This window comes from Eubacterium sp. AF16-48 (genome assembly GCF_003479405.1).
Taxonomy (GTDB): domain Bacteria; phylum Bacillota; class Clostridia; order Lachnospirales; family Lachnospiraceae; genus Eubacterium_G; species Eubacterium_G segne.
This window is the reverse complement of sequence record NZ_QUHB01000008.1, coordinates 1-57,671: the sequence shown is the minus strand read 5'-3', so window position 1 is coordinate 57,671 and position 57,671 is coordinate 1. Positions and strand designations below refer to the sequence as shown.

General features: G+C 35.6%; 47 protein-coding genes and 1 riboswitch (1 of these 48 running past the window's edge). Of the genes, 14 read left to right on the top strand and 33 right to left on the bottom strand.

Going from position 1 to position 57,671, the window contains the following annotated elements; all coding sequences use genetic code 11:
- Positions 1-438: the 5' portion of a serine/threonine-protein kinase gene (locus DWW68_RS09790; RefSeq protein WP_021952531.1), read on the bottom strand. It extends 840 nt beyond the left edge of the window; only the first 438 of its 1,278 coding nucleotides appear in the window; its start codon is at positions 436-438; its stop codon lies off the left edge, out of view.
- A gap of 145 nt (positions 439-583) precedes the next feature.
- On the opposite strand from DWW68_RS09790, the gene DWW68_RS09785 reads away from it, so the two are divergent.
- Positions 584-1,003 carry a hypothetical protein gene (locus DWW68_RS09785; RefSeq protein ID WP_021952532.1) on the top strand — a complete coding sequence of 140 codons (420 nt, stop codon included), beginning with the start codon at positions 584-586 and terminating at the stop codon, positions 1,001-1,003.
- Between the two features lie 174 nt (positions 1,004-1,177).
- Positions 1,178-1,768: a DUF5067 domain-containing protein gene (locus DWW68_RS09780; RefSeq protein WP_021952533.1), complete on the top strand. Its 591-nt coding sequence runs from the start codon at positions 1,178-1,180 to the stop codon at positions 1,766-1,768.
- 71 nt (positions 1,769-1,839) lie between these two features.
- Here DWW68_RS09780 and DWW68_RS09775 read toward each other — a convergent pair whose 3' ends face one another.
- From DWW68_RS09775 to DWW68_RS09730, 10 genes are all read right to left on the bottom strand, one after another.
- Positions 1,840-2,967 (bottom strand): glycerate kinase, encoded by a 1,128-nt coding sequence (locus tag DWW68_RS09775; protein ID WP_118589687.1) that lies wholly within the window; start codon positions 2,965-2,967, stop codon positions 1,840-1,842.
- Positions 2,968-2,996: 29 nt separating this feature from the next.
- A complete protein-coding gene (locus tag DWW68_RS09770; RefSeq protein WP_118589688.1) occupies positions 2,997-5,288 on the bottom strand; it encodes a glycosyl hydrolase family 65 protein in 2,292 nt (763 codons plus the stop codon).
- 19 nt (positions 5,289-5,307) lie between these two features.
- Positions 5,308-6,345 (bottom strand): Gfo/Idh/MocA family oxidoreductase, encoded by a 1,038-nt coding sequence (locus tag DWW68_RS09765; RefSeq protein ID WP_021952536.1) that lies wholly within the window; start codon positions 6,343-6,345, stop codon positions 5,308-5,310.
- A 61-nt stretch (positions 6,346-6,406) separates the two neighbouring features.
- Entirely contained in the window at positions 6,407-7,198 is a 792-nt protein-coding gene (locus DWW68_RS09760; protein ID WP_021952537.1) for a sugar phosphate isomerase/epimerase family protein, read from the bottom strand.
- 23 nt (positions 7,199-7,221) lie between these two features.
- Positions 7,222-8,280, bottom strand: coding sequence for a zinc-binding alcohol dehydrogenase (locus DWW68_RS09755; RefSeq protein WP_118589689.1), 1,059 nt, complete (start codon positions 8,278-8,280; stop codon positions 7,222-7,224).
- Between the two features lie 22 nt (positions 8,281-8,302).
- Positions 8,303-9,148, bottom strand: coding sequence for a carbohydrate ABC transporter permease (locus DWW68_RS09750; protein ID WP_118589690.1), 846 nt, complete (start codon positions 9,146-9,148; stop codon positions 8,303-8,305).
- Positions 9,135-10,013 (bottom strand): sugar ABC transporter permease, encoded by an 879-nt coding sequence (locus tag DWW68_RS09745; RefSeq protein ID WP_021952540.1) that lies wholly within the window; start codon positions 10,011-10,013, stop codon positions 9,135-9,137. Before DWW68_RS09745 ends, DWW68_RS09750 begins: the two co-directional genes overlap by 14 nt.
- A gap of 57 nt (positions 10,014-10,070) precedes the next feature.
- Positions 10,071-11,387, bottom strand: a complete 1,317-nt coding sequence (locus DWW68_RS09740; RefSeq protein ID WP_021952541.1) for an extracellular solute-binding protein — start codon at positions 11,385-11,387, stop codon at positions 10,071-10,073.
- Positions 11,388-11,404: 17 nt separating this feature from the next.
- Complete coding sequence (locus DWW68_RS09735) at positions 11,405-13,087, bottom strand: sugar phosphorylase (protein WP_021952542.1); 1,683 nt, start codon at positions 13,085-13,087, stop codon at positions 11,405-11,407.
- A gap of 15 nt (positions 13,088-13,102) precedes the next feature.
- Positions 13,103-14,116 (bottom strand): LacI family DNA-binding transcriptional regulator, encoded by a 1,014-nt coding sequence (locus tag DWW68_RS09730; protein ID WP_021952543.1) that lies wholly within the window; start codon positions 14,114-14,116, stop codon positions 13,103-13,105.
- 352 nt (positions 14,117-14,468) lie between these two features.
- On the opposite strand from DWW68_RS09730, the gene DWW68_RS09725 reads away from it, so the two are divergent.
- The 7 genes from DWW68_RS09725 (at position 14,469) to DWW68_RS09695 (ending at position 21,774) form a co-directional block, all read left to right on the top strand.
- A complete protein-coding gene (locus DWW68_RS09725) occupies positions 14,469-15,632 on the top strand; it encodes an ABC transporter substrate-binding protein (RefSeq protein WP_021952544.1) in 1,164 nt (387 codons plus the stop codon).
- 118 nt (positions 15,633-15,750) lie between these two features.
- On the top strand, positions 15,751-16,635 hold the full coding sequence (locus tag DWW68_RS09720; RefSeq protein ID WP_118589691.1) for a branched-chain amino acid ABC transporter permease: 885 nt from the start codon (positions 15,751-15,753) through the stop codon (positions 16,633-16,635).
- Between the two features lie 9 nt (positions 16,636-16,644).
- On the top strand, positions 16,645-17,706 hold the full coding sequence (locus DWW68_RS09715; RefSeq protein ID WP_021952546.1) for a branched-chain amino acid ABC transporter permease: 1,062 nt from the start codon (positions 16,645-16,647) through the stop codon (positions 17,704-17,706).
- On the top strand, positions 17,706-18,467 hold the full coding sequence (locus DWW68_RS09710) for an ABC transporter ATP-binding protein (RefSeq protein WP_118589692.1): 762 nt from the start codon (positions 17,706-17,708) through the stop codon (positions 18,465-18,467). Before DWW68_RS09715 ends, DWW68_RS09710 begins: the two co-directional genes overlap by 1 nt.
- Before the next feature lie 12 nt (positions 18,468-18,479).
- Positions 18,480-19,190, top strand: coding sequence for an ABC transporter ATP-binding protein (locus DWW68_RS09705; RefSeq protein ID WP_021952548.1), 711 nt, complete (start codon positions 18,480-18,482; stop codon positions 19,188-19,190).
- A gap of 63 nt (positions 19,191-19,253) precedes the next feature.
- Positions 19,254-19,877: a cytidylate kinase-like family protein gene (locus tag DWW68_RS09700; protein ID WP_118589693.1), complete on the top strand. Its 624-nt coding sequence runs from the start codon at positions 19,254-19,256 to the stop codon at positions 19,875-19,877.
- Positions 19,878-20,642: 765 nt separating this feature from the next.
- Positions 20,643-20,728, top strand: a riboswitch (NiCo riboswitch).
- A 110-nt stretch (positions 20,729-20,838) separates the two neighbouring features.
- A complete protein-coding gene (locus tag DWW68_RS09695) occupies positions 20,839-21,774 on the top strand; it encodes a cation diffusion facilitator family transporter (protein WP_118589694.1) in 936 nt (311 codons plus the stop codon).
- Positions 21,775-22,102: 328 nt separating this feature from the next.
- Here the strand turns inward: DWW68_RS09695 and DWW68_RS13775 are convergent, their stop codons facing one another.
- A complete protein-coding gene (locus DWW68_RS13775) occupies positions 22,103-22,336 on the bottom strand; it encodes a hypothetical protein (RefSeq protein WP_243053089.1) in 234 nt (77 codons plus the stop codon).
- 157 nt (positions 22,337-22,493) lie between these two features.
- Positions 22,494-24,716, bottom strand: a complete 2,223-nt coding sequence (locus DWW68_RS09685) for an ATP-dependent helicase (protein WP_118589695.1) — start codon at positions 24,714-24,716, stop codon at positions 22,494-22,496.
- A gap of 153 nt (positions 24,717-24,869) precedes the next feature.
- On the opposite strand from DWW68_RS09685, the gene DWW68_RS09680 reads away from it, so the two are divergent.
- On the top strand, positions 24,870-25,565 hold the full coding sequence (locus DWW68_RS09680; protein WP_118589696.1) for a class I SAM-dependent methyltransferase: 696 nt from the start codon (positions 24,870-24,872) through the stop codon (positions 25,563-25,565).
- On the opposite strand, the gene DWW68_RS09675 is transcribed toward DWW68_RS09680, so the two are convergent.
- Together DWW68_RS09675 and DWW68_RS09670 are read right to left on the bottom strand one after the other, a co-directional pair.
- Positions 25,566-26,996: an N-acetylmuramoyl-L-alanine amidase gene (locus DWW68_RS09675; protein ID WP_243053090.1), complete on the bottom strand. Its 1,431-nt coding sequence runs from the start codon at positions 26,994-26,996 to the stop codon at positions 25,566-25,568.
- Between the two features lie 83 nt (positions 26,997-27,079).
- Positions 27,080-27,895 carry a MerR family transcriptional regulator gene (locus tag DWW68_RS09670; protein WP_021952555.1) on the bottom strand — a complete coding sequence of 272 codons (816 nt, stop codon included), beginning with the start codon at positions 27,893-27,895 and terminating at the stop codon, positions 27,080-27,082.
- Positions 27,896-28,083: 188 nt separating this feature from the next.
- On the opposite strand from DWW68_RS09670, the gene DWW68_RS09665 reads away from it, so the two are divergent.
- Both DWW68_RS09665 and DWW68_RS09660 read left to right on the top strand, forming a co-directional pair.
- Positions 28,084-28,977 carry a cation transporter gene (locus tag DWW68_RS09665; RefSeq protein ID WP_118589697.1) on the top strand — a complete coding sequence of 298 codons (894 nt, stop codon included), beginning with the start codon at positions 28,084-28,086 and terminating at the stop codon, positions 28,975-28,977.
- 191 nt (positions 28,978-29,168) lie between these two features.
- Positions 29,169-30,113 carry a hypothetical protein gene (locus DWW68_RS09660; RefSeq protein WP_118589698.1) on the top strand — a complete coding sequence of 315 codons (945 nt, stop codon included), beginning with the start codon at positions 29,169-29,171 and terminating at the stop codon, positions 30,111-30,113.
- Positions 30,114-30,191: 78 nt separating this feature from the next.
- Here the strand turns inward: DWW68_RS09660 and DWW68_RS09655 are convergent, their stop codons facing one another.
- The 9 genes from DWW68_RS09655 to DWW68_RS09615 form a co-directional block, all read right to left on the bottom strand.
- Positions 30,192-30,992: an SDR family oxidoreductase gene (locus DWW68_RS09655; protein ID WP_118589699.1), complete on the bottom strand. Its 801-nt coding sequence runs from the start codon at positions 30,990-30,992 to the stop codon at positions 30,192-30,194.
- Between the two features lie 66 nt (positions 30,993-31,058).
- Positions 31,059-33,440 carry a YfhO family protein gene (locus tag DWW68_RS09650; RefSeq protein ID WP_118589700.1) on the bottom strand — a complete coding sequence of 794 codons (2,382 nt, stop codon included), beginning with the start codon at positions 33,438-33,440 and terminating at the stop codon, positions 31,059-31,061.
- Between the two features lie 87 nt (positions 33,441-33,527).
- Complete coding sequence (locus DWW68_RS09645; protein WP_118589701.1) at positions 33,528-35,003, bottom strand: hypothetical protein; 1,476 nt, start codon at positions 35,001-35,003, stop codon at positions 33,528-33,530.
- 28 nt (positions 35,004-35,031) lie between these two features.
- Entirely contained in the window at positions 35,032-36,363 is a 1,332-nt protein-coding gene (locus DWW68_RS09640) for a sodium-dependent transporter (RefSeq protein WP_118589702.1), read from the bottom strand.
- Positions 36,364-36,432: 69 nt separating this feature from the next.
- A complete protein-coding gene (locus DWW68_RS09635; protein ID WP_118589703.1) occupies positions 36,433-37,740 on the bottom strand; it encodes an ATP-binding protein in 1,308 nt (435 codons plus the stop codon).
- Between the two features lie 171 nt (positions 37,741-37,911).
- On the bottom strand, positions 37,912-39,051 hold the full coding sequence (locus DWW68_RS09630) for a YibE/F family protein (RefSeq protein ID WP_118589704.1): 1,140 nt from the start codon (positions 39,049-39,051) through the stop codon (positions 37,912-37,914).
- 31 nt (positions 39,052-39,082) lie between these two features.
- Positions 39,083-41,218: a metallophosphoesterase family protein gene (locus DWW68_RS09625; RefSeq protein ID WP_243053091.1), complete on the bottom strand. Its 2,136-nt coding sequence runs from the start codon at positions 41,216-41,218 to the stop codon at positions 39,083-39,085.
- Between the two features lie 395 nt (positions 41,219-41,613).
- On the bottom strand, positions 41,614-42,102 hold the full coding sequence (locus tag DWW68_RS09620; RefSeq protein WP_158576869.1) for a DUF6591 domain-containing protein: 489 nt from the start codon (positions 42,100-42,102) through the stop codon (positions 41,614-41,616).
- A gap of 367 nt (positions 42,103-42,469) precedes the next feature.
- Positions 42,470-43,072, bottom strand: a complete 603-nt coding sequence (locus DWW68_RS09615) for a DUF4230 domain-containing protein (RefSeq protein WP_243053093.1) — start codon at positions 43,070-43,072, stop codon at positions 42,470-42,472.
- 308 nt (positions 43,073-43,380) lie between these two features.
- Here DWW68_RS09615 and DWW68_RS09610 point away from each other — a divergent pair, with 308 nt between their 5' ends.
- On the top strand, positions 43,381-44,472 hold the full coding sequence (locus tag DWW68_RS09610) for a DUF6273 domain-containing protein (protein WP_118589706.1): 1,092 nt from the start codon (positions 43,381-43,383) through the stop codon (positions 44,470-44,472).
- 59 nt (positions 44,473-44,531) lie between these two features.
- Here DWW68_RS09610 and DWW68_RS09605 read toward each other — a convergent pair whose 3' ends face one another.
- From DWW68_RS09605 to DWW68_RS13610, 5 genes are all read right to left on the bottom strand, one after another.
- Positions 44,532-45,737 carry an HD domain-containing protein gene (locus DWW68_RS09605; protein WP_118589707.1) on the bottom strand — a complete coding sequence of 402 codons (1,206 nt, stop codon included), beginning with the start codon at positions 45,735-45,737 and terminating at the stop codon, positions 44,532-44,534.
- 11 nt (positions 45,738-45,748) lie between these two features.
- Positions 45,749-47,233 carry an AAA family ATPase gene (locus DWW68_RS09600; RefSeq protein ID WP_118589708.1) on the bottom strand — a complete coding sequence of 495 codons (1,485 nt, stop codon included), beginning with the start codon at positions 47,231-47,233 and terminating at the stop codon, positions 45,749-45,751.
- A 187-nt stretch (positions 47,234-47,420) separates the two neighbouring features.
- The gene (locus DWW68_RS09595; protein ID WP_347497907.1) at positions 47,421-47,765 is read right to left on the bottom strand and encodes a CAP domain-containing protein; all 345 of its coding nucleotides are present in this window, start codon (positions 47,763-47,765) and stop codon (positions 47,421-47,423) included.
- A gap of 37 nt (positions 47,766-47,802) precedes the next feature.
- Positions 47,803-51,033 carry a lectin like domain-containing protein gene (locus tag DWW68_RS09590; protein ID WP_118589710.1) on the bottom strand — a complete coding sequence of 1,077 codons (3,231 nt, stop codon included), beginning with the start codon at positions 51,031-51,033 and terminating at the stop codon, positions 47,803-47,805.
- Positions 51,034-51,078: 45 nt separating this feature from the next.
- Complete coding sequence (locus DWW68_RS13610; protein ID WP_199669483.1) at positions 51,079-53,373, bottom strand: hypothetical protein; 2,295 nt, start codon at positions 53,371-53,373, stop codon at positions 51,079-51,081.
- Between the two features lie 213 nt (positions 53,374-53,586).
- Here DWW68_RS13610 and DWW68_RS09580 point away from each other — a divergent pair, with 213 nt between their 5' ends.
- Positions 53,587-53,781, top strand: a complete 195-nt coding sequence (locus tag DWW68_RS09580; protein ID WP_118589711.1) for a PF20097 family protein — start codon at positions 53,587-53,589, stop codon at positions 53,779-53,781.
- Between the two features lie 102 nt (positions 53,782-53,883).
- On the opposite strand, the gene DWW68_RS09575 is transcribed toward DWW68_RS09580, so the two are convergent.
- The 4 genes from DWW68_RS09575 to DWW68_RS13905 all read right to left on the bottom strand — a co-directional run.
- Complete coding sequence (locus tag DWW68_RS09575; protein WP_118589712.1) at positions 53,884-55,032, bottom strand: ABC transporter permease; 1,149 nt, start codon at positions 55,030-55,032, stop codon at positions 53,884-53,886.
- On the bottom strand, positions 55,019-56,200 hold the full coding sequence (locus tag DWW68_RS09570) for an ABC transporter permease (RefSeq protein ID WP_118589713.1): 1,182 nt from the start codon (positions 56,198-56,200) through the stop codon (positions 55,019-55,021). Before DWW68_RS09570 ends, DWW68_RS09575 begins: the two co-directional genes overlap by 14 nt.
- The gene (locus tag DWW68_RS09565) at positions 56,200-56,961 is read right to left on the bottom strand and encodes an ABC transporter ATP-binding protein (protein ID WP_118589714.1); all 762 of its coding nucleotides are present in this window, start codon (positions 56,959-56,961) and stop codon (positions 56,200-56,202) included. Before DWW68_RS09565 ends, DWW68_RS09570 begins: the two co-directional genes overlap by 1 nt.
- A 365-nt stretch (positions 56,962-57,326) precedes the next feature.
- A partial coding sequence (locus DWW68_RS13905; RefSeq protein ID WP_207665580.1) for a hypothetical protein occupies positions 57,327-57,671 on the bottom strand: 345 nt, incomplete at its 5' end.

The window sequence follows — 57,671 nt, the reverse complement described above, 5'->3', positions numbered from 1 at the left end:
TGATATGTCAAAATCAATGATTTTCAAAGTCCCTTCATTGCTTATTATTATATTTTTAGGCTGTATGTCACGGTGAACTATGCCCTTTTCATGTATGGCTTTTAAGCCGTTGCAAAGCTCCTCTGCCCTAGTCACTGCCTCCTGCAATGTCAGCCTGTTTCCCTGATAATAATCATCAAATCTCTTGCCATTAACATAATCTTCTATAGCGACACATTCATCCCCCTGTATAAAACATTCGTAAACCCTAACTAGGTTTTTATTTTTAATTTCCTTAAGACCTTTGTATATGTCAAAAGCTGCTTTATGCATTATCTTTTTTACAACCAGCTGCCCTGTATCTACGTTTCTCATTAACAGGGTTTTGCATTTATTTGTATCAGCCAGCACCTTTAATTGTTCATATTTTTTTAAATAATAATCCTCTATAACGTCCATATTTTTAATTCCATTCAAATGTTTTTCAAATCAACTAATTCAATATTTTTCTACTGCATTGTATTGATTTTTTATTTACCTGTGATATATGATAAATAAAGTATACTTTAAAAAATATATTTTGAAAATAAGAAAGGCTCTTTTTATGAAATCAACTGATGAATTATTAAAAATACTAAAAAATTATAACAATATCGAAGAATTTATTGAAGATAACACTGAGGATATAAAAAATACCACCTTTGTACAATACATAACGGAATGTCTGAATAATTGCAATCTGACCAAAGCACAGGTCATAGAAAAATCCAATATTCAAAAAAATTACGCCTATCAGATTTTTAGTGGTTCCAAAAAACCTTCAAGAAATAAGGTTCTTGCCCTTTCCATTTCAATGGGATTAGATACCGATGCCACAAACCGACTTTTAAAATTGTCTGACCACAGCATTTTATATCCCCGTATTAAGCGTGACAGCATAATCCATTTTTCCTTAGAACAGCATTACAATTTAATTGATACCAACATTCTTTTACATGACATGGAGGAGAAAATTATCGAATAATTGCTAAATTATGCTGCCGGCATAACATTTCTTCCATACTGTAGGCTAAAATTTCCATATGTTTTAAAGAGTGAACTAATAATAAGGGAAAGGATAAAGCAAACACATTTTTCACTCTAAGTGTTTGTGTCTTTCACAGCAGACTTTATGCATTAGAAAGACTAGGTATAAGTTATGGAAGAAAAAAAGAAAAAATCAAAGTTGAAATGGATTATTATTGTGATTGTGGCAATTGCAATAATTGCAGCAGTTGCCGGTGGCGGCTCTGATGACAGCGTTCATCAGGTTAAAACTGATTCTAAAGATTCAAAGGTTACTAATGATAATTCCAAAAAAGAGGAGAAAGAAACTGAAGCCAAAACCAGTTTCAAGGTAGGTGAAACTGCTGAATACAAAGATGTTCAGGTAACTCTTGAAAAAGTAATTATTTCAAAGGGCGATGAAATTATCCAGCCTGATGAGGGCAAAGAATTTGCTATTTGCATTTTTAAAATCCAAAACAATTCCGACAGCTCTATCACCATGAGTTCTATTGCTTCTTTTGAAGCATATTATGATGATACTTCAATGAATGAAGATATTATGGGTCTTCAGGCTCCTGAAGCAAAGAAATATAATCAGCTAGACGGTGACATTGCTGCCGGCAAAAAAATGGAAGGTGTCATTGCATACCAGGTTCCAACTGACTGGAAGGAAATAGAAATAAATGTTTCACCAAGTTTCTGGTCTTCAAAGGATATCCGGTTTATTGCTACTAATAAATAGGATATGGTAAATAAATAATGTAAAAAAAACAACATCTGCCCCGGGGTGGATGTTGTTTTTGATTGTCTAACCTAATCTGCCTTTATTATCCTAAACAGCCTTCCGGCTGCCCTTTCTAAGTAAACCTGTGCATTTTTCATAGCATCTGATATGTCAATTACATCACATACACATGCCTGCATGCCGGTAACCCCCATGTCATATAGTTCTTCCAAATCACCGCTGAGACTACCTGATAGCACATACAGCGGTGTTTTATTTTCCTTGCATCTTTTGGCAATTCCTGATACAACCTTTCCGCCGGCTGACTGTTCATCAGTTCTTCCTTCTCCGGTAATTACCATATCTGCATCCTTAATCAAATTGTCAAAATCATTTAAATCCAGTAAAACCCGTATTCCCGACTCCATTTTTGAATCGGTAAAGGCGTACAATGCAGCTCCCATTCCACCGGCTGCTCCCATTCCCGGAAGACTGGAAATATCTCTGCCTAAAAATTTACTTAAAACTTTGCTATAATTAAGCATTCCCCTTTCAAGCCTGTTTGCAATTTCATCATCAGCACCCTTTTGCGGGCCAAAAACATAGGTTGCACCCTTTTCTCCCGTAAGAGGATTTGTTACATCACACATAACAGTAAACTTAGCCTTTTTAAGTTCAGGCATAACCGACTTATCATCAATCGCCACAACCTTCTCCAAATCCCCACCGGTTCCTTTTAGTTCGTTGCCATTTTGGTCTAAAAACCTATATCCTAACATAGTCATGGCTCCCATTCCACCGTCATTTGAGGCACTTCCACCTATTCCTATGTATATGTTCACTGCTCCATTTTTCAGTGCATCAGCAATTAACTGCCCCGTTCCCTTTGATGTAGCATTTAAAGGATTCCTCAGCTTTGATGGTACCAAAGTAAGACCTGAAGCCTCAGCCATTTCTATAACTGCAACATCCTTTTTCATAATATATGATGCTGTAATAACATTGCCTAAAGGGTCAGAAACTTTAACCTCTACCTTCCGGTAATCTTTGTCTGTTTCTAAAACCGCTGCCAGAGTTCCTTCCCCTCCATCGGCCATTTGTACTTTCTTAATATCACATTTTCCAAACACCTTTTGTGCCTGCTGTGCAACTATATTATTAACCTGTGTGGAACTAAGACTCCCCTTGTAGGAATCTGATGCCAAAACAATCTTCATAGGTTACTCCCTTTAACAAACTAATCTTTTTATGCTGACAACTGCTGCTGGTTTGCTTCCATTGTCATTATGTTATTGTTTATTGATATACATAATGGATATGATGTATCACCTGTTTTATATATATCAACTTTATCATGACTAACCCTTATTTCAAGCCTACAACCTTTGTACATTACCACAAACTCCATTTTTTTCCATTCCTTTGGAAGATGAGGGGTTATGTACAATGCACTATCATCAGCGGATACCCCTGCAAATCCCTGTATAAGGCAATTATAAATGCCCCCCATGGCTGCTGCATGAAGTCCGTCTGTGGAATCATATGGATTATCTACTAAATCCACCTCAAGTGCTTTTTTGAAGAAATTTTGTGCCATGTCCAACTCTCCAATATTAGCGCATGCCTGAGCGTGTGCACAGTAACTTAGGGATGAATCATGCAAAGTTCTTTTTTCATAGAACAAAACATTTTTCTTCACAATATCCGGGCTGTATAATTGTGGGAATAAATTCAACAGCATTACCACATCTGCCTGTTTTATTGCCTGCGTATCCACTACCTGATCCCTTGTGTAATCCAGTAACACCGACTGCTTTACCTGGGAATTTTTATATTTGTCAATATCAGGCAGCTCCTTCTTTGACAAAAATGTATCATCCTGAGGAATAATTCCATCTTTATTAACCTGAGGAATATATATATTTCGTACAAACTCTTCTAAACCTAAAATATTATCTTCATATTTTGTTTTATCACTTAACTTTTCATAAAAGTTATTATCATTTTCTTTTAATTTCTTTAATTCTATTAACGTCTGTCCCACACAATACTTAGCCATATAGTTAGTAAATGTATTATTATCAATATGTTCATCGTATTCATCAGGACCTATTATATCCAATATTTCTAAACGGCCATTTTTTTCTACACTTCTGCTCTCCCAGAATTTAGATATTTCAATTAACATTTCATATCCATATTTGTGCATAAATTCTTCGTCTTTAGTCATATGGTAATAGTTTATTATGGCATAGGCAATATCGGCACTAACATGATGCTCCTTCCTGCCTGACCATACCGGATTAGCTTTTCCTGTTTCTATGTTAAGTGCTGCAAACAAAGGAGTTTCTTCCTTTCCTTCAAAGGCACTTTCCCATGGATACATCGCTCCTTTATAGCCGTATTCTTTTGCCTTTTTAAATGCTCCTGAAAGACCATTATATCTGTATATAAGTAATCTTTTTGCCATTTCAGGATTGGTATAGCAGAAAAACGGCAACATATATATTTCAGAATCCCAAAATACATGCCCCTTATATCCTTCACCTGAAAGACCTTTTGCTGCAATACTCACTCTATCCGTATCTTTTGGTATCATTCCAAACAACTGTAACTGTGAGTACTTTATTGCCGCCTCGTCCTCTACTGATATGCCATCTATTTTTATTTCTGCATTTTTCCAAAACTTATAGACTTCCTGTAAATGCTCATCAAAAAGCTTTGCAAATCCTTTTTTTCTGTTTTCAATTATTCTGCTTATTTTATCTGTTTTTGTAATATCCGGTTCTTCCACATTGGTAAATACCATTGCATATTTTGTTAGTGTAACCGGTTTATTTTTTACTAATTTTATTTTTCTTTTTTCGTATATGCTTCTTCTTTCAAGACCGTAATTTTTAGCGTCATCTGTTCCTTCATAATCTAGTGCCATCATTATATCAATTTCTGAATCATCTGTATTCCCAATATACTCCATAACAGTATTATTGCGTACCCCGCACTCAGTTTTTCTGATATGTGCCACACCGCTGTTTGTCATCTGTCCGTTTATGCCTACCTTTACAGCCATATCTAAATCATTTCCATCAGCTAATGTTATTACCAACTGTTGGCAAAACAGATGTAAATCACTGTAAGAAACAAATCGTCTTGATTTTATATTTATTATATTATTTTCTAAGAGAAAATCACACTGAAAAACCAGCTCTCCCGTTTCCACATTAAACTTTCTGTTGTAATTTTCTATTTTACAGGTATCTAAGCTTATGACCTTTCCCTTTGTGGTAATATAAACCTCTGACAAATTAGGACAATTAATCAACTCAACAACTTCATCCTTTGTTGCCTTTGAAAAAAAACCTCTCACAAACATTCCCTTACATTCCGCAATTGTGGGAAAATCCTGTGTTCCTCTTATTCCCATGTACCCATTTTCTGTTGTAAATACGGATTCCGATTTTTTTGTATATTTCTGCCTATATTTATTTTCTTCTATCCACAATCCGGTGGAATCTCTCTTCGTATCATAATAGTACATATTTTTCACCTGTGCCTTTCTATAGAAAAACAGGCTCCTTCTTCTCTGCCGACTTATATAATGCTTCAATTATCATCTGAATGTATGCACCTTCCCCGGCTTTCACTAAAACTTCTTCTTTACCTTCTATTGCATCTATGAAGTTTTCTAAAGCTTTGTTGTGCAAATCTCCATCACTAATGTAAGGATAATTTACAGCCTGATAATTTCTATTGGATCCACTATAAATTTCCAGTGGAAATAAGGATGCACCTAACTCATCTCCATAAACCTTCACAGCCCTCACATCCTTTTCTTTCATATTAAGGGCAAATGTAGTTTCTATTCCTATACCGGTTCCGTCTTCAAATACAATGTTTCCAAAAAGTCCGTCTTCAACAGTGTATTTTTCCGGATTCCACGAACCCATAAGTCCGTTACTTTGTTTGGTTCCTATTAAATTTGAGCTTATTGCCGATACATAGGAAACCTTTTTATAGTCAAGAAGATATAATGCTATGTCTAACATATGGGCACCTATATCTATAAGGGGTCCTCCCCCCTGCATATCTTTACTTATGAAATTACCCCAGCCTGGAACTCCTGCCTTTCTAAGCCACTGTACTTTAGTATAGTATATTTGTCCCATTTTACCATTTTCTATTAAATCCTTTAAAATAGCCACATTTGTTCCATGTCTGAAATGAAAATCATATGTCAGTATTAGTCCTTTAGATTTAGCTTTATCAGCCATCTCCTTAGCCTGACTATAAGAAATTGCAGGTGGCTTTTCGCACATTACGTGACATCCTCTGTCTAATGCATCCATTACAATTGGATAATGAAATTTGTTTGGTACGCAAACACTTACTGCATCAGGATTACATTTTTCCAATAATTCTAAGTGAGAACTACAACTAAAGGGAATGTCAAAATCCTTTGCCACTTTACCTGCCACATTTTCATATGTATCGCTTACTCCCACAATTTCCACATTTTCCATGGATTTAAATGCCGGAATGTGTGTTGTCTGTGCAATTTGTCCTGCACCTATTATAGCCACCTTTATCTTTCTCATATATTTACCTCGCAAATCTGTTATACGTGGGAGATTTTATCTCCCACATAAAATTTCCTTATTATTTAAGGCATTCCTTAACAAAAGCACTTGACTCCTTACATACTTCCACAGGGTCGCCTCTTAATCTTCCTTCAAAAATAATTGGTCCATCGTAACCTATTTCTTTTAATGTATCAAAATGCTTTTTGAAATCTATTGAACCTGAACCCGGCTGATATCTCTGATTGTCAGCTATATGAACATGTCCAATATAATCCTTTGACTCTCTAAGCGCCTGAGATATATTATCCTCCTCACGGTTCATATGATAAAAATCACAGGTTGTCTTAACATTTGTGAATTTTCCATTATCAATAATTTCTCTTGCCTGACTTTGAAGGTTAAGCATATGATCCTGATACTGATTAAGCGGCTCTAAATAAATGTATACGCCATACTGTCTTGCCACGGGATCTAATTCCTTTAATGAATCCATTATTGCCTTAATATCACCTTCATGACTTCTTGGTGGTACATGTGGCGGCAATCTGAAAGTAAACATTCCCCATGCTGCCGGAATAACAACTCCTGTTCCACCAACTTCTGCTATACATCTTAATATTTCCTTTAAATCGGTAACTCCATTAAGCCTTCTTTCTTCTATGAAATCACCAATCCATCCTCTATATCCATTACATGCTGTTGTAACGGGAACTTTTGTCTTCTCAACTGCATCCTTTATTTCCGCAGTTTTTTCAACTAATTCCTTACCATCCACCTCATAGCAGTCATATCCTAATTCTTTAATATAATTAAGTCTGTCCACAAAATTTCTCGGAAAGAAATCTCTATCCTGTGTTCCATATAACATTTTAAGCACCTAACCTTTCATTATTATTTGTCAAAAGTAACACCCATTTTGATACTTAATTCAGGATCCTGATCAACATATTTCATAAATCCTTCTGCTGATTCTTCAAATGGTACTATAGGATCAATAATATCCTCGCAATTCAAATAACCGCTCATAAGCATGTTCCATACAACATCTTCAATACGTTTTCTTGTCCATCTCGGATATTCCGGAAGAGGTTCTGAGCATGCTCTTGAGAAAACAATTTTTCCCTGATTGAAATGACCTTCCTGTCCAAGCCATAAGCCCGCCGGGAATGGTTTTGCAAAGGCAACATATGCTATTGTTCCATTGTATGCAAGTCCTTTAATAGATGCCTGAAGAGCATGTACATTTCCTGATGTCTCAATAATTGCATCAGCACCCATCTTATCTGTAAGTCTCTTTATTTCCAAACCCGCATCACAGGCTGTGCTGTCTAATACATAATCTGCTCCAAGCTTTAATGCTACATTTCTTCTCTTTTCAATAGGATCAACACCAATAACAACTGCTGCTCCTAATTTTACACACATCTGAAGTGCAATCATGCCAATTGCTCCAAGACCAACTACAACAACGTTATCTCCCGGTCTTACATTAGCATCTCTTACACCTGCTAAAGCAAACTGTGCCGGATCATAACATACGGCATTTTTTGCTGATGCATCCTTGCTCATTTTTCTAAGCTTATAATTGTCAACTGCGTTCACTATCTGTGTTTCCTTTATTGGTCCGTATGAACAAACTCTGTCACCTACCGCATATTCCGTAACGTCTGCTCCTATTTCAGTGATAGTTCCCACAAACATATTTCCTAATGGTAAATCACCAAATTCAATTCCTCTTGGTTCATCTGCTGCTCTTTCCTTAAAGACTCTCCATTCTTCGTCAAATTTTCCGTCCTTAAATGGAGTTACATCTCTGAAATCTGCCAATTCAGTACCGTGCTTTGGTGCTGCAAATTCAACCTTAACCTTTGCTTCATTTGCCTTAATAGGTCTGTCTTCATAATCCTTTAATTCTGCTACTCTAGGTGCAGTTGCAACTAACTTCTTCATTTTAATACCTTCTCTCCTTTATTTAACCTTTAACTCCGCCTGCTGTTCTTCCACTCTTTATTAATGTCTGGCTTATACCATACATAATAACGATAGGTAATGAGGACATAATTGATGCTGCCATCATTCTTCCCCAAATATAATCAGGTGTGTTAAACAGTGAATTCAATCCTATTGTAATTGTCATTTTATCCGGTGAATCTAAGAAGATTGATGCGAATAAAACGTCGTTCCATGCAATCATAAATGCATAAACGAAAACTGAAATTAATCCTGAAATTGAAAGTGGAACCACGATTCTGAATATTACTCCAAATCTTGATAATCCATCCACTCTTCCTGCTTCCTCAAGTTCATCAGGAATTGTTTCAAAAAAGCTTCTTGTCATATAAATTGCAGTTGGAAGTGTCTGTATTATCATACAGATAATTACCGCTTCATGACTGTTTCTCAATCCAATTGACGAAAGCAATTTATATAAAGGAACTATAAGTAATATTCCCGAAAACATATATACAAAGAAAAATACTTCGGTTATTACTGATTTTCCTTTAAATTTCAATTTAGCTAATGCATATCCTCCAAGTATTCCTAAGAATACAACTATTGCTGAGGTAGTAAGAGAAATATACATACTGTTCTTAAAATATTTTAAAAATGGGAATATTCCCGGATTAAAAATATCTTCCATATGTTTAAAGGTAAATGACTTTGGTATAATTGTCGGTGGAAAACCTATTGTTTCTGCCGTGGACTTAAAAGCCACACTTACCATCATAATAAATGGAAATAATATTATTAAAAGTATGATAATTAAAGCAGTGTAAAATAATATATTGTTCCTGACTTTTCTTTTAGTCCTCGTCATTTTTGAACACCACCTTTCTTATCAGCATAACCATTGCAAAGATAAATACAAACAGTACAAGGGAAATAGCTGCTGCCTTTCCGAAATTATGTGTTGAGAATGCCATATCATACAGATATACACCTAAAACATCTACCTGACTTGTAAGTAACTTAACTTCTGCGTAAATGTAGAACGCCCAAATCATTCTAAGGCTTACAACTGTTACCATTGTAGGCTTTATTGCCGGATATGTTACCGCTTTGAATTTCTGCCATTTTGAAGCACCATCTATATCTGCTGCTTCATACAAACTTTTGTCTATAGAAGTCATTATTGCCACAAATGACATATACGCATATGGGAAGAATCTCCAAACATTAAACAAGGCTACTAATACAAATGCACTCACCGGGCTGTCAAACCACAATGGTGCTTTATCTACCACATGTAATATATCAACCAGAAAATAGTTTATTATTCCATATATATTGTTAAACATATATCTCCAGCAGAAAATCAAACATACCGAGGGTACTACATATGACAGAATAACTAAAGCATTTACCAGTTTTTTGCCAACAAATTCTCTGTTTAAAAAGCATGCCATGGCTAATCCTAAAATGGTACTTAATACAACTACAACAAATGTAAATGCTATGGTAATAAGTACACTTGAATAAAACTCCTTATCTGCAAGTACCTCTTTAAAATTATCAAGTCCCACAAAAACGGATTCAAGTTTTGGATTAAGTGGTACTTTCTGTACGCTTATCATTATGTTGTAAATCATCGGATATCCGATTAATGCAACCAGTAAAATAATACTTGGAGCTAACAATGTATATGCAAAAGCGTTCTGACTTTTTCTTATTTTCTTTAACATATAAGACTCCTTCTTTTAAAAGAGGGCCTTTTATTCAGCCCTCTTTTCTAAACTAAACTATTTTGCAAGTTTTTCTGCCTCAGACTGAGCATTCTTAAGTTCTTTTGAGATATCAGCTTTCTGTACTAAGATATTATTAAGTGCTTTGCTTAATACACCTGAGTTTGTGATATCGCCCATAGCCATAAAGTTCTTGCCGTTTACACTTCCGAATAACTGAAGATTATCAAAAGCTGTTCCAACATTATCAAGAAGGTGTGCGTATGGCTTAATTAATTCATTATCTGCATATGCCGGATCATCTGCAACTGCTGATAATACAGGCTGAACTCCGCCAGGTGCCATCTCTAACCATGCTTCATTGTTTTCTTTTTCCATTAAGAAGCTTACAAACTTCTTAGCTGCTTCTGTTTCTGCGTCACTGATAGTATTTGAAATTGATAAAACTTCAATACAACCATATGCTGCTGATGTAGTCTTTGTAGGTACTGCTAACTGAACATCCTCAAGGAATCCTGCATCTTTACATCCTCCAAGAATATACGTTGAATACATACACATTGGTGTATTCTTTCCAACGAAAGCATCCTTAACATCTGCAACCTCTGTTGAACCGGGCATTGAATACTGTGATAATTCCTTGTAGAACTCAGCTGCTTCTTTCATCTTATCTGTGTCAATTGTTATATTTCCGTTTTCATCAAAAGCATTTGCTCCATTTGATAATGCGAACTGTGAGAATACCTGCTCTGTAAATGCTGAATCAGATGTTGGAAGAGCTATACCATACTGTTTCTTTGATGGATTATAAAATGCCTTAGCTATTTTAATTACATCATCCCAGTTCTGTGGTAAATCAAATCCTTTTTCCTTTAACATTTTTGTATTACACCAAATACCCTGAACCCATCCTGATACAGGAACACCAACATAATCTTTTCCGTCTTCTGTCTTTATTACTTTAAGAGCTCCATCAAAATAAGCATCTTCTCCTACTGAAGCTATAACGTCATCTGCTGCCTGTGTGTTTATGAACTGATTCTTTACGCTTGTTTTTGCCTGATCCTGACTAAATTCAATAACAGCCGGAAGTTCTCCGTTACCACCTAATGTAGTAATCTTGCTATCGTAATCATCTTCTCCTACAGGCATCTGTTCAACCTTGATGTTTGGGTTTTCCTTTTCAAATTTCTTAATAACTTCTGAAAGAACATCCTGTCTTTCCTGTTCTACCTGCATGTGCATAAACTGGATTTTTACTGTTTCATCCTTTGCACTGCTTTCCTTCTTTTCACTGCTGCTTCCGCAACCTGCAAACAATGTTGCAACCATAGCTAATGATAATGCTGTTGCTAATACCTTTCTCTTCATCATAATAATCCTCCTTTGTTTTAATTATCTTCCAGTATCCACATACTCTGTAAAGGTTTAAGGGTTATGGTTCCATTAACCTTTTCTGCGCTTAAAAGGTCTGTTCCCTTAAATTCAAGAGCTGTTACGATTTCCTCTGAAGATACATTAATTACTGCTAATATTTTCTTCCCACCGTCCATATATCTTTCCAGTGCGAAAATATGTGAGTCCACATTTAAAATTCTCTGATGTGCCTTCGGCGAAAACTGTTCGTGCACTTTTCTAATATTCAGTCTTCTTATCATTTCATTAAAAATAGTGGCTCTGTTTGTATTACATAAAAGCTGTTCTTCTAATTTTTCCAAATCCAGTTTCTGTCTGTTTATTCTTCTTGGAATATTAGAAGTTTCCCTTCCATAGTAATCATTCCTTGAACCCAGCAAACTATGAATGTATATGCCGGGCAGTCCCTGCATTGACATAAGTATTGTTTCTGCTGCCATAAACCTGCCAATTCTTACTTCATCACTGTCTTCCGGTGATGCCAATGCATCCTGATAATTAATGTTTAGCTCATAGGGACTTTTAGTTCCGTCCCCATTGTCTTTATAAGATACAACCCCACCATTAGTTAAAGTTGCATCAATTAAAACCTGTCTCTCTTCATCATTTAATATTCCCTCTACCGGTCTTACACCTATTCCGTCATGAGAACTTAAGAAATTAAAGAATGTTGTATTCTCTCCCGGTTCCTCAAGACCTTTTGCCCACCGGGTAAGTTTTGTGGCATCTCCTGTAATAAGTGAATACATTGTAAGAGGTGGAAGCGGAAACTGATAAACTAAATGTGCCTCGTCCCCGTTTCCGAAATAACTTATATTTTGCTCATGTGGTATGTTTGTCTCTGTTATGAAATACACACCCGGTGCATATTCCTCTAAAATTCTTCTATACGACTTCACTACCATATGAGTTTCTTCTAAGTTAAGACATGTTGTTCCCGGTTCTTTCCAAAGAAATGCTATGGCATCCAATCTTATGAATTTTGCCCCATTCTTTGCATAAAACATTAAAACGTCCAATATCTCACTGTAAACATCTATACATTTATAATTTAAATCTATCTGGTCTTCACTAAAGGTTGTCCATATGTACCTGCTACCTCTGTTAGTTTCAAACTTTGTAAGTAGCGGTAAAGCCCTAGGTCTGGTTACCTTTGAATAATCGACATCCGGATCACATTCAATGAAATAATTCCTATAAGGATCCTCTCCTGTCAAATACTTCTTAAACCAATCACTTTTAGCTGATATATGGTTTATAACCCCATCAAACATTAACTTATAATCATCAGAAAGACTGTTTACATCCTCCCAATTTCCAAGGGAGGGATTTATTTCCTTATAATCTACTACCGAAAATCCATCATCTGATGTGTATGGATACATAGGCAATATATGTATTGATGAAATTGCATCCTTCACATGTTTTTTCATAAACTTATGAAGTGTCTTAATCCCTGCCTCATTTTTATCTGTAATTGAATCTCCGTATGTAATAAGCATGGAATCTGTTTCGTCTAACCATGTTTTCTTTGTATCCAGATATCCGTATTTATTTAAAACCCTGTCTATGCGGTCATACAGATTTTCAATAGTTTTCCCATCTTTATATATTATTTTGTAATATTCATATAAATCTTTTCTTAATAAATCATTCATTTTGTACTTCCTAAATCAGGTAGATTCCCTTTCAATAACAGATGGTAAAAATACCGATGTTTTTCTGTTTCCAAGGTCCTCTCCATCTATTAATTTTGTGAGAAGTTCAACACATTCCCTTGCCATGGATTCAAAATCCTGGTCAACTGTGGATATTCTCGGATGAAGGTAATTTCCCATAGGTATATTATCTACTCCTAAAACTGCTATATCCTTTGGAATGGAGTAACCTGCTTCCTGGATTGCCCGATATACTCCTATTGCCCTTTCATCACCTGACACAAAGAATGCATCCGGCTTTTCTTCTTCAAGAACTCCCTTTGCAATTCTGTATGCCTTATCTACTGTATTTGCTCCATATCTTATGTTAAATATGCCATCAGACTTACCTGTGGCATCCTGAAATCCTTTTACTCTTAATTTGTTAGAGTCAAATCTTTCTTCGCCAACAAGAAATTCTATATATTTATAACCTCTGCCTATAAGGTAACTTCCTCCCTTGTAGCCTACATAATAGTTGTCCAAGCTTACGGAGCATACATCGTCGTCCTCAACCTGTCCAAATATTACAAAAGGAATACCCCGTTCTTTTAAGAACTTTACCCTAAGGTCGTCATATACATGCTCCAGTAAAATCACTCCATCAGCCAGTCCGTTTTCCAAAAGATAATATCCGTCTGTTTCATCTGAAATAAAGCTGTTACTATTACTTGGTGTCATAATTACTTTCAGATTTTTCATCCTTGCATATGAGAACAGATACTTAAGCATAACCACATGCCATGAACTTAAATGTTCCTCCTCATGCCTGTCTGTAAAAACCATTATTACGTTAGTTTTTGCTCCTTTTAAGCCTTTAGCCAAAATGCTTGTCTGATATCCCAGTTCCTTTATTGTGGCGTTTACAATATCTCTGGTTTTCTTAGAGACGCTTTCCGAATCATTTACAACTCTGGAAACTGTCTTAATTGAAACTCCACAGGCATCGGCTATATCCTTAATAGTGACCTTACCTTTTCTTGTATTCATATGTATTTCCTCATTTCATTTTATTGATCAATAGCTTGAAATCCTATAAGAACGTGTCTTGTTTTGTCTTACGTTGTCATATTAATATTTTTATGCATTATTGTCAATAAGGCTATTGTTTTTTCTTTATTTTTGTATATTTTGTATATTTTTGTGGGGTTTTTATATTGATTTTAACGTGGTGAAATGTCCGTTTTTGTCCTTGTTTTTTCTTTAAAAACCTTTTTTGTCTCATGGTGGGACATTTTGTTGTCATATAAGATATTTTTCATTTTCTATTGACAAAACTTCTGATTAAAATTACCATACCTATTATAATCTATTTAATATAAAGAATAAGGAGGAATTTCTAATGAAATTATGGAAAAAGGCTGTAAGCCTAGCAATAGTTTCTGTATTGGCATTATCAATGAGTGCCTGCGGAGGCTCAGAAAACAAGAGTACAGGTTCAACTGATACATTTAAGATTGGTGGTATCGGACCTACAACAGGTGATGCTGCAATTTACGGAAAGGCTGTTAAAAACGGTGCACAGCTTGCCGTTGATGAAATTAACAAAAACGGTGGAATCAACGGAAAGAAGATTGAATATAAATTTGAAGATGACCAGAATGATGCAGAAAAGTCTGTTAATGCTTACAACAGTTTAAAGGACTGGGGCATGCAGATGTTAGTCGGTGCAGTTACATCTAACCCATGTACTGCAGTAGTTGAGAACACACACAATGATAATATGTTCCAGCTTACACCATCAGCTACAGCTGTTGAATCTATTCAGTATGATAACGCATTCCGTATGTGTTTCTCAGATCCTAACCAGGGTTCTGCTTCTGCTGATTACATAGCTGATAACAAGCTTGCTTCTAAGGTAGCCGTTATTTATAACAGTTCAGACCCTTACTCATCAGGCATTTATCAGAAGTTTGCTGAAGAAGCAAAGGCTAAAGGACTTGATGTTGTAGCAGCTGAAGCTTTCACAGCTGACAGCAAGACAGATTTCTCTGTTCAGATTCAGAAAGCTCAGAGCTCAGGAGCAGAATTAGTATTTCTTCCTATTTATTATCAGGAAACTTCATTAATTCTTGCTCAGGCTAAGAAAGCCGGCTTTACACCTAAGTATTTCGGATGCGATGGTATGGACGGAATCCTTGCCCTTGACGGATTTGACAAGAGCCTTGCAGAAGGACTTATGTTCCTTACACCGTTTACAGCTGATGCCGAAGACGAAAAGACTCAGACATTCGTAAAAGCATACAAGGATGCTTTTGGTGATACACCTATTCAGTTTGCTGCTGATGCTTACGACTGTGTATACACAATTAAAGCAGCTATTGAAAAATCAGGGGTTACACCTGATAAGAGCGTATCAGATATATGTGATGCATTAAAGGCAGCTATGACACAGATTAAGATGGATTGCCTTACAGGTAAAGAAATTACATGGTCTGCTGATGGAGAACCTTCAAAGTTGCCAACAGTTGTCGTTGTTGAAAAGGGTGCATACAAAGTTAAATAAAGTAAATTAAAATAGGTTAATATTGATTTTTTGCAAGATTGCCTGTATGAGCTTTTTTCACTCGTACAGGCTCTCTTTGCTTATAAATGGTATAATAATAGAAAATAGGAGGAAAAACATGAGCTTTGTGTCGTATCTTATTAACGGATTAAGCTTAGGAAGTGTTTATGCATTAATTGCCCTTGGTTACACCATGGTATACGGTATTGCAAAAATGCTTAACTTCGCTCATGGGGATGTCATTATGATAGGTGGTTATGTTGCCTTACTTTCCATGACAAATGCCGGATTATCCCCGCTTTTGGCAACACTCATTTCTATAGTTATCTGTACAGTTTTAGGTATTGTTATAGAAAGAGTTGCATACAGACCTCTTAGAAATGCTACATCTTCTTTGGTTGTACTTATTACCGCCATCGGTGTCAGTTATCTGTTGCAAAACGTTGCACTTTTACTTTTCGGTGCTAACGCACAGACCTTCCCATCAGTTATTTCATGGAAGGGATTGTCTCTTGCAGGAGGAAAGTTAAATATTTCCGGCGAAACTTTTGTAACTATTTTGGTTTGTATTGTAATTATGGTATGTTTAATGCTGTTTGTTCAAAAGACCAAACCGGGTCAGGCAATGCGTGCTGTTTCAGAAGACCGTGGAGCTGCCCTTTTAATGGGTATTAACGTAAACGGTACTATAGCCCTTACCTTTGCCATTGGTTCAGGTCTTGCAGCTATTGCCGGAGTGCTTTTATGCTCCGCATACCCTAGCCTTACACCTTATACAGGTGCCATGCCCGGTATTAAAGCCTTTGTTGCTGCTGTATTCGGTGGAATCGGTTCTATTCAGGGAGCATTTATTGGAGGACTTCTTCTTGGGGTTATTGAAATATTTGGTAAAGCATATATTTCTTCCCAGATGGCAGATGCCATTGTATTTGCAGTATTAATTATTGTCCTTTTAGTAAAACCAACAGGACTTTTAGGCAAAAAAATCCAAGAGAAAGTGTAGGTGAATATTATGTTAAAGAAATTATCAAAACAAAAAAAGAACGACTTAATCACCTACGGTATTGTTATAGTAGCATTTATAGCAATGCAGATACTTATTGGTTCAGGACAGATTTCATCTCTTTTTCAGGGATTAATGGTTCCTCTTTGTACTTATATAATACTTGCAATTTCATTAAACTTAGTAGTAGGTATTCTTGGTGAATTAAGCTTAGGTCATGCGGGATTTATGTGTGTTGGTGCCTTTTCCAGTGCATTTTTCTCAAAAACCATGTCCGATACCATTACCAATTCCTCTCTTCGTTTCTTTATTGCTTTATTAATTGGAATTGTGGTTGCAGCCATTTTCGGTATTATAATCGGAATCCCTGTACTTCGTCTTAAGGGTGACTACCTTGCAATCGTAACTCTTGCCTTTGGAGAAATTATTAAAAACCTTGTAAATGTACTTTACATTGGAAAAGATTCAAAAGGTTTTCATTTTTCCACAAAAGATGTTATGTCCCTTAACATGGATCCTGACGGAAAGGTTTTAGTTAATGGTCCTCAGGGTATTACCGGTGCACCTAAAGATGCAACATTTCTTATTGGATTTATTTTAGTCCTTATTACGTTATTTATAGTATTAAATCTGATTCATTCAAGAGACGGTCGTGCAATTATGGCTATTCGTGATAATCGTATTGCTGCTGAATCTATCGGAATTAACATTACAAAGTATAAACTTATGACCTTTACCATTTCTGCCGGTATGGCAGGTGCAGCAGGTGTTCTTTACGGACACAACCTTTCAAACCTTACGGCAAATACTAATAACTTCGGTTACAATATGTCCATAAACATTCTTGTATTTGTTGTTCTTGGTGGAATTGGAAATATCAGAGGTTCAATTATATCTGCGGTTATTCTTACACTTTTACCGGAATTGCTTCGAGGATTGTCAGATTACCGTATGTTAATTTACGCTATTGTTTTAATTATTATGATGCTCTTTAACTGGGCTCCTAAGGCAATTGAATGGCGTGAAAAATATCTTTCCTTTGGGAAGAAGAAAAAGGAGGCTTCAAAATAATGGATGATTTATTAAGTGTAAAAAATCTGGGAATTTCATTTGGCGGTCTCCGGGCAGTAAATGAATTTAGTATTAATATCAAAAAAGAGCAGCTTTATGGCCTTATCGGACCTAACGGTGCCGGAAAAACTACTATTTTTAACCTTCTTACAGGAGTTTACAAACCTGACAGTGGTAAAATTCTTCTTGATAATGTGGATATTACAGGAAAATCTACTATTGATATAAGTAAAGCAGGGATTGCAAGAACATTCCAGAATATTCGTCTTTTCTCTCAATTGACGGTTCTTGATAATGTTAAGGCAGGACTTCACAATAAGCATCATTACTCTGCATTAGACAGTATTCTCCGTCTTCCACGTTTCCACAAAACGGAAAAGGAAATGGATAAGATTGCCATGGAGCTTCTTGATGTATTCGGACTGGCAGATTATGCAAATGTTGAAGCCCAGAACCTTCCTTACGGTCAGCAGAGAAAATTGGAAATTGCAAGAGCTCTTGCAACGGAACCAAAGCTTCTTTTATTAGATGAGCCTGCTGCCGGCATGAATCCAAATGAAACAGAAGAGCTTATGGATATGATTCGTTTTGTAAGAGATCATTTCCATATGACAATACTTTTAATTGAACATGATATGAAACTTGTCAGCGGAATCTGCGAACAGTTGACTGTTCTTAACTTTGGTGAAGTTTTAGCCCAGGGTGATACATCAACTGTATTAAATGATCCACAAGTTATCAAGGCTTATATTGGAGAATAGGAGGAAACCGTTATGGCAATGCTTGAAGTAAAAGATTTAGAAGTATATTATGGTATGATACAGGCAATTAAGGGCATCTCTTTTGAAGTAAACAAAGGTGAGGTTATTGCCTTAATCGGCGCTAACGGTGCCGGCAAAACCACTACTCTTCATACAATTACCGGTTTGCTTTCTCCTAAAGAAGGTAAAGTCCTCTTTGAGGGAAAGGATATTACAAAGATTCCGGCTCACAAAATTGTATCTATGGGAATGGCACATGTTCCTGAGGGAAGACGTGTTTTTGCGGAATTAAGCGTATATGAGAACCTTAAGCTTGGTGCTTATACCAGAAAAGATAAAAATAATATTGAGGCTGATTTAAAGAGTGTTTATGAACGTTTTCCACGACTGGCTGAAAGAAAGAATCAGGCTGCCGGAACTTTAAGTGGTGGTGAGCAGCAGATGTTAGCCATGGGTCGTGCTTTGATGTCAAAACCGTCTATTATTTTGATGGATGAGCCATCAATGGGACTTTCACCAATTCTTGTTAATGAAATTTTTGATATTATTCAGTCTATCAGCAAAAGTGGTACTACTGTTCTCTTAGTTGAACAGAATGCCAAAAAGGCATTATCCATTGCTGACAGAGCATATGTTTTAGAAACAGGTAAGATTGTTTTAGAGGGTAAAGCCAGTGACCTGCTTGAAAATGACTCTATCAAGAAGGCATACCTTGGTGAATAATGGGATATATATGTCATTTTTCCTTAGAATATGGCATTACATGTAAAGAAGGAGGGAAGTAAAATGGAGAATGTTGTTATTACAATTTCCCGTCAATACGGAAGTGGCGGAAAGACAATTGCTGCCATGCTGGCTCAGAAACTAGGTGTCAACTTTTACAGCCGTGATATTTTAAAAATGGCTTCTGAGGATAGTGGAATTAATGAAGAACTTTTTGGTATGTCTGACGAGAAAATCCGTCGTGCCGGATGGCTTCGTACATTAAGTCACCCTTATGAAGGTAAACTCCTTCCACCGGAAGATAAGGAATTCGTTTCTGATGATAACCTTTTCAATTATCAGGCAAAGGTAATTAAGGATTTGGCTCAGAAGGAGTCCTGCGTTATTGTTGGAAGATGTTCTAACTTCATATTAAGGGATGAACCTAATGTATTAAGTGTTTACATTCATGCTGACAAGGATTTCTGCCTTGCCCGTGCCATGGAAAGAAATAGCATGAGCGAAAAGGAAATGCAGCGTAAAATCGAACGTACCAACAAATACCGTTCTGATTTCTACTACTATCACACAGGTCATAGATGGACGGATGCCAGAGACTATGATTTGTGCTTAGACAGTGGCAAGCTTGGTTTTGAAAAGTGTGTGGAAGAAATTGAAGCCTATGCTAAAATCAGATTTGGTAAGTAAATAAGAGATGGATATTTAAATGCTACCCGGAAATGAAGCAATGATATTTCCGGGTAGTTTTTTTATATTTAGGGATAGTGATGGGCAATGATATTTTTATGAGACTTTTCGACGTATTGGGTGCTTTCTGGTGCACTTGGAGGCTTTTTATCGCTTATAGCCGGCAAAGGTCACAGTGTTTTGGTGATTTTTACCGGGACTTTTCTATGAAATCTTTGTTTTCCCGGTTTATTTCGGTGGTTTTAGCCGGGGAAGGAGCAATTCGTACCGGGAATTTTTCATCAAATCTTTGTTTTCCCGGTTTATTTCTTTGGTTTCAGCCGGGGAAGAGGCAATTCGTACCAGGAATCTTTCATCAAATCTTTGTTTTCCTGGTTCTTTTCTTTGATTTAAGCCGACGAAGGGGCAATTCGTACCGGGAATTTTTCATCAAATCTTTGTTTTCCCTGTTCTTTTCTTTGATTTCAGCCGGGGAAGGGGCAATTCGTACCGGGAATCTTTCATTAAATCTTTGTTTTCCCTGTTCTTTTCTTTGGTTTCAGCTGGCGAAGAGGCGATTCGTACCGGGATTTGACTATGAAATTCTTCTTTTCCCGGTTTGTTTCGGTGGTTTCACACTTTTACCTTTATCATATTTTATAAGTTGATGCTTTATCATATCCTTCATAAATTAATAAATTAATTTTATCATATCCTTCATAAATTAATTGACGCTTTTTAATAAATGTGCTACTATGAATATACTCTTTGCACTGCATATAATCTACAGTACAAACTGATCAGACCATTAACTTTGGTTAAGGAGTCGGGCCGTAACATGGCAGTGGAATTTATTCATCCACGGGACAGTAGTTGCTTATACTGATTCGTGGGTGTTTTTTTATACTTTTTTATAAGCATATTAAAAATCTCACATATATCTGGTGCCATAGAACTATCTTATATTATGGAGGTAACTAATATGGAAAAAGACAAAGTTATGACCGAAGGCAGCCATTCTGATGCCCTTGATTTTCAGAAGGTTGCAAACAAAGTATCCTTTATTACAATTATTGAAAACGTGCTATTATCACTTTTCAAGCTTTTTGCCGGAGTTGTGGCACATTCCAGTGCTATGATAAGTGATGCCATTCATTCGGCATCTGATGTTTTTAGCACAATTGTGGTAATAATAGGAATTAAGCTGGCTTCAAAAGAGTCCGACAGGGAACACCCATACGGACACGAGCGAATGGAATGTGTGGCAGCCATTGTTTTGTCAATGGTTCTCTTTATTACCGGTCTTGCCATCGGTGTAGATGCGGCGGAAAATATTATAAAGGGAAATTATGAAACAATGGAAGTTCCCGGAGTCCTTGCCCTTGTGGCAGCAATCGTCTCCATTGCCACTAAAGAAATTATGTACTGGTACACCCGCCATTATGCTAAGAAGTTAGATTCCAGTGCTTTAATGGCTGATGCATGGCACCACCGTTCAGATGCCTTTTCATCCATTGGTGCCTTAATCGGTGTAGGCGGAGCTATTTTAGGATTCCCTATTATGGATTCTATCGCCAGTCTTGTTATTTTTGTTTTCATTGCCAAGGCTGCATATAGCATTTTCAAAGATGCCATGGATAAAATGGTAGACCATTCCTGCGACGAAAAAACCGAAAAAGAAATTTACGATTATGTAATCAGCCATGACGATGTTTTAGGCATTGACCTGCTGCAAACAAGAATCTTTGGAAATAAAATCTATATTGATTTGGAAATCGAGGTTGACGCAAGTTATTCTTTAGAAAAGGCTCACGCTGTAGCGGAGGATGTTCACAAAAATATCGAACAACGCTTCCCAAAGGTTAAACATATTATGATACATGTTAATCCCTATGAAGGGGAAGAGGGGAAATGTTAATAAGTTGGTAATTAATATCTCTTAGCAAATAAGAAATAACCAGTTATTAAGCTTTTTCGCGCTCTACAACGCTTTACAGACTCTCCCCCTGACAAATAATAATTAGTACACAAAAAGACTGTATGTTCAAGTTGTTGAACTACAGTCTTTTATTAAACTATAATTATATTTTTAAAAATATAGCTTTTGAAACACATCAGGTGTTTCAAAAGCGTAGTTGACCAGCTCCGATGGAGCGTGCTCTGCGGAGCAGAGTTATGAAACGGTAATCCTATACCGTTTCATAAGTTATATGCTTTACCACATCCCTGATACCGGTATTTATTTTTTAAATCTGTACTTTCCTTTTTCCGTGACCGGACACCGATTCAATAATATCCGCCTGTACCAGATTAGAAATCAGTTTTGATGCACCTGATTTTTTCAGTTCAAGAAGTTCCATAACTGCACCTCTTCCAAATACTTCATCAAATCCAAATTTCTCAAAAAGTCTATGAATATGAACTTTCGTTTTTACAGTAAAATCGCTTTCTTTTTCGGAAAGTACCCTTTCAATGTCCACTTATTTGCCCCCAATGTCCACTTTTGTTCCCTTAATGTCCACTTTTTCGTCCCCAATGTCCACTTTTGTGTTCCCAATATCCACTTTTGTGTCCCCTATGTCCACTTTTTCATTCAAAAGTCCACTTATATGAAGATTTCGACTGTGTATTTACATTTTACTCTATCAACTGATTTTTAAGCATGACCCTCAAGTCGCACTTTATCTTTTTGGTTTTAGACTCCAATTCCACCATTCTGTCGTCTATTACTCGTGCCTTACACTCCCCAAGTTTCTTGTGAACAACCTTTCCGGTTCTCTTTATTTCTTCAAGTTTTTCTTTATACCGGGCATCGCTTATATCAATGGTTTTAGTTTTTTCCACTAAGCCATTTTTTACACTAATTGTATTTCCTGACCTTGATGGTTTTCTATCTGCCTTTTCAAGCCCCAGCAATTCATCTGAAAAAGTTGATGCGTTAACAAAAGTAAACAAAACCAGCTCATCTTTTGCCCTTGTAACGGCAACATAGTAAAGCCTTCTCTCCTCTTCATACTCCTTTAGGCTCTCTGTATCCGCTTTTTCAGGTCTGGCAATAACCTTAGATGGAAATATCCCGTCTTTTCCATCCATTATAAATACCCTGTCATATTCAAGACCTTTGCTTGAATGAATAGTAGACAGCACAAAATTACTGTTTTTGTTAAATTTCTTAGTGCTGATTATTTTCGCCAGTTCATCTAACCTTTCTACCACTCTCATAGCCGACGGTTCCATGGAAGCAATAGCTTTAATAATGTCTATTTTGTCAGTTTTAATTTTATACCGCTGCAAATAGTCGTTATAACCCATAGTACCGGCTATTCTGCCTATTGCCTGTCCTCCATTATCCTTTAACAGATTTTCAAACTGTCTGATTATTTTTCCAACACTTTGCTTAGATCCTGAAGGAATTTCAGGAATTTTAAGAGCCGCCTGCAATATGGGAATATCTTCTTTTTTGCTTAACCTATATATTCTATCTAAATAATCCCTGCCTATATAAGTGGAGACTTTAAAATAAATCCGGGTAAACAACTCAGTATTCTTTGTGTCATAGGCAAATAAAATTATATCCCTAATATCCTTTACCACCTTGTTTGAAAAAAATGTCAGGTCATTATTTTTCACATAATATGGGATATTCATTCGCTCTAATCTGTCTATAACCGGCAAAATGCACTCATTTTCCGGATACAGCACTGCCGTTACTTTCTGTCCCATTGTTTTTTCTTCAAACCCGGATTCTACCCCATTTATCCGGCTCTGCTCTGTCTGATACTTTTTCATCCTGCTCTGCTCTATCTCATATTTTTCCATCTGACATTGTCTTGCAGCCTCTATTAAATGAGAATACTGGTCTTTTCTATCATTTACCTTTATTGTCTTAATATCCACTCCCATGTCTCTTGTAGCTTTCATATGCTTTTCATGCCTCATTGTATTTTTACTGACAAACCTATCTGCCGCCTTAACTATTTCCCCGGCAGACCTGAAATTTTCCTCCATTAAGAGAACATTTGCCCCGGGATAATTTTCCTCAAAAGAAATAAGTGCCTCCGGATATGCTGCCCTAAATCCATATATGCTTTGGTCTTCATCCCCCACCATAAACAGTTTCCGGTACTTTCCCGCTAACATATTTATTAACTCATGCTGTATTTTTGAAGTATCCTGTGCCTCATCCACACAAATATATTTGTATGTTTCCTGAAAATCCCTAAGTAAATCCTTACATAGTTTTAACAGATTTATGGCATAAATCATCTGGTCATCATAATCCATCAAAAAGCCGTCTCTAAGTTTCTTATTGTATATGTCAAAGATTTTATGTATGGGAATATCTTCCTTTTCCCCCAAAACTGCTATTTCATCCTTTGAAAGCATCATATTTTTAATATAAGTTATTCTAGTGGACAGATTCATCAAATCGCTTTCCGTAGGTCGGCTGTTTACCGCCTCTGTATAGGCTTCCGCCAAAAGACGATACCTGTCACTTTCCTTATCTAACAGATTATAAACCTCCTTATGAGATTTTTCCGAAAAATAGTTAATAATCTTTGCTGCAATACCATTAATTGTCCTAAAATTAAGTTTTCCTGCCATCTCCTGTCCAAACATCTCTGCAAACCGTGTTTTCATTTCCATGGTGGCAGGCACTGTGTATGTCAGGGTTAGAATACTTTCAGGCTCTATAGCAAGGCAGTAAATCATGTAGCCAAGTCTTGTTATAAGAACTCTGGTTTTTCCACTTCCCGGCACCGCCAGAATAAGAGTTGGCTTTTCCACAGATTTCACTGCCGCTAACTGCTGCTCATTTAATTGTATATTGTACTTATTTATAAATTCCCCGAATGTCATGTAAATCCTCTTAAAACTCTTTTTAAACACATTTATAATAGCATAATCGGACTTTTTTTCCCATACAAAACATTCCGGTAACTTATTGATTCTTTTAAAAAGTGAATCTATAATTGTGTTAATACTGAAAAATACTAAAAAGAGGTGTGCAAAATGAACAAAGAAGATGAAATAATAAAACAGGACTACGATCGTGCCGTTAATATGTGGAACGAAACTTACTCCCACTGCAAAATCGTTGATTTAAAAGGAAAATCTCTTTCCGTGGAGCCTATGTTTGATATTTGCTTAGATATTTTTGCCAGCAAATGTAAAAATATTTTGGATTTTGGCTGTGGCACCGGAGATGTGATTTTTCAATGCTATGAATTTGGAAATATGAATTTTGGTCTGGGAGTTGATTTGTCAGAAACAGGCATCCAATATGCCCGCAAAATGACTTCCGTAAATAATTATAAAAACCTTAACTTCGATATAGGAGACATATCTTACTTTGACAGCTACGAGGAAGGCTCCTTTGACGGAATAATACTGTCAAATGTTTTAGACGTAATGCCTAAAGATGTAGCTGTAAAAACCTTTAATCGCCTTACTGATCTTTTATCCCCGAAAGGTCTAATGTTTGTAAAATTAAATCCTTATTATGACAAAGCCGATATGGCTGAATGGGGGATGACCCAGATTAAGGACAATCTTTTTGAGGAGGACGGGGTTTTAAGATACCGTGAACTTGACACGGCATCCTGGAAACAAAGCTTTGAAAAGTCCTACAACATTTTACGATATTTAGAGTTTCCATACCCATGGCAGGAAGGCATGAACCGTCTGTTTTTGTTAGAAAAAAGGTAATTATTTATTCATGCCCTTAACAATGCCGGAAGCAATGGTTTTTAATGCCTTGTTTGAATGATTGCTGCTCTTATCTCCTACCTCTAAATCCACCGATGGAATGGTAGAGTAGGAGGTTTGAGTTAAATCAATTGCCATTTCCCCCTTTCCATATATTTTAACTCCTGCATTTTCCATTCCCCATACGAGATTTTTTCCTAATTTATTGTGTTTTTTCCAATTTTTAGAAACCGGATACATATTTCTATATGACTTATTTTCAGGTACGCTAATATAAAATGCCCCTTTATCAGATGATGAAGAATCGTAATGCAGGGCAATGTGATAATCGGCACAGTTATTGGCAAACACTGTTCTTCCAATATTGTCTATCTGGGAATCTTCGCCTTCCCTTACCATTAAAACATTATAACCTGCTTTTAAAAGCTTCTTTTTCACTACCATTGCCAGTTTCAATGTAGCCTGCGCCTCTGTGGTTCCGTCATTTAAAACAGTTCCACTATTAATTGACGTAGCTCTTATGGCACCTGCTGCCGTACTTCCTCCCGTTACTTTTCCACTGCCATCAGGATGGCATAAAGTCATAACACTTTCGCCTCCTTTAGTTCCATGACCTGCATTTATACACACTGTTTTTTTCTTAGTTTTAGGTGCACTTGAAAAATATAAGGTGGCTGAATCTGTATGTATTTTTGAATAACCTGCAAACTCCCATTTACCATTCCATGGAATTATTTTGGCACAGGTACTCCAATGTGAATAATATTTCTTTTTTCCTTTCCTGACATAACCCCTTAGTCTTACATAATAGCTCTTTGTATTCTTTAGTTTAGATAGCTTTGCAGATTTTTTGTTTTGTCCCTTTACTGTTTTAACCCTTGCTTTTTTAAAGCTTTGCTTTGTGGAATACTGTACCTGATACCCATTAGCCTTACTGTTTTTGCGCCAGGAAACATGAGTATTTCCTGCTTTTTTGGTTAATATATCAATGCTGCTTCCCTTAAGAAAACAGCTTTTAACTCCCGGAGAAATCACGCTTTTATATGTTTTTCCATTAATTGTTTTATACGCCATAATGCTAAATCCATATAAAGTACCGTTTTTGTTTGCTCCTTTGTCTGTATATTTAGTTGTCTCCTTTTTCACCTGACAGATTTTCTTTCCGTCCCTGTAAATATAATAGCCTGTAGCCCCCTCTATTTTATTCCATGTTATGGCAATGCCATTCCTGTTATTAACAATAGAAGCTATTACCGGTCTTTCTTTTTCAAAATCCGTAACCGTTGTAGAAGTCTCCTCCGCCTCTATTACAGAATTAACCGTAGCTCTACCCGGCATTTTAAATCCCGTATTATTAATTCCCGCCATAATAGTCACTGCTATTACAATAATTCCTGATGCAATTATCATTTTCATTGTCTTTTTATTCATAGGCTACCACCTTTTATATTTATTAACTTTAGTTTAACACTTATCCCCTTCAATTCAACTGTAAAATACACTATTTCCATTCATTATTTTACCGGAAGTTGAATTTCCGTAAGACATTCTTCCTCTATGGATGTTTCATAATCATCTATGTGGCAAAATTCTATGGGATCACCTGTTATTTTCAGATGATGTTCTTTAGCGTAAGCTATTAGCTTGTCCACTCCCTGTTTGGTTCTTGTAGATGAACCTTTATAGAAAATAGACAGGTACTTTCCGGCAGGAAGGGAATAATTACTATTATATAAAAGTGTGTCAGAATAGAAAAACACCCCCTTTGTAATATAGGAATTGTCCTCGTCATTTACTTTGCTTGTGTCTAACACATAACAGTCACAGGCTCCTATTGTGTCTACTTTGTTTTTGTGGGACTGCATATATTTAACAAGATAATAATCCACGTCATCATCATCTAAATTGGATTCGCTTATCATTACACAGTGTCTCTCTTCAAAATTTTTAAGCCTGATGTTTTCTAAATCAGTGTGATTCATATTTTCTTCTAAGGACTTAATTCTTGCCTCAATACTTATTCTTTTTTCAAACAACTCAACTATGTTTTGATTAACAATATTAAGCTCCTCCGTAAGTAATGTTTTAGTGGTTTCCACATTTTGATTTTTATCAAATTCCTTTATCCTCTCTGTGGAAAAATCCAGTCCCAGCAACTCTCTTATCATGGTAAGCTGACGTATATCTGATAAGGTATAAACCCTGTAATTGTTCTCCTGATTTCGCAATGGGTTAAGTATTCCAATCTTTTCATAGTAACGTATGGAATCCGTGCTTACATTAAATAATCTTGATAATTCTCCTATGTTAAAAGTCTTTTTTCGCTTCATTTTCGTTTCTTTCCTTGTATTATACTAATGTTTGTTTGTCAATTATAATAGATATAATAAGTATTTTTAGGTATTATATCTGTATTTAGGCATATTGACATTAGTATTATACCAGACTTTATTATATTGTAGAACAAAAAAGGCAATAAAATTTATTGTTCTTTGGAAAGGATTATTTTTTATTCATTATGAAAGATGAGAAATACAAAATAGAAAACAAAATATTAAAGCTTTCACTGGGAGGCACCATTGCATTTACTTTATTAGAAATTATAGCTTCATTTTTGTTGGGTTCTAAAACCGTAATGACTGACGGAATATTCGATTTATTTGATTTACTTCTTTTGCTTCCAATGTTTGCATTGGTTCCATTTCTGTATAAACCTGTTTCTGAAAAGAAACCTTATGGCTGTTCACAAATTGAATCATTATTGGTATTAATTAAATATGTTGTTCTTTTGATTGTGGTTATTAATATGATTGCTTCAAATGTAGTTGTATTATTACACGGTGGACACACAGTTAATGCATTAAACGTGTTAATTTATGAAGCTTCCCTTTGTGGTGGCTGCATTGTTATGTTGCTGATGTTGAAGCATTTAAGCCGTAAATATTCTTCCATGATTATAAAATCGGAATTATATTTATGGAAGGTTGATATTGTAAGCACTCTTGGAATTTCCGTGGCTTTTTTATTCCAGCTGTTTTTGGCAAATACAAAGCTTAACTTTGTAATACCTTACATTGACTCATCTGTAGCCATTGTTGTGGCTTTGTTCCTGGTTAAGGAACCGGTTTTACAGATTATAAAAAATCTTAAGGAGTTAGTTCTTTTCTCCCCTGAACAGGATGTTATGGATGAAATCAGAAAGGTTGTTAATGAGGATATTCAAAATTATGACTACAGCCTTGATTTTCTTGATGTAACCCAAACCGGACGTAAAACATGGATTGAGGTTTATGTTAAAAGCAAAAATGATATTGTAAAAATTAAGGATTTTAAGAGGATACAGGAACATATCACAAAGGACTTAGAAAATAAATTTGATCAGATATCTGTGGAAATTGTTCCGGCAATATAACATTGCAGGATTTGAATAATAGTGTATTTTCACAACAGGCTAAACAGTATTTTTTCTAACTGTTTAACCTGTTTTTTTATTGCCGCTTGCAAAGTTGTTAATTGTATGTATAATATTATATATCTTCTATTTCTTTTAGTTATCGAACACATCTAATTGCACTGAAAGAATATTAAGGAGAATTTTATAGTATGAAGTATAATAGAAACCACAAAGACCGGGTATTTTGTATGGTATTTGGCTATGAAAAGTATAAGGGCAATTTACTTAGTCTTTATAACGCATTAAATGATACTTGTTACACTAATTTAGATGATTTGGAAATCACTACCATGGATAATGCCCTGTATATGAGCATGAAAAATGACGTGTCCTGCATTATATCAAATAATCTGGCATTGTTTGAGCAGCAAAGCACCTGGAATCCCAATATGCCACTGCGGGGATTTATGTATTTTGCGGATTTATACAACAAATATATTTCAACAGGAAGTTTGGGAATTTATAGAGATAAATTGGTAAAGCTTCCCACACCGCAATATTACGTTTTTTATAACGGTGAAAGGGATATGCCCGATAAACAATTATTAAAATTATCAGATGCTTTTATTGAGCCTTCAAGGGAGGGGTGTTTTGAGTGGACTGCTACAATATTAAATATTAACTACGGACATAACAAAAAATTACTGTCTAACTGTAAAACATTATCGGATTATGGTATACTAATAAAAACGATAAATGATTATAAGCAGAAATATAATGATATAAATGCCGCTATTGAAAATGCCATAGACTACTGTATAGAGCATGATGTTTTAAAAGATTTTCTGCTGGAAAGGAAGACTGAGGCTATGCACACACTTCTTACGGAATATGACGAAAAGAAAACAATGGAATATCTAAGACAGGATGCTTATGATGATGGATTTGTAAAGGGCGAATCAACAGGTTTTACAAAAGGCGAAAATCAACTTATGGTTTCTTTAATTTGTAAAAAATTATCCAAAGGAAAATCCGTTAATCAGATTGCTGATGACTTAGAAGAGGATGTTTCCAAAATTAAAGAAATATATGACGTAGCTAAAGACTTTGCTCCTGAATACGATGCTAAGAAAATTTTAGAGAAATTGGGATAATTTTATAAAAAGACTGCAGGCAGGTAAATGAAAATACCCTCACTGCAGTCTTTAATTTCTTTATAATTTTATCTACAACTATGGTCGCTGTCCCAATGCACCTTCTAATGTAATAGTTTCACCACTCATATATTTAAAATCCGGTGATGCCAGCTGTACACAAGGGCGTCCAATGTCTTTTTCAACATCTCCGAAACGTCCCATAGGCGGTACCTTTACATTGGCTTTATATGCCTCAGGATATGCCTTTTCAAAGTTTTCAAGCTGTGATGTCCAGGCTAAAGGACATACCACGTTTACATTGATTCCATCTGCTGCCCACTCTGTTGCCGCAACTCTTGTAAGACCTCTTATGCCTTCTTTTGCAGCTGCATAAGCACACTGTCCAAAGTTTCCAAACAATCCTGCTCCTGAAGCGAAATTAATAACCGAGCCTTTTGTTTCCTTTAAGTATGGATAGCATTCTTTCATGTAATAAAACGTTGCATAAACTCCTGAATACATTGCCAAATCAAACTGTTGTGTAGTGTGGTCTGCAATGGTTACTCCTGAAGCTGATGCCTGAGCATTATTAATTAACACATCAATACGTCCAAATTCATCTATTGTCTTTTTAACAACCTCTTTTACAGTTGCCTCATTATCTGAACCTGCGCTAATATCTGCATGTACCGGTAAGACCTTTATTCCGTACTTGCTCTCCAGTTCCTCTTTAGCATCAGTTAGCTTTTTAACATTTCTTCCTGTAAGAACAAGATTTGCACCTTCTTTAGCGTAAGCAGTAGCAATACCATATCCTATGGAGCCACAACTTCCATCCTGTAAAACTGCTCTTCCACCGCCGGTGATAATTGCAGTTTTCCCTTTCAAAAATCCCATAAAAACACCTCCAGACATAATTGTCACTAGCTTACTTTTGATTGTCATAAGCCCGATAACTAGATATTAACACTTTAAATTTGCCGGGTCAACGTTATATGTTCTTTTATTTGTCTTTACCTGCCATAATATAAAGCATAACAATGCCATAACTGAAACTATTATTCCTGCCTTAAATCCCGGTGTGTGGTATTCCATAACAATGTGATTTTTTCCCTTATCAACATTTATAACAGTAAATATTCCCTGAGCAACTTTAACCTCTGCTTTTTTGCCATTGCATTTAATGCTCCAGCCTTTATCATAAGGAATTGTAAGAAGAAGCTGTCCCTTTTTTCCGGCATTATAGTCTCCTTCAACATAGCCATCCTTCATTATGTCAGGGAAAAAATTATTTTTCTTAAGAAGTTTTATTACACGCCTAAATTCCTCCATATCCAAATAATAAAACATGCCTCTGATTCCACTTGTTGTAAATATTTTTCCCTTCATTGCCACTGTATGCTTTTGTCCCCTTTTATCCTGAGAAATTTGAACGGTTTTATATGAATTCCACTGACCATAATCCGTTCTTAGTTTTCCATCGACATACAAATCCACTTTATTTTCATATCGCCTTGTAAGATATCCATAAAGCACATTGCTGCATTTTGGGCTATTCATTACCCAGGTAATTTTTCCGTTTTTAGAAATTTTCCGGGACTTAACTTTTTTAAACACATTTACCTGTTTTCCAACAACTCCACTTAACAGTCTATTTTGATATTCAAAAGAATTTTCTGCTACTATATCCTTATACACATCCTTATGGGTTAAATATCCTAACCCTAATGCATAAGGATTTTCGTATACACTTTTTTTATTATATTTTTCTATGCTTTTTACCTTTTTGTATCCTAAAGGTGCCTTTTTACTTAAAAGATACTTTATTCCCAAAAGAGAATCACTTACTAAAATAGGTTCCTTATATATAATCACCCTCTTACACTCACTATATCCACATTTTGAATAAAGCTTCATTATGGAATTATTAAAGGTAGAACTGTAAGAAGCTAAGGGCATATACCCATATGCCATACCTTCGTTAAAAGCTCCAAAAGTATTTTTAGGTTTGGTTACTCTGCTGCCTGTTTGTTCCACTCTGTAAAATGTACTGTTATCATAGTTTTTTATTTCATTAATCTGCCTTCGGGCATTACTTACATAGCTGTTGTACTCTTTTGTATTTTTAATACTAAAGCTTGAAATATAAATATTAGTATTGTAAAAAAGTTCACCTACAACTAAAATGGTGCAAATCACTGCCACAACTTTAAAATTCTTTATTTTTCTTCTTGTGTTAAAATAAGTTGCAGCCAGAAGCACCATGAAAAAGCATATTACAAAAGCCGACCTGCTGTAATACGATGCCACTTTTCTAAAGCCATTCCAGATTTTTTCCGTTGGATAAAATACATCAGATACAATTAAAACAAGCAGTAAAACTCCAACACATATTTTCTGTCTGATTCCAATGTTTTTCGTTACAAAATATAATATTGTGCCTACTAACGTTAAGGAACCGCAAAACAAAATCAGTATATTTGAATTATCTACATTTGCATTTATTGGAAACAGTGCCTTCACTATATCCCATATATTGCATCGAAATTGAAATCTGAAAAATTTGTCATGCTCTATTCCCTTTCCGTTTAACAGCTGCATAACCATAGGAATAAAGAAAAACATAGTGGTTAAAACTGACAGTATCATTGTCAGACAGTAATTTTTGAATTTTATAAGTATTGGCTTTAATCCCTGATTATTAAATTGCATAACCTCATATACGAAATAAAATACTGACAGCAGGCAAATCATGTATGCCGTATACCAGTTGGATATAACCGCAACTACCGTTATTATGTACAAAAATACTTTCTTATTTTCAGTAATTACCCTGTATACCCCAAGCATTACAAGAGGCAGAAAAACTACTCCATCTAACCACATGATATTGGTTATCTGTTTTATACTGTAGGTCATCATAGAATAGGACACAGACAATAACACCGCCCACACCCCTGAGAGATTTTCAAACCTTTTTCTTAAGTATATACAGCAGGTAAGACCTGCCAAGGCTATTTTGATAATTGCCAAAACCACAATAAACAGTTGGATATCCTTAAAGAAAAACAAAAGAAGATTAAATGGACTTGATAAATAAAATGACCAAAGTCCTATGGTATTATCCCCTAATGATTTTCCAAATGAATAGGCAATATTCGCCTCTCCATTAAACACCCTCTTTAACCACTGAAAGAAATCCAGATACTGATAATCCATATCCCACAGGGTAAAATTATTATTTCCAAAAGGATAATTTTCCACAAATAAAAGAACTCCTGTCAAAATTATTGCCGGGAGTCCCATGGAAATTATATATGTAAATAAATTATTTTTAGTTTTCATAGCACACCTTAAAACTTTTCTCTATATATTTAAGGTGTATTATAGCACACACTCTTAAAAAATTAAATATGATGTAAATGTGATATTTTATCTATTTTCCCCAACATACTCATAAATTACCCTGTTTTTATCCGAGTAAACCTGTTTATAATCCTTATCTTTTGATATATATGTATATAGCAGTCCCTTTTTGTAAAGAATTGCATGAGTAAATTTATACTTATCAAATATATCCTTGTAATAAATATCCCCATCCTCAAGCCTGTTATACTCTTTCATAACATCTGCCTTACCGTTATTTTTCTTAACAAAAACCTCCGCCCTGGCATCCATATATGGCTTAAATCCACAATACTCTGCGTATCCTCCATCTTCATATGTGGTAAATAATACCACATCATCCGGATTATTATTTGCCTTTAAATATTCAACTGCTCCCTTACATTTTGCCTGAGCAGAAGAATCATCATATTTTATAAATTTAACTGCTACCGCTGCCACAATTGCAATGCACAATACTACTAATAGTATATTAACAGTTTTTCTGTTTGACTCTTGGGACTTTTTATTTTCAGGTGGATACACATCCTTTAGATAGTATGCTAATGGGAACAATGCTCCTGTGGCAAATATAAATATGCTTCTATATGCCGACAACATCAAATAAGTTGTTCCTAAAGTCAGACAAAAATATCTGATTTTGTAAGTACCCCTGCGGTATAAAATATAGGCAAAAACCATTATAATCATAATAACCGCCATTGCCATTCCCATGGCATCATTAACGTTAATCCCCTGCATTTCAGAAATATACCCGCTTATTTCTTCTAGCCCGTAAGACCTGAACAAATACGTAATAGCTTTAATTCCATATGGATTAATTAATCCGGCAATAAATACCGCAACCATGGATAAAAGCAATGGAATAATTTTTTTATTTTCCCCTTTAACCTTTAATTTGGGAATGGAAATGCTGTCTGCCACATAAGGAAGCATTAACACAATAATCATCCACCACATAGAGGCATGAAGATTTATTTCCAAAACCGATAATATAGGAAGTGCTATAAGATACCTGGTTTTCTGCTCTTTTATAAACTTCTCAAGATAATATAATTCAACTGCAAATATAAGGGCTGTAAAAATCTTAGGTCTGGTAACACATGAAAAAGCATTTATAATAACATACACACAGCCTATAATAAAAGAAATTAAAGTATTGTTGTTAGTAACATACAAGCATATTTTATAAATTATAAGAGTTGTAATTAATGATATAATACTCATGGTCACAACCATTCCCATTACGCCAAATGTATTATAAATTAATGCGAAAATAACAGAGCTAAGCCACTGCTGCATAACAAAATTCCATCCCTGATGCATTGTAAAAGGCTCCGTATGGGGAATGCCATTAGCCATTACATAATCCCCACCTTTTAACAAAAACCAGAAATCATTATCAATAACCGGATTTATGGTAAGCAGTACAAGAACTGAAAGCACTACTCCAAATATAATAGTAATTTTCTTTCCCTGAGTTGCCGGGTTACTATAAGTCATCTTTTAATTCCTCCCCAATTTTCAACCATTAACCTATTCCACCTAAAATTGCTCCGGCAACTAATGCTACAAAAGCCAAAGGAACAAGCACATACTTTCCAAGAGGCATAAACCACTTTCCAATAGGCTTGTCCTTGCCCTGGTTTACTGCTTCTAATGCAAAATCTTTTCCTGCTACCCAGAAGAACATGATGCCTGCAAGCATTGCTCCTAACGGACAAATATATATTGAAACGGCATCCATCCATCCTGATACGATTCCCTGAATTGCAAGTCCCACAATGCAACCAATAGCAGCTATTACACCAACTGCTGCCGGTCTTTTAAGACCAAACTTTTCCTGCATTGTTGCTACCGGCGCTTCGTATAAATTAACCAGTGAGCTCATTCCTGCAAAAAGTACACAAATGTAAAATACTATTCCTACAATTTTTCCACCGGGCATTCCATTAAACACATTTACCAAATATACAAACATCAGTCCCGGACCTCCTGAAGATAACTCTGCACCTCCAACTGCCATTCCCGGAATAATTACAAATGCCGCAAGTAATGCTGCCAAAGTATCAAATATAGCCACATTTCCGGCAGATGTTACAACATTTTCTGATTTGCTTAAATATGAGCCGTAAATTACTGTTCCATTTCCTGCAATGGAAAGTGAGAAAAATGCCTGACCAAAGGCAAAAATCCACAATCTTACATTTAACAGTCCTTTTGGATTAATTGTGAATATGTACTTATATCCGTCACTTGCTCCCGGTAATGTAAATATATAAATACCCAGACCTAAAAACAGCACAAATAAAAGAGGCATCATTATTTTGTTTGCCCTTTCAATTCCTCCTGCAATTCCGAATGCCATAATTACCGCTGTTACTATTACTGCGACCACCAGCCATAAATTGTTACCGAATTTTATTGCGGTGGTTCCAAACATACCTCCTATGGCATCCATATCCTGTCCCATGCCTGCTAACTGTCCTGACAAGGCAAGAAAAGTATATTTGAAAATCCAACCAACTACTACCGTGTAACCGATTGCCAGGGCAAGAGAGCCAATCACCGGAATAATACCTATTCTCTCTCCTATTTTTTTGTTACCGGTACGAACTTCCGTACACTTTCCAAAAGCTATAATAGGTCCGCCCTTTGCCGCACGACCAAGTGCCATTTCCTCGATAACTCCCGATGCTCCAATTAAAATTACAAACAGAACATATGGAATTAAAAATGTCATTCCTCCCCAATCTGATACCATGTATGGGAATCTCCATATGTTTCCCATACCTACGGCTGAGCCAATGCAGGCAATTACAAAGCCTGTCCGGCTCTTAAAGCCATCTCTCGTTTTTTCCATTATTAGAATTTCCTTTCCTTTAGTATGGTAACTATTGTACCATACAATGTGGAAATCCCCTATAACTTTTTACTGTTCAAGATAGTCCCTTATTCTATCAATATTGTAAAGAGGAATATTGTTCATCCAATCCTGTTTTCTATAATCGGACATAGAAGTTCTCACTGCAAATTTAGGGTTATACTTATCGCAAAATGCCTTTAAGCTCTTAGCCCTGAGATTTTCTTCTGCCTTAACTTCAATAGGAATAACTGAAGTTTTGCCCTGTACTACAAAATCAATCTCCCCTTGAGAATTTGTGGCTGAATAATAATAAGGCATTACTCCATTTTCAGAAATTAATTGTTGTAAAACATATTGCTCTGTAAGGGCTCCTTTAAATTCTGTAAAAATTTTATTTCCCTCTAGAATTACTTTTACATCTAAATCAGTCATTGCAATTAACAAACCAATATCAAGTAAAAAAACTTTAAATGCATTTAAATCCATATAAGCCTTCAACGGCAACGAAGGCTTATTTATTCTCTGTACTTTATGAATTAATCCACAGTCTAAAAGCCACTGAATTGCCAATTCAAAATCCTTTGCCCTGGCGCCTTTCCTTACCTGACCATATATATATTTTTTGTTTTCCTTTGCCAACTGCATAGGAATTGAGTTCCATACCAGATTTAATCTTGTAACAAGATTCATCTCCGCATGCTTTGAAAAATCCTGTTGATAATAATTTATAAGATTTTTTTGAAGCTCTCTTACTTTTTTAAAATTTCTAGTGTCAACGTAGGTTTGCACCACTTCCGGCATTCCACCAACATAGTAATATTCACGAAGTCTATCTATATATTTATCTTTAAAGGTATTTACCATATCTGTGTCCTTACCTTGGAGAATGTCTACATATCTCTCTTCTCCTAATGCACATAAAAATTCCTGAAAATTAAGGGGATACAAATCCATAAAGTCAACTTTTCCCACAGGAAATGATGTTTTTTTATGCATTGCTACACCTAAAAGAGAACCGGCAGCCACAATAGCATATTCCGGCGCATTTTCATAAAAATACTTTAAAGATGACAGTGCTCTTGGAACCTCCTGAATTTCGTCAAAAATTAATAACGTATTTTCCCTTTCAATGGTTACACCGGTTTCAATTTCAATAGCCAGTATTATTCTCTCAATATCAATCTGACCTTCAAAAACCCCCTTCATCCTGACATTGCTGTCAAAATTTACATATGCCACATTCTCAAAACACTCTCTTCCAAATTCCTTCATAAGCCATGTTTTTCCTACCTGTCTGGCACCTCGTATAATAAGTGGTTTTCTACTTTCACTGTCCTTCCATTTTTTTAATTTTTCCAATGCAAAACGTCTCATACAACCACACCCTTTTCTTTATTATCCTTCTTTTTATATAATTATATCCATGTTATTTTTACACGTCAACATTTTTAAGGACGTAAAAATGTATTTTTCTTACATTTTAAGGACGTAAAAGTGTGTTTTGTTACATTTTTAAGGACGTAATTGTTTTTTTACACGACAACCTCACTCTTCATTGCTTTTCGATTCATGAGGATTCTTCTTTCCATACATCCACGCTGAAATTACCGAAACCAGCGGTACTGTAAGTATAATTCCAAGTGTTCCCGATATACCTTTTATTACCTCGATTCCAATGGAGTACATATTAATAATCTGTAAATACGGCATCATATATGCGTAAATAAGTATCATCGTGTTTATTGCTCCGCCGGTAAATGCCAATATTAATGTGTTAGACATTGTTCCCATCATATCTTTTCCCACATGTATACCCGATTTAAACAACTCTTTTGTAGTAAGTTCAGGTCGCTTGTTATGTATTTCCTCTATTGTGGCAGAAATGGAAACAGCCACATCCATTACTGCTCCAAGGGAAGCAATTAATATTCCTGAAAAAAACACTCCACCTATTTGAAGCTTACTGTTTTGGGAAACATATACCATCGTTTCTATATCTTCTATATTATAACCGGTTATACGGGTTATTTTTCCAAATACCGTGGCAAATATTCCGGCAATTAGAACTCCAAGTATGGTACCTGCAATAGCACAAATTCCTTTTTTGTTGTAGCCGCATATAAGGTATATGGAGACTATCGTTACAAATATTACCACCAGAACTGCTGCCCAGAAAGGCGAACAGCCAATGTACATTAAGGGGATGTATAGATATATTACGCATACAAAGGTAAATATAAGTGCCAGCATGGATTTAATGCCACGTTTTCCCCCTACGGCAAATAATCCAATGGCTAGAACAGCTACAATCTCCCAAATAATGTTTCCTCTGTCATATCCATATATACTTCCTGACAATTCATCATTGTAACTGCTAAGCTGCACGATTACTTTTGTTCCCTTTGTACAATATGTTCCGTAAAGGTATCCATTCATATTGTTAGCATCACAGATTTTTCCTTTATATTTTCCGGATCTGATTTTCACTTTTACATTTTGGCTCCCACCGTTTACCTGATTATCTACTGTATTATCCTCTGTTACTTCCACTACTTCGCCCTTTACGAAATTAAAATTGTCATCAGATAGCAAAGGGACTCTGGTTATCCGGGAGTTGAATAACCAAAGTCCTGCTGCGAAGATTATAAGGAAAACAACAAATATAACATTTGAATATTTCTTCATTAAATTAATCCTCAATTTTTTAACAGATTATCTATTTAGCCTTTACTTTAAATGAAACTTTTTTGTTTCCAAACTTTACGGTAATCTTTACTGCTTTTTTGCTCTTCTTTAATGCCTTAATTTTTCCTGTTGCAGAAATGCTTACAACCTTTTTGTTTGAAGTTGTGTATTTAACGTTCTTTCCTGTAACACCGTTTACCGTAAGTTTTAACTGTAATGTTTTTCCTTTCTTTAAAGTAATTGTCTTACCTGTTTTAACTGTCTTCCTGCCTGCCTTTAATGACAACTTCTGTACCGGCTTGTTAACTTTGTTATCATCCTTTTTGTCATCATTATTTGTTTCAGCTTTCTTCTGTAAGCCTGATTTTGCCTTTAAAAGGTTATTGTAGTTGTATTCAAATATTTTCTGACCAATAACAAGCTTTGTATCCATTGTCTTATCTAACAATGTGGAAAATCCTGTCTTCAAAGTTGTTGTTTTATCTTTCTGATAATCCCCCTGAGCATATCCATAGTAGTTAAGCATATCATCAGGATTATCATTGTCGTTGTTCTTGTCGTAAGCCTTTACAAGGTCTAAGGCACCCTTGTCTTCCCCTGTGTACTGCATAAGATTTTTTGCACTTTCAATTGCCTTTTGAAGTGTATCCCATGACTGTGTTGTATAACCATCATTCTTAACATTTTCTGCTTCGGTTATTAACTCTTTCATGGAGATATTATCATTTGTTTTGTACAATGTATAATCATCTGCATATTTATTTCCGTTGTAATCATATGTCTTTATTACAAGGGAATTATCTGTAAAATCAATAGTTGAAAATGTTGGGAGCTGTGTATTAGAACGCTCTGCTATATAATACTGTTTTGTGGTTGCTAATTTGTAGAACTTACTTCCGCTGGCTGAACCTGCTGCAATGTAAAGTGTTCCTTCCGGATTAACTGCAACGGAATCTCCATAATTTATTGCTGTACCATCTGCCATTAAGTAAGATCTTGCGTAGGAATGGTCGTGACCTGTTAAGCACACATCAATTCCAAACTCATCCATTAAAGGTGCAAACAAAACTCTTAAGTTAGCACCGTCTGTATCAGAATGTGGCTGACCTGAACCATAAATGTCATGATGGAACATAACAACTTTCCACTTTGCATCCTTGTGACTTGCCACTGCTTTTTTAAGTAATTCCTTATGCTCTACTGTATTTCTGTTGTTACTGTTTAAACTGATAAACAACACATTGCCGTAACTAAAGTAATAATCTGAGCCTGAATTCGTGCTTCCTAAATTGTCATCTGAATTAGGGTTATTGTAATGGAATTTGTAATCTGTTCCTTTGCTTTCGTGGTTGCCTATAGTTGTTGCCAAAGGAAGATTTCTCAAGATTGAAGGATATGTAAATCCTGCATATTCGCTTTCTCTTACATTCTTCCCATCTGAGCTGTCTGTTCCTGAATAATCAATCTGGTCACCTGCTGATAATATAAAGCTTGCATTTGGTGCTGTTACCTTTGACTGCTCCAATGTCTTATTCCAGTTGTAAGTGTCAACGGCAATGTTTAAATCATCATCTGTTCCCTGTCCCTTTGAACCTGAAGCTCCAACCTGTGGGTCACCTACAAGAATTGTCTGAAATGATGATGTTTTCTTTGTTGTATATGCCTTTGCTTCACTCCAGTTTGGATTTTTAACATCGTCTGTGTAGCTGTAATAATAAGTAGTGTCTTCTTCAAAATAATCTTCTATTGTAATTTTATTTGATGCCTTGTATGTATTTTTCTGGTTTGAACGGTTAATTTCCGTTGCTGTTCCCTTAAATTCCTTTGCATCACTTAAATCCGATTTCTTTCCAACCTTAACTGCCGGCTCACCTTTTTCTTTGGAGTACCATGCAAATCCTAAATCCTTAGCGTCTTTTCCCGGTGTAAGAATAATTTTTGATGAATCATAGGCTTCCCCTTCTCTTGTAAGGTTTCCCTCTGAATCTTTTATATTCCATACCGTATCTTTCCAATTGCTGTAGTCTGATATGTTCTGTGTATCAGCGAATAATGTGCTGTTTCCACTTGTTTCTCCATATGCGAATACATTAGCCGGTGCTGATGTAGCCGCCATTGTTACTGCCATAGCTATTGCTGCGATCTGGGCAATATTCTTTTTTCTCATATTAATTTTCTCCTTCTGCCATAACGGCTTTTACTAAATGCACATTTCATTTTGTGTATTTAATTCTCAATTTAATACTTGTCTGATAAGCCTTATCGGGTTTTATTTTATCTGCCCTATGTTAAATTGTAAGGAGGAGTAATATTAAATTTAAGTAAAAATTATTCCCTGTATTTTAAATATTCCAAAAATTTTACCACTGCCACCGGCTGGTGCACCAAGAGGCAGGAGGCACTCTACCCTTCCTGCCATATTCACAATAATTGGCACATGTTTCCTTCGTATTGTTTGGATTTTTACCATATTCAGACTTTCCCCATCTCTGGAAAGTCTTTTTGTGCTGTTTCCTGTTTCCTGGGTGATAACAATTGTTATGATGTTAAGTAGTTATGTTATTATTGTGCGATTTCTGCCAACTTCTTAAGTATTCGTCCCGAAACCTCCACATAATATGCAGCATCCGCAGTGGATAGTTCATCTTTGTCTATTGCCTCAAACTTTTTCATCATGCTTAAGTAACTGTTCATATATTTTCCATAATCCGCAACCATTCCTAAAATGTTATCGGAACTTTTATAATTTTTCATAAAATCAACGTATTCATTAAAGAACTCTTCATAGCCATCCATCATTTCCTTTACATCCTTTGCTATTTGGCGTACCCGTCTTTCAGTTAAATTTAGGTATTTCGCCATTTCCTTGGGTTTCATTGTATCTAAATTTTTCGCTATAAATTTTCGCGTAAATTCTTTAGAATACAAACGTTGTGGAAACTGAACAGATAATCCCCGATAATAACTCCATATCCTTTTGGTGTTAGTTTCCCCAATTAGCTCCGCTAACTCCTTATAGATTTCACAATAATTATCCACGTTGCTACTCAATTTCATCACCTCTGAATTTGATTTTACAGAATCGTGAGGGAATTTGATACTTGCTGTTTTCTCTGAAAATTCCATTGAAATTTACCAGGCATATTTCTTTTTTTTGCCTTCTCCTTTCTGAAGTCCATTAGGTTGCTTCATCACAGCCTTTGTAAATTTCGCAAATATATTTTTTAATTGTTATTACATACAATGACAAAATATTTTCCCATAAAAAAACCGGTAAGTGGATTTTAGCTTTCCTCTTACCGGTTTTATACTTTTTTTACTATTATCTTGTTGCCATCAGTCCCAAATAAAACAGCACTATAATTCCTACTACAATACCTATTCCTATTAATAATTTTTTCTTCATTTGTTACGCCTCTTACTTATCCTTAAATACATATTTATATTCATCCTGATTATAGCTTTGTGCTAAAAAACTCTTAATTAATGTTTCCGCATTTGTTCTTGCATTCTCCAGTAAACCATTTGCCTTGGCATCTTCCTCTGTCTGCTTTTTCAGTTTTTTAAGCTCCTCAAGATTTTCTTCAACCTTTATGTTATTGAAAATGCTTTCCTGCTGATGATATACCTTAAAAGAATCCAGTTTTAATTCTGAACTTAGTATTTTTGCCTCCGGCATGTGAACGGTAACTACTTTTTCTTTACGTTCAACATCATAGTCTATATCAGCAAAATCGTAACCTGCCTTTATAACCACATCACAGCTAAAAACATATTTACTTTCAGTAAATGGAATCTTTATGGAGCCAAACATTTTTCTCCAATCATCTGTTGAACCTACTCCGGTGCAATATGCCGACTGGGTAGCCAATTCTCCAATATTTTCAAATCCCAGTTTGGTGGTTTTGTTCATGTATGCTGTATATTTTCCTATTCCAAAATATGTCACACCTGCTAAACATACCAAAATTAATAATATTGTGATTATTTTTCTTACAGTTCCCTTAAAAATCTTCTTCACGTGTTTTCCCTCTCTTATCTTATGAATCCGGTTATTTGTCCACCAACATTATACATTATTTAAATCTAATATCAATCATTCCCTTAAACATAATCCATATTTTTTTACTGTTTCGGTGGTAGAAATATTTATTTGTGGTATACTAGTTATCAGTTTTCCCTTGTGAACTTTACATTACGTTGTATAATAGGTATGTTAAATAGGAAAAAGGAAACAAAATGAGCGAAGTTTATTTTTCAGGATGTTTCCAATGAATTGCCACTAACCGAAGAGAGGGGGCACTACATATTATATAGGAGGATAAGATTATGGCGGAATCAAATGAAATTTTGGAAGGAAAATATATTCGTGCAGACAAACTGCAAAAAGCCATTCATAACTTTTTAAGAAACAAAGATAAAGCCGATATGTACAGGGAAATTGCCGAAATATACAAATCATTGGGAGATTACAAAGACTCTCCTGCTAAGTACGAGGCTTGTTTAAAAAAGGCAGCTGAACACGATGAACTTGCCAAAGACGAAAAGGAAGTTCTTCCTACAGTTCCTACTGAGAAAAAGAATAAAAAAAATCACCATGTAGGACTTATTATTTTAATTGTGTGTGGTGTTTTGGTCCTTGGTGCTATTGGTGGAGCAATATACTTTAAAACCCAGCCGGGAAGATATGCCCGTGCTTCATATTATGAAAAAGTAGGAAACTACGAAAAAGCTTACAAAATGTTTAAAGGCTTAGAAGATGAAAACTACAGTGACAGTAAAGAACTTTGCACCAGAAGCAGATATGAATATGCAGGTGAATGTGTAAAGAATAAGGACTACAAAACAGCCCTTAAAACCTACCAGCTACTGGGAGATTATCAGGATAGTGCCTCAAAGCTGGCAGAAGTTGAATTACAAATTATTAAAACTTCAAAAATTGGTTCAACTGTATTTTTTGGTGAGTATCACTGGTTGCTTGTGGATAAGAACGGTTCTGATTATCTTCTTGTAAAATTGGTTCCTGTACTGGGACTTCCTTACAACGAGGAAGCAAAAGCTACCACATGGCATGATTGTACTCTTCGCAAATATTTAAATGGGAAGTTTTTAAATGAAGCATTTAGTACGGAAGCTCAAAAATATATTGCAGATACTGAAATTACAATTTCTGATAATGCAGATTATAAAACTGTAGGTGGTGAGTCTACCACTGACAAAGTATTTATTTTAAACAGTCAGCAGGAATTGAAATATCAGAAAACTTTAAATAATAACGACAGAACATGTTGGCTTATTGAACCGGGTCAGACTCAGTCAACAGCTCAATTTTCAGCTTACGGACACATTATGACATACGGCTATCCTGTATCTGCCATAAACCTATATGCCCGTCCGGCACTTTGGGTTTCAGCAGAATAATTATTTTTAAACCACATAGAAGAAGCTTTGCAGATTTTATACAAACCTGCAAAGCTTTTTTATTCATTAAAATATCCTATATATTTTACTTCATGTTTTCCCTTAGGGAATAAATACTTGTATAAATCCACAAAATAATCATCTGTCATGCTGGCAATGTAGTCAACTACAATATCATCCGGAGTATTTTCCTCATAATCTACATCAGAATAATATCCTGTCATTTTTTTTACATATGCTATATGGTGTTTGTACAAAACAGATTCCTTATTATGAGATTTTGCATCCTTAAGAAGCCTTAAATATATTTCCTCCATCATAGGATTAATTTCTTCTTCATAGACCTTACCAACTTTGACGTTTCCATAGATCATTTCATAATTTTCCTTTTTTCCCTGGGAAAATGCTTCAAAGTAATCTTTGTCCATTTTCAGATAGTTTTTGCCATAACTGTTTTCCACAATATTTACAATCATATTGTTGATTATTTCTGCATTTGTATTACCTATCTTCCCACCAAAGAAATCCGGTTCCTTTTCAAACAATCCCAATTTTTGGGCATCCTGACGATCCTTCCCTAAATAAGCAATAATATCTGAAATACGCATTACGCAGGCTTCCAAAGTTGCAGGCACCAACCGTCTGTTAGCATCCTTGTCCTTATAACATTCTTCTACTTTTTCATCAAAAATCTTAAAATCTGCATATTCCCGTGGCATATATTTTTCCAGTTCCATTTCCCCATTGTGACATAAAATTCCATCAAGGGTTTGCATACTAAGATTTTGAGGAAAAATTTTATCCAAAACCCGCACACTATGTACATTGTGATTGAAATATCTTCCCGTACTCCCAAAATAAAGTTCGTTAAGCTTTCTCTCCCCGGCATGTCCAAATGGGGTATGCCCGATATCGTGTCCCAAGGAAATTGCTTCAATAAGGTCTGTGTTAAGTCCCAACAAGCCTCCAATGTTTCTGGCAATTCTTGACACCAACTGTACATGACTTGAACGTCTTGATATATCGTCATTTTTGTATAATGAAAAAACCTGTGTTTTGTCCGCATAACGATTGTACATGGGAAGGTGCATTATTTTCTCGCAATCCCTTACAAAAGCCGGACGCAGAAGCTTGTTTTTATCATGGCTCATATTCCTTCTAAGAACATCTTCATTTAAAAATGCATACGGATTATCCCGGTGATTTTTACGGTCATCAAGGATTCTTTCCTGTAATTCTTTAGATAAATCATTGTAGTGGAGCATAGATTACCTCCTTATGCTAACAATTCTCTAACCATGTCAGCATCAAATGTTACTGACTTAACATGATTTACTTCTATCCGGTAAAGTGCATTTGCCGTAATATGTTCTGCTGCCTGCTCCAAATCCCTGATACCACTTGTATTTTTATAAATCTCAATAACTGCATCCACCGCTTCCGGTGTCATAATGCACTCATTTTCCTTAAGACCAATTTTCTTTAGTATCTTAGGCAATGCAAATTGAGAGAAAATAATTCTTTTTTCTTCCGGTGTGTAGTCCGGTATGTCTATTACTGCAAATCTTGACATAAGCGGAGCGCTTATTTGTGACTTATCGTTGGCAGTTGCTATAGGATAAACACCAACGGTCGGTATCATACATTCCATATAATTGTCCGTAAATCCAAGATTATCCAAAAGAGTAAGCAGTACATCTGCCGGATTACCATTACCTTTTCCTGACGTTGCCTTGTCCAACTCGTTAATTATAAATACCAGATTTGACTCTCCTGCCATAGAGAAGGCTTCCATAATAATTCCCGGCTTTGCATTGGAATAAATACGGGATGAACCTGTAAGCTGTTCAGGGTCATTGATAGAACTCATATCAAGGGTTGTCCACGGTAGTTTCAAAATACGTGCCACTGCGTAAGCAATCTGGGATTTGCCGGTTCCTGCCGGTCCGACTAAAAGAAGTCCATATGCCGGAAGTGTATGGGTACGGTTAATCTGAATAATTGTTTCTATGATTCTCTGCTTAACCTTTTCCATTCCATAAAGCTCTTCATCCAAAATTCTACGGGCTTCATCCGGATCAATTGCCTCGAAATAATTATTTTTCCACTGAATGTTCATCATAATGGAAAGGGCTCTTTGGGCATGATGTCTTTCCTCCTGGGACACTTCATTAGAACGTGCCACAGCTAAGTTTCTCCTTGCCCATAAACGTATATTGTCCGGCAATGTACGTCCGGCACAATTCATGAAATCCGTAATACTTTGAAGACTGGTCAGCTTCATGCTGTCTCCATCTTCTTCCATATCCTCATCTTCTATTTCCTCTTTTGGTGGATTACTTGCTAATAATCTTTCAATCATAAACTGAAGAAATCCATCTTCAGCTGAAAGTTTTGTGCCACCACCAAAAGCTGTTTCCCTTATTTTATAAACAGCATAGCCATCTTCCTGATTTTCTCCTGACAGTCTAACACTAATGTGATTTTCCCCTAACCATTTAAGAAGACTCACAAATCTTGAATCAATTTTCAGGATATTAGCGCTTACCGTACCATCTTCTTCATTAAATTCAAAAGCTGTTTTTGTGTTTGGATTGGTAAAAACACCACTGGAATGATGTTTCCACTTTCTGTCACTGTTATCTAATATCATTATAGGATGATTAGCTGATGCTTCGCTTTCGCTTGAACGAAATGTGGTATAAGTACATTCGCTTTTCTTCTTATCATCCGGTGTATTCTTAAAATCAAAAACTGGCATAATTTTTCTCCTTTAGTTTTATTATTAATATTCCAAAAATTCCCTTACAATTTTATCATATACAAATATGTTTTTGTACCAGAAGATTGATATTTGCTAAAAATTTTGTTGCAAAAACCGTGTTATATACCAGCTAAAGAAACAGATGGAGCCATACCATCTGTTTTCGTCTCATGCATTATAATTTTTAGTAAGTAAACAACTGTGTCCAATATGTCCTTCCGTTTGCTCCTACATAATATGCCACACCTATTTTTTTGAAGCTGGAATTTAGAATATTCGCTCTATGTCCTGAACTGTTCATCCATCCATTCATTACTTCTTCAGGGCTTCTCTGTCCCCATGCTATGTTTTCACCGGCACCCATAAATTTTACTCCATTTTCAGATAATGCCGTGCTAAAGCTGCTTCCATTAGGTCTTGTATGAGAAAATGATTTTTCTATTTCCTTACTTCTTACCATAGCAGCAGTTTCAATATTTTCATCAATTGACAAAGCATTTAAGCCTGCTTTACTTCTCTCCTTATTCACAAGCTCCACAACCTGTTTCGCAAAAGATGTATTGGTGTTATTTCACCCTTACGCTTTTCTTCACCCACAAACCATATACCTTCTTTTTTCCATATACCATCACGGCTCTTACCTGAATTTTTACTTTCTTTTTGCTTTTCAGCTTCTTTATTGTCAAAGCTCTGTTCTTGGTATACTTTGTTTTCCACTTTTTACCCTGTTTGTATCTAACCTGATATTTTGTGGCACCAACTACCTTACCAATTAGAAGTTTTACACTTTTCTTCTTCGCCTTAACTTTTAAAGTTGGTTTTCTTTTTTTGAACTTTGATACAGTCTTATTTTTTCTAATCGTTGTTGCTTCAATGGTAACTTTAGGAGTTGTCTGCTCCGGTTTCACTGTGACAGATTCTTTTGGTGTCTCTGGTGCTGTAGTAGGTTCTACCTCCGTTATTGTTTCCGGTTCCGTCGTATCTTTTTCCGGCTCTATAACTGTTGACGACTCAGAGACACTTTCCTTTTCCGTGGTTGTTTCCGTCTCCGGTTGGCTACTTGTTGCTGTTTCGCTCTCTGTTTCCGTCTCCGGTTGGCTACTTGTTGCTGTTTCACTCTCTGTTTCCGTCTCCGGCTGACCACTTGTTTCTGTTTCACTCTCTGTTTCCGTCTCCGGCTGGCTGCTTGTTTCTTCCGTTACCTCCTCAAAATCTCCATCTATCTCAAACTTTAATGTATCACCACTTATTTCCGTTACGTGCACATTTATTTTATCATAAATATCCAATTCCTGATTTTCTTTTAACGGGGCATCTGATTTCGTGGAGTATACTCCACCTAAAACCTCATAATTCCATTTTGAGGTAGTACAATTCATATTATTAGGAAATTTTGTTTCTTTGTCTGCCACATAACATACCAGTCCTGATGTAATGGATAAACCCTTTAACTTAGTTCCGTCTGCTTTATAAAAGTCCCTTGACTGACAATCATATTTATTTCCGTTTTCACCAAAATTTCTATATTCTAAATATAAAGTTTTGTTTGTACCTTTTATATTTAATTTATATCCCACTATATCAGATGTTCCAAAGGTTCCTGATGCCTTTAATGTATACTCTCCCTTTGATTTAATGGTCTTTAAATTATCACCGGTAATCCATCCCTTTGCCTCTCTTTCCTTTAAAGAAATAAACTGAGGCAATGGTGACATATGTTTTGCCATAGCAGACATATAGTAAACCGGGGAACTGCCTGTGGAATTATAAAGGTCTTTAAATCCAAGAATATGTCCCATTTCATGAGCTGCAACACCTATTGAAAACATAAGATTATTATCACTGCTTTTATAAAGATAATCATAGGAATTAGTCAGCTGCACGTAATATCCGCTTGTTAATGTTTTTGTACCGGTATTAATGGTGACATTTCCCCAATAATCCTTATAATTCCATAAAGGTGATGCCCAACTTACCGATATTTTCTGAGTTGTGTTTTTATATATTATTGTGATGGCATCTATTTTGCCATCATTGTTTTTATCCAAATCATCAGAGCCATATGTTTTGGTTCCATCATAATTTGTAATTTTATTGCCCTGAGCAATTGCATTGTTTATTGCTTCAGACCAGTCTTCTTTCAGTTCATACATACGCTCCATACGTTCACTTTCATTAGTGTAACCTATAGGATTTTCATCGCTATACTCAGCATAATAGCCACGCTTTTTAGATAATTTAATGGAACCGCCCTTATTAAATAAATATAGGTTATCTATCTGTAAATTGTTATTGGACACATTCCTGTAGTAATCCGATACGCTATAAAATCCTGTATTATAAGAATTATCCGTTAACTTTCTTACGGAAGTTCCCTGATACAATGCATCGGTAAATTCCTCTTCATCATCAAAACGTGCCATTACAATTAAATTGGTAAAGTTCCCTGTTGTTTTTGACTGCTCCTGCTGTTTGTCCTCTAACTTTGTATATACCTTAATTCTTCCTACATAATTTTTTAAATTTGACCAGTTGTTTTCACCTCCAACATAGGACATTTCCTTGGAATTTTTGTATGATGTCATGATTTTAGCATCGCCTTTGTCATTTGATACCTTAACTACTGTGGAAAACCATTCATCTTTTTCCACTTTCACCGGAGAATCCAGTTCCACCGTTACATATCCGCCATGTTCATAGGTTGCAGAAGTTGTTGCCGCCTCATATCCACCGGATGTAGGAACATTTTCCTGACCACCATAAGGATTGTCAATATTTTTATATACTTTAACTTCAACCTTAACATTTTCACCGCTTACAGCAACATTTACAGCTTTAATGTATTCGTCCTTGCCATTTGTTCCACCCTTTTGCGCCTTAAAAACATTTGCCATTACCTTATCATTTCGCAACGCAAAGTCATCCATTCCTCCATCATAATAATAATTGTAATCGTATTTCTCCTTAGGTGCAAAAGTAAAGGCGTATGAACATGAGCTTGTATTATCGTAGGAAAGCCAGAAATATTCCTGACTTTTGTAACTGTTTTTCACAAGCCAGCCACCGTTTCTTTTAGCACCTCCCGGCACAAAATTTTCTGCTGGAATATTATCATCCCAACCAATTATGGTGCATGCATGAGGTGATATTTCCGTACCTTTTTCATTTTTAGGATTATAATAGGTTGTTTCTCTTAAATTATTGTACTGAAAAGTTACCCCGCCATATTTTGCAATAGCCTCTTTTACAGATTTTATATACTGTTCAGAATCTCCACTGTTATCCGGAATATAAAATGCATTTTCAAATCTATATGCAGGATTTTCATAGGGATTAACCGTTGCATCATTTCCTTTAACGGGAGCCCACCACATAGAACATAACTTAACAATTTTCAGTGGATCCCCCGCCTTTTGGGTATAATCCACCGACTGCCAATCTCCACCCGTATTTCCCAGCGGGTCAGCCTCCCTTTTGTACACTCTGTAAGCTGCCGCAACAGGATTTAGTGATAAAGTATCCTTAGTAACGGTTTTATCAATCCCTGATTTCAGTATTGAAGCCTCGGCTACCGCCATGGATGAATATGCCCAGCAAAGGTTACTATTTCCCTGGTCCTTAACCGGTGTTATTATTCCATAATCCCTTCCATCATATTTATCCCTGGTGGCAATTTCAGCCACTGTATCTATAACATCATGATTAGATATTTTATCATTACCTGCCAATACAATTCCATTTGGAATAATAGAAAATGCCATAACAACAATTAAAAATAAACTTACAACTCTCTTCATATATGCTCCTTTAACCTGCAATGATTAATAACCGGCTCAATTATATTATTTCACCCTTACGCTTTTCTTCACCCACAAACCATATACCTTCTTTTTTTCATATACCATCACAGCTCTTACTTGAATTTTTACTTTCTTTTTGCTTTTAAGCTTCTTTATTGTCAAAGCTCTGCTCTTGGTATACTTTGTTTTCCACTTTTTACCCTGTTTGTATCTAACCTGATATTTTGTGGCACCAACCACCTTACCAATTAGAAGTTTTACTCTTTTCTTCTTCGCCTTAACTTTTAAGGTTGGTTTATTTTTTTTGAATTTTGATACCTTTTGATCTTTTTTAGTGTTTGTCGGTTTCACTGTTCCCGGTTCCGGTTTTGTGGTTCCCGGTTCTGTCGTTCCCGGCTCCGGTTCTGTGGTTCCCGGTTCCGTCGTTCCCGGCTCTGTTGTTCCCGGCTCCGGTTTTGTGGTTCCCGGTTCTGTCGTTCCCGGTTCTGTCGTTCCCGGCTCCGGTTTTGTCGTTCCCGGCTCCGATTTTGTGGTTCCCGGTTCTGTTGTTCCCGGTTCCGTCGTTCCCGGTTCTGTCGTTCCCGGCTCCGGTTTTGTCGTTCCCGGCTCCGGTTTTGTCGTTCCCGGCTCCGGTTTTGTCGTTCCCGGTTCTGTGGTTTCTGTCGACTTTATATTAATATTCACAATTGATACAGATACATAAGCCTCTTTAAAATATTCGTCATCAGAATAATAAATGGAAATGTACTCACCACTGTCTGAAACCTTTAACGGTCCAAAATTATAATAATCATAAGGATACTCTGTTTTGGAACTCTCCTCTGCATCAAATTCCTTTGATGTATATCTGTCAAACTTTTCAATGCCTGAATAAATTCCATTTCCCTTATTATAAATTTTAAAAATCTTACTATGCTGTGCAGACATCATAGTTCTGTAAACATACATTTTTACAGTATTACCTTCTGCTACCGTACCTTTTATGCCAATCCTGTTGTAGGCATCATATCTGTCATCTGATATTTCATAGGTTACTGAAATCTTTTTAAGTATACCTAATTTATCCGAAATATTTCCCGGCAAATCCTCCGGTTTTGCCTCATTTGTGTAGCATTTATTTTTTTCATCTAAAACCCAGTCACCCTTTAAACCAACTGTTGCTTCTAAGCCACTGTCTGCCACAATCTTTACCTTTTTAGGTAATACTGCTGCTATTTTTTTAAGACTCTCTGTATCATTCATACTCTTATAAACAACTAATTTAGAAAAGCCCTCCGGTGATACACTCTTTACATAAGATTGTGCCAGCTGTGACACATCAAAAAATTTCACTTCATATTTTATTGTGGCATCATCGCCTGTTTTTACATCTTTTAACCCGGTTATGGTAACACTATAATTATCTACATATTTATGATTTGTTGCATCTTTAGGCTGAACAAAATCAATAGTTGAAGTAGATATACTAGCGGTAGAATCCGAAGATTTACATATATAGCTTTCTCCTGTTGTAAGATTCTTTACCGTAATTAAAACATTCCCTGGGTTCTGAACCTTTACATAATCTTTATTTAAATAAGTTGACCATACACATTCATCAGGATACACAACATTATCAGGCATATAACCTGCTGCCGGAAATGCTGAAAAAGGCTCTGTGTATTCGGTATTCCTGCTTTCACATATTTTTCCAATGGAAACATGTCCGCTATATCCAAACTGGACACTTGAATATTGAGGTGAAATCAATGCCATTCTGTGTCCTGTTGTATCCCATGTTCCATTTGACAGACTATATCCTTCATTCATCCAACTGGTAATTGAACCGAAAGGAGTTGCATACATGGCAAGTATATTATGGTCAAGATTAAAACCTTTTTGCCACAATTCATCATCCATGTCATCTGGCTTACTGCTATTACTTATATAATGGTCAAATTGAAAGTTTCTATCTAAAGCCTGATACTGCAATGACTCATTTTGAACGCATTTTTTCAAAAGAGGCTTTGCCCCTGTAAGATATCTGTAAAAATTAGTCATTGCCTCCATAGAAGCTAATGTATCATCTGTTAAAATTCCCTGATTGTATGGTGCCTCTATGGATGCCGGTGTGGAATAATACGTAGATTCCTGCCCGTCACCATACGTCTCCCCTGCATTTTTTGCCTTTGAATACTCTGCTGCCACATCATCTTTGGTCCTTTGTCCAAATGTGGTGTTGTTATAATCATATACCACCGTTCCTGCTGCCTTAGCCATGTTAGCTGCTGTTATTGTACATACAACCAATAATGCTAATATTAATAAAATTCCGTTTAACTTAAGCTTATTTTTCATAACTTTTCCTTTCCTATGTAACTTTTATTTATTTTACTTCAGGTTCTTTTCTGCTGACCTCAACCATAGTTCTCTTATATATTATATTATCTAGAATTTCTTTAAGCAACGACTATTATTGACAATAAATTTTTCCAATGGTACTCTTTAAACATAAATTAAAGGTAATTTTTTATTCCTATGATAATTTGAAACTACAGGAGGTGAATAATTATGGAATGTCCGTATTGTAATGCTAAAATGGAAGAAGGTAAACTGAAGCAAGACAGATATGCGTTAAAATGGAAATCTAATGAACGTCGTTCAAAAAACGTAAAACTCACCAGTTTTTTAACCCAGACTTATGTTGATGCTTATTTATGTAGGGGATGTAATAAAATTATTATTGATATTAATACGGAGGTATAATTATATTTCCGAAGTTTATATTGATAAAAAAAAACAGTGGCAGCAAAAGAATGATTTCTACCTGATAGAAACTGTCCTTTCACTGCCACTAAATTTTTTCATTTAACCAACTACCTGCTTTTTCCTGCTTACAAGATTTGTCAGAATTATAAATGCCACACTAAATCCTATAACAATCCCACCATTAATAAGCAACGGTTTTATTCCGTTAAAGTCCAATGTTTCCATACTTTTTATCAACTCATTGTTTTCCACAAAATAATATGTTGGAAGAACATGGGCTATTTTTAGTACATAGTCCGGCATATATTCAAAAGGTACGAAACAACCGCACAAAAATGAAGTTCCAAGAGCAATTACATTTACTATGCCGCCTATGGCATTTTTGTTTTGAGTAATGTTTCCTATTAAAAATCCAATTGTCAGACTACATATGGCAAATATAAAAGAATTTATTACATATGCCAGACCATTTGATGTAAACATTGAATTTTTAAAGAGAATAGCACTTAAAATCATATATAACACCCACATTGCCAGAATAACAATGGCATTTGAAAATAATACAATTCTATTATATTTTTTGTAGCTGAAGCTACTGATAATGGTTCGTTTTCTAACATTTTCTTCATTAATACTGGCTAAAATCATGCTAATGCAATACACGCATCCGGCTAAAAGAGCGTAATTTAGGAAATTAAAGTAACTGGTCATGCTTCCTAACTTTGAAGTATCAAGAGAACTTTTAATCGTAACTTTAGCCTCAGTTTCCACAGCACTATTTACCTTCCTTACTAATTCACTTCCACTATAGTAATCTTTATAAACCAGCACTGTCTTTATGTATTTTTCCACCAGCATTTCGCTGTAAGATGCATACTCGTCTCCTGTTGTTTTGTATTTAATTTCCGGATTTTTGCCATTTAACAAATCTTCCCCAAATTTTTTTGGTATATAAATCACAAAATTTACATCTCTGTAGAAAAGTGCATCATCCATCTTTTCCTTGTCCTTTGTATCTATGCCCGCTATTTTACAATGTTTGCTGACATAATCTACAAATCCTTCAGTAACAGTGTTGTTATTGTCATTATTTACAATTAAAATATCCGGTTTTGACTCTTCAAAATTAGTGGTGCTGTTGCCTGCCGACTGATTTATGGCTGTAATGGCAACTAACATTACCGTATATAAAATCAGCATTCCCTTTAATTTATTTAAAATTTTAAGAATTGTTTTAAATACTGTCATACTTTTCCCTCCTTAAACTTATGAAAGAAATTGTCAGGCAGATTACAACAAATACCAGTAAGTATGTAACATCCCTTAAATATCTGTCTAATGTATCGTAATAATACAGTGAATAAAATCCGTCTGTAATTAAATTGTTAGGATTAATCAGATTTATAACCGGCACGTTTTTGTCAATTACATACTTGAGAGTAACTCCCATCATACCTGATAGTACCGACAAAAACATAGTAATGGCTATGGTTATTCCTGTTTTTGCTCCCTCTGACACCCTAAATACCGAAGCAATTAAAACTCCCATTGAAATGCCTGCCAAATCTCCCACTGCTGAAAGCAGAATCACAAGAGGGGTATTGTCTCCAAAATCAACTTTTAGAACAAATCTTAAAAACAGTATTAAAATAGCAATTCCCACCATGCTTACAAGATACGAGCCTATTGCCGAGCTTAAAACAATTATGCTTTTCTTATTAGGTGAAACTGAAATTCTCTTTCCTTTGCTGCTCATATTCGCCAGACAGTTATTAATTGCCGTCAGTCCTAACATTCCACAATACATACACGTCATAGCTATAAGGGTATAAAATTCAATTTGCATATAGCTTAAATTAGAGGCAGAAATATTTTTCATATTGACCTGTCCATTATTTATCTTTTCCAATATGTCTTTGGCAATTTTTTCCGGGTCAAATGATGTGCTTCCCTTTGCTATTTCATTTTCAACGGTTTTCTTAGTTAAATCCTCTATAATAGCCTTGTTCTGCCCTATTTCTGTTACAACAAACCTAATTAAAGTCTGGTATGTTCCGTTTTTCTTTACCACCACCTGTGGCTCTTCGTTTTTAAATATAATATAACCTTCTATATCTGAATCATCTAAAAGTGAATCCGCCTTTTCTTTTTTAACATATTTAATGTTAAACAGCTTATTCTCGCTGTCATCAGCTGACAGTTCTTTTAATGCCTCCTGATATATTTTCTGATTTTCAAACTGGCTGTCATTAACTACGGCAATGTCAAACACCTTTAATTTTTCATCTTTTTCTATGTTAGAAAATGCCATATTAAAAAATATTCCAAGAATAATAGGAAAGGCGAAAGTCCAGAAGATTAGTATTTTATTTTTAAACAATGTTTTAATTGTATATTTTAAATTATGTAAAAACATTAGTCTCTTAATTCCTTTCCTGTAAGTTTTAAAAATACATCATTTAATGTAGGCCCTACACGCTGTATCTTCTCTTCTATGTTAGCCTCTTTCTTTAATTCTTCACTTGTTCCCTGAGCAATTATTTTTCCTTTGTCCAAAATAATAATTCTGTCGCAAAGGATTTCTACTTCTTCCATGTAATGAGTTGTGTAAACAATAGTTGCCCCATTATCCCTTAACTTTTTAATACCGTCTAAAATATTATTTCTGCTTTGAGGGTCAACGGCAACTGTAGGTTCATCTAAAAAAATCAGCTTTGGCTTGTGGGCAATTCCGCAGGCAATATTAAGTCTCCTTAAAAGACCTCCTGATAACTGCTTTGGCAGGTATTTTTTAAATTCCCCAAGACCTACTAAATTAATTGCATCTTCCACATACTGCTTTCTGGTATTTTTATCTTTAATGTACAAGCCACAAAAATAGTTGATGTTGTCATATACGTTTAATTCGTTAAACACTGCAACATCCTGAAAAATTACACCTATTTTTGCCTTTATGTCATAAGAGTCCGGTTTCATTTCCTCCCCGAAAATTTTTATACTGCCTCCCTGATACTTTAGCAGTGCCAAAATAGAATTGATTGTTGTACTTTTTCCACTGCCATTGGGGCCTAAAAGCCCTAAAATTTCCCCTTCGTATACATCAAAGGATAAATTATCAACCGCCTTTTTTTCCTTGTATTCCTTTGTTAAATTGCTAACTTCAATTACTTTTTCCATATGCGAATCTCTCCTTGTTTTATGGTAGTGTCAAATTTACTACCCTATTTTCTTTATAAAACCTTTATTTTTAGGGAGTTTGCAATAAAAAGAGCATTGACCTCCCTTTTTTGGTATAATGTCAACGACGAAATCAACTTTATACAACGACAAAGGAGACAATGCTCATGGACATTATACTTTATCTACTTTAATTAATTCAATACCTTTACCAACAAAACTGCTGGCTTTTAAATTTTATCTGCAGATATATTCCTCTCAGACAGTGGGCTTTTGACGATTCCCACTCTCCGAAATACCAGAAATTCAAAACCGATGAACTTCCTGTCATCAAAACTTTCATCAAACAGGACTGGCAGTTTCTTCTAAAGTATTACGAATGGAAATATCATAAATTTCTGAAACCTGTACAGAGACGTAACGGCCGCACAATTTCCGAAGATATATGCTGTCCTGTCTGTGGTGCGCCTCATCACTACATATATGACAACAATGGGAATAACGGTCAGTATCAGTGCAAAGTCTGTGGTCAGACATTCTCTTCCGGGGAACACACCACAACCCCATTGCGTTTCTTCTGTCCGCACTGTAGCCCCAGTCTTGTTGCTATTAAAGACAGATCCTTTTTCCGCATACACAAATGTATAAACCCTAAATGCCCTTACTATCTCCACAACCTTGATAACGTTGACCCGGAGCATCTGAAAGAA

What these genes read in the sequence shown, in the direction of transcription:
- DWW68_RS09785 (WP_021952532.1), top strand. Translation starts at nt 584, where the DNA reads ATGAAATCAACTGATGAATTATTAAAAATACTAAAAAATTATAACAAT.
- DWW68_RS09780 (WP_021952533.1), top strand. Translation starts at nt 1,178, where the DNA reads ATGGAAGAAAAAAAGAAAAAATCAAAGTTGAAATGGATTATTATTGTG.
- DWW68_RS09775 (WP_118589687.1), bottom strand. Translation starts at nt 2,967, where the DNA reads ATGAAGATTGTTTTGGCATCAGATTCCTACAAGGGGAGTCTTAGTTCC.
- DWW68_RS09770 (WP_118589688.1), bottom strand. Translation starts at nt 5,288, where the DNA reads ATGTACTATTATGATACGAAGAGAGATTCCACCGGATTGTGGATAGAA.
- DWW68_RS09765 (WP_021952536.1), bottom strand. Translation starts at nt 6,345, where the DNA reads ATGAGAAAGATAAAGGTGGCTATAATAGGTGCAGGACAAATTGCACAG.
- DWW68_RS09760 (WP_021952537.1), bottom strand. Translation starts at nt 7,198, where the DNA reads ATGTTATATGGAACACAGGATAGAGATTTCTTTCCGAGAAATTTTGTG.
- DWW68_RS09755 (WP_118589689.1), bottom strand. Translation starts at nt 8,280, where the DNA reads ATGAAGAAGTTAGTTGCAACTGCACCTAGAGTAGCAGAATTAAAGGAT.
- DWW68_RS09750 (WP_118589690.1), bottom strand. Translation starts at nt 9,148, where the DNA reads ATGACGAGGACTAAAAGAAAAGTCAGGAACAATATATTATTTTACACT.
- DWW68_RS09745 (WP_021952540.1), bottom strand. Translation starts at nt 10,013, where the DNA reads ATGTTAAAGAAAATAAGAAAAAGTCAGAACGCTTTTGCATATACATTG.
- DWW68_RS09740 (WP_021952541.1), bottom strand. Translation starts at nt 11,387, where the DNA reads ATGATGAAGAGAAAGGTATTAGCAACAGCATTATCATTAGCTATGGTT.
- DWW68_RS09735 (WP_021952542.1), bottom strand. Translation starts at nt 13,087, where the DNA reads ATGAATGATTTATTAAGAAAAGATTTATATGAATATTACAAAATAATA.
- DWW68_RS09730 (WP_021952543.1), bottom strand. Translation starts at nt 14,116, where the DNA reads ATGAATACAAGAAAAGGTAAGGTCACTATTAAGGATATAGCCGATGCC.
- DWW68_RS09725 (WP_021952544.1), top strand. Translation starts at nt 14,469, where the DNA reads ATGAAATTATGGAAAAAGGCTGTAAGCCTAGCAATAGTTTCTGTATTG.
- DWW68_RS09720 (WP_118589691.1), top strand. Translation starts at nt 15,751, where the DNA reads ATGAGCTTTGTGTCGTATCTTATTAACGGATTAAGCTTAGGAAGTGTT.
- DWW68_RS09715 (WP_021952546.1), top strand. Translation starts at nt 16,645, where the DNA reads ATGTTAAAGAAATTATCAAAACAAAAAAAGAACGACTTAATCACCTAC.
- DWW68_RS09710 (WP_118589692.1), top strand. Translation starts at nt 17,706, where the DNA reads ATGGATGATTTATTAAGTGTAAAAAATCTGGGAATTTCATTTGGCGGT.
- DWW68_RS09705 (WP_021952548.1), top strand. Translation starts at nt 18,480, where the DNA reads ATGGCAATGCTTGAAGTAAAAGATTTAGAAGTATATTATGGTATGATA.
- DWW68_RS09700 (WP_118589693.1), top strand. Translation starts at nt 19,254, where the DNA reads ATGGAGAATGTTGTTATTACAATTTCCCGTCAATACGGAAGTGGCGGA.
- DWW68_RS09695 (WP_118589694.1), top strand. Translation starts at nt 20,839, where the DNA reads ATGGAAAAAGACAAAGTTATGACCGAAGGCAGCCATTCTGATGCCCTT.
- DWW68_RS09685 (WP_118589695.1), bottom strand. Translation starts at nt 24,716, where the DNA reads ATGACATTCGGGGAATTTATAAATAAGTACAATATACAATTAAATGAG.
- DWW68_RS09680 (WP_118589696.1), top strand. Translation starts at nt 24,870, where the DNA reads ATGAACAAAGAAGATGAAATAATAAAACAGGACTACGATCGTGCCGTT.
- DWW68_RS09675 (WP_243053090.1), bottom strand. Translation starts at nt 26,996, where the DNA reads ATGAATAAAAAGACAATGAAAATGATAATTGCATCAGGAATTATTGTA.
- DWW68_RS09670 (WP_021952555.1), bottom strand. Translation starts at nt 27,895, where the DNA reads ATGAAGCGAAAAAAGACTTTTAACATAGGAGAATTATCAAGATTATTT.
- DWW68_RS09665 (WP_118589697.1), top strand. Translation starts at nt 28,084, where the DNA reads ATGAAAGATGAGAAATACAAAATAGAAAACAAAATATTAAAGCTTTCA.
- DWW68_RS09660 (WP_118589698.1), top strand. Translation starts at nt 29,169, where the DNA reads ATGAAGTATAATAGAAACCACAAAGACCGGGTATTTTGTATGGTATTT.
- DWW68_RS09655 (WP_118589699.1), bottom strand. Translation starts at nt 30,992, where the DNA reads ATGGGATTTTTGAAAGGGAAAACTGCAATTATCACCGGCGGTGGAAGA.
- DWW68_RS09650 (WP_118589700.1), bottom strand. Translation starts at nt 33,440, where the DNA reads ATGAAAACTAAAAATAATTTATTTACATATATAATTTCCATGGGACTC.
- DWW68_RS09645 (WP_118589701.1), bottom strand. Translation starts at nt 35,003, where the DNA reads ATGACTTATAGTAACCCGGCAACTCAGGGAAAGAAAATTACTATTATA.
- DWW68_RS09640 (WP_118589702.1), bottom strand. Translation starts at nt 36,363, where the DNA reads ATGGAAAAAACGAGAGATGGCTTTAAGAGCCGGACAGGCTTTGTAATT.
- DWW68_RS09635 (WP_118589703.1), bottom strand. Translation starts at nt 37,740, where the DNA reads ATGAGACGTTTTGCATTGGAAAAATTAAAAAAATGGAAGGACAGTGAA.
- DWW68_RS09630 (WP_118589704.1), bottom strand. Translation starts at nt 39,051, where the DNA reads ATGAAGAAATATTCAAATGTTATATTTGTTGTTTTCCTTATAATCTTC.
- DWW68_RS09625 (WP_243053091.1), bottom strand. Translation starts at nt 41,218, where the DNA reads ATGAGAAAAAAGAATATTGCCCAGATCGCAGCAATAGCTATGGCAGTA.
- DWW68_RS09610 (WP_118589706.1), top strand. Translation starts at nt 43,381, where the DNA reads ATGGCGGAATCAAATGAAATTTTGGAAGGAAAATATATTCGTGCAGAC.
- DWW68_RS09605 (WP_118589707.1), bottom strand. Translation starts at nt 45,737, where the DNA reads ATGCTCCACTACAATGATTTATCTAAAGAATTACAGGAAAGAATCCTT.
- DWW68_RS09600 (WP_118589708.1), bottom strand. Translation starts at nt 47,233, where the DNA reads ATGCCAGTTTTTGATTTTAAGAATACACCGGATGATAAGAAGAAAAGC.
- DWW68_RS09590 (WP_118589710.1), bottom strand. Translation starts at nt 51,033, where the DNA reads ATGAAGAGAGTTGTAAGTTTATTTTTAATTGTTGTTATGGCATTTTCT.
- DWW68_RS13610 (WP_199669483.1), bottom strand. Translation starts at nt 53,373, where the DNA reads ATGAAAAATAAGCTTAAGTTAAACGGAATTTTATTAATATTAGCATTA.
- DWW68_RS09580 (WP_118589711.1), top strand. Translation starts at nt 53,587, where the DNA reads ATGGAATGTCCGTATTGTAATGCTAAAATGGAAGAAGGTAAACTGAAG.
- DWW68_RS09575 (WP_118589712.1), bottom strand. Translation starts at nt 55,032, where the DNA reads ATGACAGTATTTAAAACAATTCTTAAAATTTTAAATAAATTAAAGGGA.
- DWW68_RS09570 (WP_118589713.1), bottom strand. Translation starts at nt 56,200, where the DNA reads ATGTTTTTACATAATTTAAAATATACAATTAAAACATTGTTTAAAAAT.
- DWW68_RS09565 (WP_118589714.1), bottom strand. Translation starts at nt 56,961, where the DNA reads ATGGAAAAAGTAATTGAAGTTAGCAATTTAACAAAGGAATACAAGGAA.